The organism is Thermoplasmata archaeon (genome assembly GCA_038874435.1).
Taxonomy (GTDB): domain Archaea; phylum Thermoplasmatota; class Thermoplasmata; order Lutacidiplasmatales; family SKW197; genus SKW197.
Genome location: JAVZCK010000006.1, coordinates 57672 through 112584 on the forward strand (window position 1 = coordinate 57672; position 54913 = coordinate 112584).

The following is a 54913-nucleotide window of genomic DNA, read 5'->3' on the forward strand; positions in this document are numbered from 1 at the left end:
TAGATTTCTTCGTAGGAATCTTTGGCACAGAACGACATGTGGGCAAGACGGTGGTGGTTGAGGGCTGGTATCGGCGGAGTATAATCCCTTATCTTGAGCTTTACAAAATGTATTTTGCAGATGGTGGAGACACTAGAAAGGTTTATACCTCCTACTTCTATATAGGGGGTGCAGCGGCGGTGATGGGACTGGGACTGCTGTTCTCAGTCCTGTTGCTACCACTGGTGCTGTAATGGTGGAGAAAGGAAAATAACAAATACCGAAATGCTATACAGAAAGTGCTGAAGAGTAGAGGTAGGTCTAAAAGGATGTGGAAAAGTTGATGCTGACATGGTATGCGATACCCCCAGTAATTGCCATATCAATATTTGCAGCCCTGCTTGTGTGCTTTGCTAGATTAAGGACTAGCATTCACTATTCCGCATTTCTTTATGCATTTTTGTTCTTTCTGTGGAGTTTAGGAGAACTTATTGAAAGGTCAGCGGGTCCGCCTCCCAACGACATGGAAATTGCACTTCTTGGATTGAAAATTATTGCGATTGCAGGTGCATTTTTACCTGCTACCCTTGTGCATTTTGCATCTGAGTTCCCAGTTCATCAGGACAATGTTCCCAGGGCCGGGATCGGCCTGCTTTATGTGGTGAGTGCTATTACTGCTTTCCTCTCAGCAGGCACGAATTTTCTTGTTGAAGGTTTGATTGTTTATGAGCCGGGTTGGGGTGCTGACTTCGGAGTGGGAATGTATGTATGGGGAACTTATACCATTTTAGGGACTATAATTGCGATATGGCTGCTAGAAAAAAGTTCTTTTAAATTACAGTCAAGTGCCGGGAGAAGCCAAGCAAGAATTATAGGAATTGCCCTTGCGATTTCACTCTGTTGTGCTACACTTACTGGCTATGTACCTCCACTTCTTGGTACCGAAGACATATATCCTCTTACTACAATCCCGTTTGCAATTACTGGCGTACTGATGCTCCACACATTTCTGAAATATCATCAACTTATTCGGTTCTCTGTAAAACTTCCCAGGTCTAAAAAATTGGAAACAGGTTACTTTTGGTGCACTGACGGGGATTATGCTAGGAAATATTTTTTTGGGATTGCTCAGGCACTGGGAAGTGCACTTTTCGTTACCACGGACCCAAACATTCCCGAGGAAATCCACAAATCGGCAAGGGTAATTCTGCTGGCAAAGGATGGGGATTTGAACCCGTTGGACGAGGACAAAATGCGGATGTTCACTTTTCTCATTGAAAAATTTGTTTCGCAGGAAGAAAGGGCAGTTGTACTTCTCGAAGGATTTGATGATTTGCTGGCACATTATTTCTACTCCACAATTTCTGTACCTGATATGCTTGAGGAAATCAGGAAATGTGCGGCAAGATACAATGCTAAGATAATCTGTGTAATAAACCCAGATATTCTTGAGGACTGGCAAATAGAGGAGATAAAGAAAGGAGGGAAGCCATTAAAGTAGCGGAATTCTTTAATCTACCATATGGTTAAGGTGTTCAATGCAACCAAACAAAAGGATATTGCTTCTCACCACCACGCTTTCCTCCTTTCTCACGCCGTTTATGGCAAGTTCAATAAATTTAGCACTTCCGTCCATTGGCAAGGATTTTGCTGCAGATGCAATAACCCTAACCTGGATTCCCACAATTTATTTGCTTGCAGCAGCTGTGTTTCTACTTCCATTAGGAAAGCTTGCAGACATACATGGGAGAAGAAAGTTTTTCATTGCTGGCATCCTCATATTTACATTCGGCTCTTTTCTATGTGCTGTGGCAAACACGACTAGCATGCTCCTCCTCTTCAGAGTTATTCAGGGCTTCGGCGGTGCAATGATTTTCGGCACTGGTGTTGCCCTTCTCTCCTCTGTTTTCCCACTTGAGGAGAGGGGCAAAGTGCTCGGGATTAACACTGGCTCAGTTTATCTAGGTGCATCGCTTGGGCCAGTACTTGGGGGTGTGCTTACCCAGCATTTCACATGGCGGAGCATCTTCTTCTTCAATGTTGTGCTTGGCATCATTGTTGCAGTGCTTGCAATAATTTATCTCAAATTTGAGTTGAACCCAGCAAAAGGGGAAAAATTTGATATTGCTGGCTCTTTTATTTATGGCATTGCTCTCGTGTTTCTCCTAGTCGGACTTTCCGAGCTCTCCGATGGAAATGGCATTTACTTTCTCGTTCTAGGGATTTTCGGAATTGGAGCGTTTGCTAGCTTTGAGCTGCGGAGTGCACACCCATTAATCAACCTCAGGATTTTCAGAAAGAACACTGTATTCTCATACTCCAGTTTGGCAACATTCATAAATTATGCAGCCACTGCAGGTGTTGGTTTCCTGATGAGTTTATACCTTCAGTATGCAAAAGGACTTTCGCCTCAGAGTGCTGGCTTTATCATTCTTTCCCAGGCCCTTGTGATGACTGCAGTCGCTCCCGTTGCTGGCAGGTTGTCTGACAGAATTGAGCCACGAATCATTTCTTCTGCAGGCATGGGCTGCACATTCCTTGCTCTGATTTCGCTTGCAATGGTTGATGTCTCCACATCGCTCTTTCTTGTGGTGCCAGTGCTTGCTCTTTTTGGAGTTGGTCTCGGGCTTTTCTCCTCGCCAAACGCAAATGCAATAATGAGCTCCGTAGAAAGAAAGCAATATGGTCTTGCCTCCGCTACAATTGCAACAATGCGAATTGTCGGGCAGATGACGAGCTTAGCAATCACGATGCTCTGTGTGGCTATTTTCATTGGTAAGGTGGAAATTACCGCGGCTCAGATACCAAACCTCATCACAACCATGAAAACAGTGTTGATAATTTTTGCTGGACTCTGCTTCTTTGGAATTTTTGCCTCACTGAGAAGAGGGAACTTGAGGGGGTGATTTCAAGAGTCATACACAGCCAGTTCAAGCCAGATATCAGCGAAACATTTATATATGTGTATGACTATATATTATAATTGTCTGACAGATGTCAGAAGGGGTGGGAAAAATGCATGTTTATGAAGATAGAACCACAAAAAAGCTGATGCGAAAAGGTGTGTTCTCTCTGTCTAGCAAGCACCATGACCGTGAGGCACACACATTCAAGGAACATGCACCATTTAGTATTCCTCAGGCAATTGGACTCTGCTTTGTGCTCTCTGTTCTACTTTACTGGCTCCCAATCTTTGGCCCAATGATTGCCGGCTATGTGTGTGGAAGAAGGGCCGGGACTGCGCTAAAGGGTGCTGCCTGCGGGCTTGTGGCAGGGCTGATTCTGTTTATCATTGGCTACATTCTTATACTTGACATATTCTCTGCGGGCACAATTCTGAGAACATGCCAGGACACTCTCTGGAACTGGATTCAGGGTGCTAATCCTGTAATCGCAAGCTATTGTCTCTTCATAAGCCAGTGGGCTGCATTCATTGCTGCAGTTTTCAGAAGTTTCCTCCTCACGGAGCCAGGGAATCTTGTGCTTCTTGTGGTTTTTGGATACATCGGTGGTGCAATCGCCGCCCAGAGATACAGAGAAATCAGTGCTAAGGGAAACCATTTTGCAGGAAGTCATGACTCCAAGCCAAAGCACACCTGGACATTCTTTAACTCAAGGGCAAGGTATGAACCTGAGAGATACTACTATGTGAAGGCAAAAGAGCCAGAAAGAAAAACCTATTATGTGAGCAGGCCAGTTGAACCAGTAGAGATTGAGGAAGAACCAGTGGTCATAAAAGCGAAACCAGAGAGGAAGAGAGGAGAACAGCGAAAAAAGGGCGGGAGGAGAGAAGACGCAGTAAAACGGGAAGAAGTCAATACATTCTCAGATGACGAATACTACATTCTTGGAAAGGCAAAACCAGTAAAAGATGTTGAACCAGAGGAGAACGAGGAACAAGCGATCACGAGAAAGAACAGAGGTATCAACAGCATTGTGGAGCGAGCAATGAGGGCAAGAGAAGAGGAGATGGAGAGAGGGAGCCAGAGGGCTGAGGAACTGGGGGTGCTGTAGGAACTTAGATTTTTATTTCTTCCCCCACATCAATCACCCTTGCTTCTCCCATCCTGCTTATGACTATATCCAGGTCTTTGAAGCCCGTACCCGTGACCAGGCACACAACATTGTCATTCTTGCTTATTACACCAGCATTCCTTAATGCAATTATCCCGGCGAGCGATGCACTTCCTGTGGGTTCTGCAAAAATCCCAGCATACTTTGCAAGCAACTCCTGGGCCTCAAGAATCAGAGCATCTGGCACTGCAATTGCACTTCCACCATTTCGATACATCAACTTCAATGCCGCATTTCCATCCCATGTATAGGGGTCAGCAATTCCGCCAGCAACTGTTTTCGGGCCCTCCCATGCTCTAATCTCTTTCCGCTCCTTCCATGCTCTCACAAGGGGCGCACAACCCTCTGACTGTACAGCATGCACAACAGGCTCTTTTCCTATCCAGCCAAGCTCCTTATACTCTCTAAAGCCCTTCAGTGTGCCGAGCAAGAGCCCGGCACCACCTACAGGCACCACAACCGCATCTGCCTCTATTTGCTCTGCAACCTCATACGCAATTGTTTTTGCACCCTCTATCTGATAAGGATTGAAGCTTCCAAAGCTCGGCACAGCATGCCAGCCGAATTTTTCCACACAAATAGAGAGCATCTCTGCAGTCGGGTCCTTTCCCTTTTCTCGCTCCCTTACCCTGTAAACTCTCGCACCCAGCATCTGCAATTGTGCAATCTTGGATTTAGGTGCATCAACTGGCACAAAGGTAACGCATTTCAATCCAAATCTGGCACACCAGGCCGCAAGTGAGGTTGCAGCGTTGCCTGATGAAGCACTGGCTAAAACCTCCGCCCCAAATTCCAGGGCCTTGTTTGCACCCACAACAATTGGCCTATCCTTGAAACTACCAGTCGGATTCACTGTCTCATTTTTCAGGTAGAGATTTTTCAGCCCGAGTTTTTCGCAGAGCCGTTCAGATTTTATGAGAGGCGTGTAGCCCTCCCCAAGTGTTTTCGGGTTTTTAGCCAGCAATGGCAAAAACTCAAAGTATTTTGCAACCACATTTCCTTTGCGATGCTCCACTTCCTCCCTTGAAACCTCAATTTCATCAATGTTCATGAAAACTTCTAACCTCCCTGAGCAGGGGCATGTGTAGATTTTTTCCATTCCGTACTCTTTCCCGCACTTTTCACAAACGAGTTTGTACTTCTGCATGAAGCTTGGAAAACCTTCACTTATTTATCACTTGGGACAAAAGGCAATCAGTAAACTTTTTATATTCTTACTTAGTTATAGATAACGAGAGCTGTATGGCGATACCAGCCTCATGGATTGCATGCGTCCAGCGTGCAGGTTTATTTGGTTAGATGCTCAAAGCATACTAGCCGACCTCATATCCATGTATTTAGGGCTGGCGCTGAAATGCAGCTGGAGCAATACGAGGGCATTCTTTCTGGAAAGAGAAAAGCCAACTTTCTGCTAGCGAAAAAATATCGCTTGGATTTTGAAAAAAATGCATCGCTAGAAGAACTCTGGGAGATTCATGATGAAGCAGTTGCAGAACTGAAAAACGGAAATCAGCATAACAAAGGAAAATCCAGTCTGCTGGAATTGAAAAAAGAGATTGCCTGGAAAATGCTGGAGAACTGTGAATTCTGCGAACGGCGATGCAAAGCAAACAGAAAAGCTGGAAAGCGAGGGATGTGTGGTGTCTTAGAGCCAAAAATTGCCTCTGAGTTTCTGCATTTTGGCGAGGAACCAATGCTTGTGCCCTCCCACACAATTTTCTTTGCTGGCTGCACTTTCAAATGCATTTTCTGTCAGAACTGGGACATAAGCCAGTATCCAGAGAATGGAGTGAGTGCTTCGCCAGAGGAAATGGTTGCAGTAATCAAGGCAAGGCACACTGTTTCATTGAATGTGAATTGGGTTGGTGGTGAGCCAACACCGAATCTTCCGTTTATCATAGATGTGCTCTGCAATCTTGAGATTAACATTCCGCAAATCTGGAATTCCAATATGTACATGACCAGAGAAACCATGAAGTTATTGGATGGTATTGTTGACCTTTATCTTTCCGACTTCAAGTATGGCAATGATACCTGTGCAGAAAAACTATCTGGTGTAAAGAAATACATGGAGGTTGTGCTCCGCAACCACAAGGAAGCAAACAGGCAGTGCGATTTGTTAATCAGACATCTCGTGATGCCTGAACATGTGGATTGCTGCAGCCTTCCATTGCTGGATTTGATAGATAAAGAACTTGAGAAAAAAAATCTGCTGCTCAACATAATGGACCAATACAGGCCAGAATACAAAGCCCATGAAGTGCCTGGAATGGACAGAAGAATCACGAACAAGGAGTTTTACACTGTGTTGAAGCATGCAAAAGGGTTAGGGTTTTCCTGCACTCCCTGAACTTACTAATTTTGCCATTCCCCTGCAGAGCAGGAACATTGCTGCAAATTCTGGCACTTCCGCTAATCCTTCCTTGTGCGAAAATTTTTCTCCCTTGAGTTGAATTTCGACTGGCTTTGTAATCTCAAGTTTCACTGGCACATCAGAATATGTTGGAGGCACTGCATCTCTCAATGGCTCAAAATCCTCAAATTCCTGTCTCGTCATCTCCTTCACAACCAGCCCTGTTTTACCATGGAGCGTGAATGGAAGGCGGATAAGCCGCTTGATGTCTGATGTTACTGGCTCATCGGTCTCGCCACCGATTGCGGGTGTTAACTTCTGCACCACAAACAAAATGAGTGCATTTTGGGATGTTGCGGACAACACAGCCAGTGTTTCTTTCTCAATCACCACTTTGTATTTTTCTTTCAAATACAGTTCATCGTAAAGCGCTTCTCCGGTTGCGGGTCCAATACCTTTCACACCACCTTTTCTACCTTGAATCATAGACTGGAATTCCTCTTTGCTGAGATTTTTCCACTCGAGAACTGTAGAAATGATTCCATCCCTCAATCGTTTTTTCCAGCCCATAGCATCTGGTGGCGGAAGTTTTATTGAAATTTTTCCTTTCTGTGGATACTTCGAGTCTTCCTTCAGCCCTCCTGGAATGTAATCATCCACATCAAACAGATACCTTATGTTTTCCCTAATTTCACCAATCCTCTCCCCCTCTATCAGTCCGGTTCCAGCAATGTAGTCCACAATCTCTCGCCTCTCGTTTGAACCGAGTTTTCTGACGCAATCCTTGGTTATGTGGGCATGATAGCCCCTGCCTCCAGAAAACACAATCTTCACATCGTTTTCCTCAAACCCAAAGTCGTTGAGCAGGTAATCATCCACGAGTTTCTTGAATTCCTCCTTCACCTTTGCCAGCATCTCTGGATAGCTCATTTTCTCGCTCCCTGGGATGTGGTCTGCGTCAAGGTCAAATATCAGGTCGGCACCGAGCCAGCCCTTCTCATCCATTGTTCTTGCATCTGGCTTTCTGTAAAGAGCAGAGGAATAATAAATGTGGGCGGGCACTCTCTCTACAATAAACTTTTTGAGGCCAGCAGGTGCAAAGCCAATGTGTCTTACCATCCCCGGTTTTCCAAAGAACATAAAGGCAAACTCTCTCTGCTGAATGTCTGAAACAGAAAGCTCTGTCTGCTGGTAATACTTCTTGAATCTTGTCTGGATAAAGCTTATGCGTTCCCTCTCCTCTGGCTGAATTTTTTGCACCTCTTTCTGCTCTCCTTGGGTCATTGGAAGCGGGAGAACACAAAAGTAAAAAAAGGTTTGCAGAGCATCTACGGAAACTTAATATCCTTCCAAAAATTATAGGTATCGTGGGAAATTTCATAGTGTACACGGGCTATTTCCTTGCAGTGGTAATCATGCTCCTAGGAGTTTACTTTGCAGTGCGACAGCACGAATTGGTTATTGGAGCGGTGTGCTTGATTGCAGGGATAATCATGGCATACCTTTTCCTGATGAGAAGACCAGAATACTAGCGCCGCATTGCCACTGTAAACTCAATGCTTTTCTCCATTGAGGTTCCTGCAGGCATCACCTTGAACTCCAGCTTGACGAAATTGTATGTTGAATAATTTCCAATAAACTGAAGCCAGATCATGCAGTTGATTTTCTCACCTGGCTTCAAGCGTGGAGTAAAAGCTGTGAAATTTGAAATCGTGGATGTTTGATTTTTGTGGATGTAAGAGTATTCAACCGTGAGATTTTGTTTATAATCTCTATCAGGAATTGTGGTGTTGTTTGTGGTAAGTTTCACACCAACAAGCACAATTGCGTACCTGGAGTAAATTTCGCCCATGTTCTCTATTTGAATTTCAAAGTCAACAGTAAGGTTTTCATTAACTGACTTTTCTTTCACATCAGAATTCAACCCAAAATTCATACTTGCATCCCTCAAGGGCACCACAACAAAACTGCTTATCAGTATAAGCACCGCCACAACACCAACAATCTTTCTTTTATTGTCCAGTTTTGATATAGTGTTAAGAGGTGGTGGATGTCGCAATCCCAAAATTATCACAAGGAACGCAAAAAACAACCACCCAGGATACATAAAGCTCATCACGAGCATTCCCAACACTGCTGCATAGCCAAGATACCTTGCATTGCTTCCAAACAGGGCATTCACAATGTGGCCTCCATCAAGCTGTCCTGCGGGCAGAAGATTGATTGCAGTGACAAACAGCCCCACCCATCCAGCAATAGCCGTGGGATGAAGCCCTTCTGGAGCAAAGGGAAGCATTGAGGAAAGCAATTCAAAGAAGAGTGAGGAGCCCAAGACCAAGCCACCACCATCAAGAATCACAGGAGGATGGATTGTCGAAAGGTAAAGTCCAATCCCTGTTACTGGGATTGCAACTAGAAAACCACAGATGGGGCCAGCAAATCCTATGTCCATTAATGCCTTCCTATCTGGAATTGGCTCTTTGATGCTTATAAAAGCCCCCATTGTGCCAAAGAGGAAAGGTGGAGGAACAGGAATAAAGTAAGGCAGTGTTGCACTTACTCCATGCCTTTTTGCTGCAAAATAATGTCCCAGTTCATGAATGCCCAAAATTAGCATAAGTGGGATGGCAAAAAAGAGAATACCCGAGAACACAACACTTAGTGTAAGCATACCGCTCATCTCTGTAATTCCCACATACCCAGCCCATAGTGTCATTCCTGCCAATGTAGTGGTTGCAATCGTGCCGATGAGCAAAATTATGTTCCAGATTATATTTGATTGCTTTGTAGGTGGCTTTTTCAACACATGCACCACATGCTCCCCATTCTCTAGGGTAAGTGTAGGCACATAGTTCTGGGGAATTAGCTCTTTTCGTAATTCGTCAAATTTAGAATCAATCGATTCTAGAGGCGTGCGAATATAGAAAGCAATCTCCATAGGCGAAACTCTGATCTCATAGATGGAAAAGTATTTGCCCACAGCTCTCTTCAAATAATCAATTTCTGCAGAATTTGCACCTGGGGTTTGCGGAGGAAAGCTCATTCATAATCCTCAAAAATCTTGGTGTAAATAATACTTTTTAAAGGTTTACTTCTCATCTACCTTCTTGTATTCCGCATCCACATATTCTTTCTTTCCTTCTTCCTTCTTTTCCCCTTGGGAATTCTCTGCGTTAGTAGAAGAGGATTGTGCGGTTTGCTGGTAGAGCCGTGTGCTCACAGCACCCACTGTGTTCAGCAGTTCCTCCATTCCTTTCTTCATAGCATCCACATCTTCCTTTTCCACCGCCTTGTTCAAATTATCAATTGCGTCCTCTATCTTTTTCTTCTCATCCTCGGTTATTTTGTCCTTGAACTCATTGAGCATTTTTCTGGTATTGTAAATCAGTCCTTCTGCTTTATTCTTTGTCTCCACCTTTTCCACTACCTTCTTATCCTCTGCCGCATATTTCTCTGCCTCTTTCACCATTGCATCTATCTGTTCTTTGCTGAGTTTTGTGGAAGCGGTTATTGTGATGCTCTGGGATTTGCCAGTAGCCCTGTCCTTCGCAGAAACATGGAGTATGCCATTGGCATCAATGTCAAAAGTCACTTCTATCTGGGGCACGCCTCTGGGTGCAGGTGGAATCCCTGAGAGCAAAAATTTTCCGAGGGAGGTGTTGTCCTTAGCCAACGGCCTCTCGCCCTGAAGCACATGAATCTCCACAGTGCTTTGGAAGTCAGATGCTGTTGTGAATACCTCTGTTTTCCTTGTAGGAATTGTGGTATTTCTCTCAATAATTTTCGTGAACACACCGCCAAGCGTTTCTACACCAAGAGAAAGTGGTGTGACATCCAGGAGCAGAATGTCCTTTACTTCTCCAGCCAGCACTGCTCCCTGGATTGCTGCACCTATCGCAACGCATTCCATCGGGTCAACACCCCGTTCAATTTTTTTGCCTAAAATTCGTTCAACAAAGTTCTGGACTGCGGGCATTCTTGTTGGCCCACCTACAAGAATAACCCTATCAATGTCCTCCTTTGTGAGTTTCGCATCCTTCAACGCCTGGTTAATCGGGGTTTCACACCTCTTAAGAATTGGCTCAATTAATTCCTCAAGCTTCGCTCTCGTGAGTTTCATCTGAAGATGTTTGGGTCCTGTACTGTCCGCAGTAATGAACGGAAGATTTATCTCTGTTTCCAGCACAGAGGAAAGCTCAATCTTTGCCTTCTCCGCTGCCTCTTTTAATCGCATCATTGCCATTCTGTCATTTCGTAGGTCTATTCCTGTTTCCTCCTTGAACTTACCAGCAACGTAGTCAATTATTGCATTGTCCATGTCTGTGCCACCAAGTTGGGTATCCCCAGATGTTGAGAGAACCTCGAAAACACCTTCGCCAAATTCCATAATTGTAACATCAAGTGTTCCTCCACCTAAATCAAACACTAGAATTTTCTGTTCCTTGCCTGCCTTATCTATACCATAAGCAAGCGATGCAGCGGTGGGCTCGTTTATTATTCGCACTACCTCCAGTCCCGCAATTGTCCCAGCATCCTTTGTTGCCTGTCTCTGATTATCGTTGAAGTATGCTGGTACAGTGATTACTGCTTTATCCACTTTCTCGCCTAGAAATGCCTCCGCATCCTTCTTTATCTTCTGGAGAATGAAGGCAGAGAGTTGCTGGGGCGTGAATTCCTTTCCATAAATGTTGTACTTGTAGTCGGTACCCATTTTTCGCTTCACAGCATAAACCGTGCCTTCAGGATTTGTAATTGCCTGCCTCCTTGCTGGTTCTCCCACGAGCAACTGTCCATCCTTTGTGAATGCTACATAAGAGGGAAATGCCTTGCCTCCGATTGTAGTGCCTTCAGCACTTGGGATTATAACTGGCTTTCCTCCTTCAATTACTGCTGCTGCAGAATTACTTGTGCCCAGGTCAATCCCTATAATTTTGCCCATATGCATCACCAAAATTGGTATAAATGCACTACTATATAAAACTTTCTAAATGGACACTGGCATACCAGCCAACACCCTCAAAACATTTATATAATCTCTCACAAATATAGATGTCAGCATGGCGAATATGGTTGTCTGCCCGAAATGTGGTTCCATCAACTCCCCGAAAGCTATGGAGTGCACAGAATGTGGTTCTCCGCTAGTTCCAGATAAGCTCCGATTCTTACTGGATGTGCAAGGTATGAACCCATCATTAATTCAAAAACTCTACCTTGCCGGTTTTAAAAATGCCGACGACCTCAAGAATGCTAGTGTAAAAGAAATCGCCAAAGTTGAAGGTATCACAAGAAATATGGCTGAGAGAATCAAACAGCAAATAATCAAACTTGAACTTACTGGGAACCAGAAGAGTGTTTCTCTCTACATTTGCTCTCACTGTGGTGCGCTTCTCTCAGAAAAAGCCACATCCTGCCCACAATGTGGTGCTGCAGTGGTCCAAGAACCAGAGACAGAAGTTCAGCTTGAAACGAAAACTTCCCCAGAAGAAGAGAAACTGATAAAAGAACTGGAAAAGCCAAAAATTACCCTTTTTCTCTGCTCAAACTGTGGGGCTTTTGTATCCAGTGATGCAAGAGCATGTCCAAACTGTGGTGCTCTAATGGAAAGTGCTGCTGAGGAAGAAATTGAAACCAAGGAAGGCACATCAGAAGTCAAAACAACCCCTGAAATTACACCAATGCACGAGATGGATGGTGCGATCATAGGTGTGTGCAGTTCCTGCGGTGCATTTCTGTCAAGAAGTGCAAAGGCATGTCCAGTATGTGGAAGCCCAGCTGAAAACAACATTAGTGTGGCAATAAATTCCATTGGTGAAGTGGAAACAAGAGGTAAAGAAACACCAATCAAGCCAGATTTTGCAATATCCAGCTTCGATCCGAAGCTTGAATCAGAGGGCAAAATTTTTTTGTGTGAGGTCTGTGGTGCGTTTGTTTCAGAAGGTGCCGAAGTGTGTCCTGTGTGCAACTCCCCAACCACAAATATGAAGAAGGAGGTAATCAGAATAGGCACACCTGAGAAAATGAGCAGTGAGGAGCTCATAAATCTTTTAGAAAAAGAAATAACTAAGGCGATAGATGATGCAGAGAAATCAATAGCCGAAGAGAAGAAAATTGAGATGCAACAGATGCCTGTTGAACCAGAAGTTGTCGAACTCCATGGCTTTGAGTCCATTGAAGCGGAATTGAAGGAGGCAATTCCTGAGCATCAGACGGAGCCGGAATCTGAAGAGGCGCAGGAACATGTGGAACATCTAGAGGATGTGCATTCTGCAGTCACCTATGAAATTGGAGACATTCTTGTAGAAAGTGTGCTGAAGAATAAATTCTCTTTTGAAGAGACGGAAAATGTAGAAAAAATAGAGCATGTTTCAGACCCTGTTGGAGAGGTCGAAAGCGAACTCTGGGAGTATTTTTTTGACGCCGAGGAGGAAAAAACAGAAGTGGAAGGAACTGAATGTCCTATATGTGGTTACAAAAATCCAGCCAATGAGGAAAAGTGCGAGATTTGTGGCTCAACCATTATGCCAGAAGAGGAAGAGAAACGGGAGGAAGAAATCACTGAACCACCTAAAAAAGTGAAAAAGGAAGTAGTGATCGAAGAAAAAAAGGCACAGCCAGATAAAGCAGCCAAAGAAGTTGAAAAGGTGAAAAAGGAAGTGATGACTGTGCCTGTTGGCAAAGTAAAGGTGAAGCCCATCCCAGTTGGAAAGAAAGTTTCTCGAGTATCTCCTCTTGAAAAGCATTATTATAAAATACTTGGAATTTCTCTTGCAGGTACTGGGATTGTATGTTTGCTTGTTTTTGGTGTATCAACTCTATCTGCGGGTGTTATGGCTCTCGTCTTTATTGTTATAGGGGCGATTTTCTCGTTGTTGATGCTGAAGCATCAGAAGAAGGAAGAACCTACAGTTCAAAAATTTCTCAAGGTTCCTCAACCCTCGAAACCCAGTGAAGTTGCTTTGTTCAATATGGGGTCAACATATCTTACTACAGGGAGATTCAATGATGCAGTGAAGGCCTTTGAAGAGGTTGTGAAATTGAATCCAAGAAATGAGGTTGCATGGAATAATCTGGGCAGCGCGCTTTCAAAACTGGAGAAACATGAGGATGCACTGAAATGCTACGAAAAGGCACTAGAACTTAAACCAGATTTTGAGATTGCATGGAATAACAGAGGGAATGCCCTTGCACGACTTGGAAGATTTGAGGAAGCACTTGAATGCTATGATAAAGCGATTGCACTAAAAAGAGATTATCATGATGCCTGGGTGAACAAGGGCTATGTGCTAGTTAAAATTGGGCGATACAGCGAGGCAATCGCCTGTGCAAATGAGGCAAACAAGCTCGTGGAGAGAACCTATGGCTGAGAAAATAACAGAACCAGAGAGAGAGGCCTTGCTTTACGAAATTAGGCGCTCATTTGCGATTCTGAATGCTGATATACCTGAAAAAGTTGAACTTAAGGGTTTTAAGGAAGTTCCACTAAGAGAGATAGTTCTGGAAATTCGGAAAGGAGGAGTAAAGAATAGAGATTACATTATCTCACTAATTGAGGCAATCAACCAGAAGGTCAAGGAGATGGAGGAAAAAATTTACGGAGAAATTACAATTGAGGAGGCAATCTGTCTTAAAGATTCAATACTCGGTTTAAAAAGAGCAAGAGCAGAGCTTGAGAGTGAGCTGGATGGCAATTCCAATATGGAACTTGAAGACACGAAAAGGTTTTACAACCTTGTAAAGGAGCTGAGAAGATGAGATACACAGCTAGACACGCACTGATTGTAGGAACCTGGTTTGCTATTTTGGTTTATGCTTTGCTCATTTTCCAGCTTTCCTCTGCTCCCATGAATGCACAACCTCAACCAATCCAAACCACTTACCAGACAATAAACGAGACCGTGAGCCAAACCATTGTTGTGCCCACAGGACAGCCCCAGAGATATACACCGGACTATCTTCATCTCTTTCTGTTTGTCGGTTTCGGTTGTTTGCTTTATGCTGGCTTTTTTGTGCTCGGAGGTAGGGCGAGACATTTTGCAGTCAATTTAGCATGGATTGCTGGCACTATCTATGGAATTGCGGATGAATACCACCAGAGTTTTGTCCCAGGCAGAACAATGGACTGGAAGGATGCTGTTGCTGATGCCAGCGGTGTATTTCTTGGAATCCTGATCGCTGTGCCTCTCGTTCTTGCAGTAATTAAACTCAGGATAAGGTTCCGCTCAAAGTGGCTGGATTATGCTTAACAACACAAAACGAAAACTGTAGTGTTCTCCCATATAAACCTATATAAACCTAATGTGTGATTTCACAATTTGACGCTGTTTTTTATGATTATTTGAAATTACTGGCATAATTTTTCACAAACAATCCAGAATGTGCCAGATTTTATGCTTCAAACTGTGAAAACTTGCGATATATATATATATGATTTGTTTTCTTATTATTGGTGAGAAAAATGGGCACAAAATGGAGAGTATTCGGGATAGGAATAGTGCTTTTCGCACTATTCTGGTGCTCTGTGGCTCAGATGCCTACAGTGAACGCAGGGAATGATGACACACAGAAGGAAGTTCTTGCAGAGTGGGTGAATCAGTATAATGGTAAGGCTGGGGACCTTCCCTACTCTGACATTGATGCATACGGAAGAACTGGCTGGTGGTGGTACTGGCCGATATTAGGATATGTGTATGGAACCAAACCAGGATTCGGGTATGTAATGTCCCAGCATGGATGGGAGACAACAGTGTGGGGGAACAACAATGCTATACCAGATGACTTCGCAAGACCAGCTGAATTTGGTGCATCTCGTGATTTTATCTATTTTGCAGGACATGGTACTGGCGGCGGAACGATACGAGTAAATGGTCAATTTATCCACTTTAGCGCAATGGTATTCGGTACAGATCAATCTTCTGCGATATCTATGCCTCCAAACAGCTACGACCCATTAACTCAACCAGCATCAAATTATGCAGATTCGTATGAAACTTTGCTGGGTGATAATGACGATGTGGAATGGCTTACTCTTTCTTGCTGTCGGGGACTAGCAGGTGGAGCAAGTGCCGTATGCACCCAAACATGGGGATATGCAATGTACCACCATACACCAACAAACACGCAGGGCATTCATGTTGTCAACGGGTATGTAACAGATTCTTATTGGTATGGGACTTGGTCATGGTGGGACCATAAAACTCGCGGGGCAATTTATGCAGAATGCCTTTTTGAAGGAGGAACCCAAAATGGATATCTGAAGCGTGCCGTGGGATTTGCATGGCAAAGAGCGACAATTCGGGATGTATCTGAGAATTGCTGGGGTGAGCATCACTATATTGTGGGTGCAAGTGTGGCAGCAGTGGGCAACATATACGAAAATGGAGAATTAGTAGATATAGTGGAATATTTCTATGAAGATACGATTGATTCCCCGCTTCCAGACCCGATAAACAAAAATATAGGAAATATTATATCAATATACACGCCACAGTATTATGAATGGGTTGTGGACCAGTAGGAGGCGAATACCATGAAAAAAGTGACTAAGATAATAATTTCTCTGGCGGTATGCGGAATGCTTTGCGGAGTTCTGGTTTGGTATTTAACAGCACCTGCTCCAAGAACAGAAGAAAACGAGAATGTGGCTTCATCCGTTCTCATTGGAACACAGAGTACCTATGCCCCCTATCTTTACAATGGAGATGTAGATTTCGACAAAAATCTTTCAGGTGTTCTCGATAGCTGGCCAAGCAAAAGAGCCCTCCTTACATTGACAATTTTCTCACCACTCCAAGGTGCGAACAAACAGGATGCTTGTATTGCCATTGCGAAAGCATTTGGAATTTACACAAACACAACTGAGGAGAGTCCGCTTGGAATCACAGTTAAAGATGAATCTAGACAAGTTGAAGTTAGCACAGTTTCAATTTTGTATTCCACAGACTACGCTGTTCCGCCAACATTGCCAGAAAAATTTATCTCTGACGATAAAGCGGTAAGCACAGCATGGAATTTTATAAATTCCACAGTTCCACATATCTTGAAGAATGCATACCCACATCTAACAATAGACTTCCATGCGATTGATGCCGATAAGAAAAGTGATGGTGTCGTTACTTACTACACCACGAAAGTTATATCCTTCTCACTTGCATACGATGACTATCCAATTGCGCCAAGAGTGATGGTACGAGTGAACGCTACAGGAACAGTTACCTGGTTATCCATGTCCTGTGATTTTGCAGTTTCAAATTATGGCTGGATTGATGCAAAACAACCAGCCGAAATTATAAACTATCTCAGAGGTAAAGGTATTGGTATCTCCAAACCTCCTCAAAATGTAAAAAAAGCAAGTATTACAGGAATTGATATCTACTATGTGACGTCAGAGAAACCTCTGCTTCCAGATAAACCGCACCCACCATTACTTGTACCACTTTACGAAATGAAGATAACTGTTATGTACAATGACGGCACCACTGAAAACATCCAACAAAACCTCAGGGTGGAATTGGCATGAGAAAACTATTCCTATTTTTATTTATTTTCTTTCTTGCGACTATTTCATTTGTTCACATCAACGCCCTTGCAGAATCAGCGCCTTCGGACAGATACTTAGAACATGCCCCTATTAAGATTACCTCAAAAAGTGAATTCACAAAAGAGAATGGCGTGGTTGGGGGCTGCGGGACTGCAAATGACCCCTTTATCATTGAAGGTTGGAAAATTGTGAATGCTATAGAATGGAGTGGCATTTATGTAAGATGCAGCACAGAGGTTTTTTATATCATAAGAAATTGTTTTGTTGTCGGATGTCATATTACACTGTATGCCGATAACGGTCTTATCATGGACAACATAATATATAATCCCGATTATAATGCCAGTGGTTACGGAATATACATCGGAGCAAGAAACATAGTCATCTATAACAATACAATTACCGCATACTACGCAGGAGTTGAGGTCACTAAGGGATGGGATTTAAGAACAGATTCTCAAAATATCCAGGTTATCTCAAATAATATTACCTCCCTTAACGGTGTTGACCTTCAACATGTATCCAATGCGAGAGTTGAGTCAAATCACATAACGGGATTTTGTGGGGTGATGGATGGTGAAAGCGAAAATGGCAAAATAATCTCAAACAACTTTTACATAGTTCAAGGATGTGCAATAAATGGAAGAAACGAAATTCATCATAACAACTTTCACAAGCGATTTGAAAATGGAGTTTTAAACAAAAGTCTGGGTGAAGATAGGTCTGGGAGAAGCATCTGGTATGACCCAGAAAGAAAAGAAGGAAATTACTGGTATAACTGGGATGGTAAAGGCTGGGGCACAGAAAATGCATATCCGATTAACGGTTCAAACGTATCCGATTACTACCCTCTGAGGACACCACTAGAAAATCAAACAATCTTTATAAAATACAACAAGACGATTTCTATGTCTGAGAAAATTAAGGTATATGTAAAGAATGCTAGCTCAGAACCGCTTAGGGGTTGTGGTCTCTCTGTGGAATTCGTTTTTGACGCACCTGCTGGAGTTAGAGCATATGTTGAAAACGCTCAATCTGATGAAAATGGGAGTGCAGAGGTGGATGTGGAGGTCAATCCCAACGCAAATTCTGGGAAACATCTTGTGATTCTAATGATAAAATCTAATAAATCTGGCTATTTGAATTCTTCAAAGATTGTGATTCTCACAGTTTGCATAAACACAGGTTCTCCTTTGGAGTTAAATCCGTTGGTTATTACTACTCTTCTTATTATACTATTAGCTTGTTTCATTGGGTATGTCTTCCACATGAGAAAAAAGAGGAGGGGAAAATAGGAATAGTGCTTTTCGCACTATTCTGGCACTCTGTGGCTCAGATATGAACGGTGATGCAAATGCAGACAGTGGTATGCCTCATTTCTATTTCACCAGTGCAAACTTATACCCATAGTAGATTATTCCTGCCTTTCCATCCTCGCCAAGCCGCCTGAACACCATCTCCACCTTTGAGCCAATCTTAACCTCCTCTGGATTGCAATCCACAATCTGGGCTGTGATTTTTGGGCCCTCATCCAGCTGAATTATTGCCATGATGTAAGGCACCTGGTTCTCAAATCCATCTGCTGGCTCGTACACCAATGTATAGGAATGCACAACACCCTTACCACTCAACTTGTATTGTTTCATCTTTCCTATGCTCAATCGATGGCAATCTGGACACACAATCCTCGGCGGAAAATACACCTTCTTGCAATTCTCGCACTGCACACCAATCAGGTTATAGCGGTTTGGAATCTGACGCCAGAATCTCGGTATCTGCATTTTGACCACCTCAATTCTCCCGCTTGAGAATGCTCACAAAGGCAGTTGCACCAGTACCTCCAATGTTCAGTGTCAAGCCCACATTTGCATTTGGCACCTGCCTTTCCTTCGCCTCGCCTCTCAGCTGTTGCACAATCTCAACCACCTGCGCAATTCCCACAGCACCTGGCGGCTGACCTCTGCCCTTGAGTCCACCAGAGGGATTCACCACCACTTTACCTCCAATGTCTGTCTGGCCCTCTGCAGTTGCCTTGCCTCCTTCACCCTTTTTCACTAGTCGCAAGTCCTCTATCTCCACAATCTCTGCAATAGTATAACAGTCGTGTACCTCTGCTATATTCACCTCTCGCGGACCAATCTTCGCCATGTGGTATGCCCTGCTGGATGCCCTCACAACCGCATCCATGGTGCAGATGTCCCTTCTGCTATGCAATGCAATTGTATCTGTGGCAAGACCTACACCTGCAATCTTGACTGGAGTATCACAGAATTTTTTAGCATGGTCCCATGGACAGAGTACCACCGCTGCCGCACCATCTGAAACCGGGGCACAGTCAAGGGTCTTTATCGGTGTAGCTACTGGTGAAGAAGAAAGTACTTGCCCAACCGTCAGTGTGTTCTTGAAATGCGCAACTGGGTTCTTGGAAGCAAATTTGTGATTTTTCACAGCCACATGAGCCATCTGTTCTTCGGTAGTTCCATATTCATACATGTGTCGCCTTGCCATCATTGCAAACAGCGAGGCATAGGTAGCCCCAAAAATGCTTTCCCACTCGTTGTCTGCAGTGGAACAAAGTTCTCTGTTGGCTTCCGCATCTCCTACATCCGTCATCTTTTCTGCACCACCAACCATCACGAAATCATACATGCCAGAGGCAACTGCAAGGTATGCTTCATAGAGAGCAACACCTCCAGATGCACTTGCTGCTTCCACACGCACAGCTGGTAGATGCTTGGAAGAATAGCCAGAATAGTCAAGAATCAATGAGGAAACATGCTCCTGTTCAATAAGTTTGCCAGCAGACATATTTCCAACATAGAGAGCGTCAAGCAAATCACCACTTATCTTTGCATCTTCAATCGCTCTGAGCCCTGCCTCAATTCCAATCTCTCTAAAGGATTTTTCCCAGAGTTCCCCGAACTTTGTCATTCCAATTCCAATTATTGCTACATCTCGCATTTGATCATTCCTCCCTTAGAATAATCTGGTGCTTTAGTTTCGTGTAGATTGCATAGTTTACCTCAACTGCATTCTCAATGTAGTGCCTGATTAGGGGTGCGTTTTCTCGCTTGAAATTCTGGATTTCCTCAGTCACAGTTATATCAAAACCGTCTGAGCCAGCACCTGAACCAAAGGCAACAGCGAGAATTCTGTCCCCTGGCTTTGCAACATCAAGCACAGAACATAGACCAAGCATTACTGCTCCTGAATACGTGTTGCCGATGTAGGGTGTAAGCAAGCCCTGGTTTATCTGTTCGTCCTTGAAACCAAGCATTTTGCCTGCCCTTCTTGGAAATCTGCCATTGGGCTGATGGAAAATTGCATACTGGTAATCCTCTGGTTTCGTGCCCTGCATCTCCATCAATTTTTTGGCACAGGTGAGCACATGTCTGAAGTATGCTGGCTCTCCTGTAAATCTGCCACCATGACTGGGATACATCTGTCCCTCTCTTCTCCAGAAGTCAGGTGTGTCTGTTGTAAAAGAGTATGTGCGATTGATTTCCGCAATCACCTTCTCATTGCCGATGAGGATTGCAGCACCACCAGCACTTGCAGTATATTCTAGTGGGTCTCCAGGTGCTCCCTGAGATGTGTCAGCACCTATTGCAAGTCCATACTTTATCATCCCTGATTTCACAAGGCCCATGCAGGTCTGGATGCCTGCAGTCCCTGCCTTGCAGGCAAATTCGTAGTCAGCAGCAGTTAAGTCAGGCGTTGCACCTATTGCCTCTGCAACAACGGTGGCAGTGGGCTTCACAGCATAGGGATGCGACTCTGAGCCACAATAGATTGCTCCAATTTCTTTCGGATTAATTGAAACTCTTTTCAGTGCGTTCCTTGCCGCTGTCACCGCAATTGTGATTGTGTCTTCATCCGGGCCTGGCACTGATTTGGCTTTCACACCTAAGCTCTCGCCGTAGCTCTTTCCATCGATTCCCCACACCGCTCCAATCTCTGCAGGTGTTATCCTGTAGCGGGGCACATAGCCACCATAACTTACTATTCCTACCATTTTTTCACAACTCCTCTAATCTTTTTATTATTTCATTCAGGTTCATTTTTGTGACAAGCAAGGGAATGTTTTCCAGTTCTGCAATTTTTATTGCAAGTGGGTCAAGTTCCTTTGGTGCATGGAGCACCACACAGGCAGGTTTCAGGGGATGGACCCTTATTGCTACCATGGGACTTCGGCCAAACCTTACATCGGTAAATATGAGGGCCCTCTCAGTGCTCCAGCCATAAATTTTGAGATAGTCAGTAGCATTCAGGGAGAGAATTGCCTTAACACTATCAACTATTGTGTAGCCATGTATGTCACGCTGGAGTGAGCAAGGAGAAACATTTTTTGCACCAAGCACATCCTTGAAGTCGGTTAGTGGAATTCCAATGGGAAACTCACGAATCTGAATAATGGCATCACTTTCAACACCAAGCATGTATTTTTTAATGACTTCCCCACCTTTTTTTCTATCAATATTTATTATAGACTGGACAATTCTAGAAATTGTCTTTATGCCTGGCGACTCCCTTCGCTCATGTTCGTAGTCGCAGATTGTGGATGGCGAGACACCCAGTTCTTCAGCAAGTTCTTTCTGACTCACTTTGAAGGTTTCCCGCCATTTCTTTATTGTCTTGCCAGGGCTTTCAGAAAGCACGATTTCGCCAGCCATTTTTTCAGCAAGTTTATCAAGCATTCGGGGTTTCAATGGCATCTAGTATATAAAACTTTTTCAAAGAATGCCGAATAGGTAGTTCGCTAAAGAGCGAACTAATATGGTAATTTCTATTTGCGTTCTATTTGCGAATTTCCTTTATATCTTCCTGGATTTGTTTTTCCATTTCTCGGTCTATGCTTACCTCACTTTCCCAGATTTCAAGGTTTTCAATCAGTTCCTTAAGGGCTTTAAGGCAATTGATACATATGTATTTGTTTCCGATTTTCTTGACAGGGATTCTTTTATAACAGATGGTATCACAGAGAAAGCAAACATGCATCTCCTTTGTTTTGTATTCTGCATAACTCTCAAGCTTCTTCCCTTCGATTATTGCTTCTATCCACTTCTCTCTTTTTGCAGTTTCTTCAATCGTGCCTTTTTCTTTTTCATCAGGCATAATCTCTTAACATGAATTTACGAAAGGTATTTAAATGTATTTGCTGTCTCCCTTCTGAGATAGATGAAAGCTTTGGATTACAAAGACAGTGAGATAAAAACTAGAGGAGTGAATATAAAAAATCTCCTTGATACTATGAAATTTAAACGGGGAAGTGAGGGCCTCGCTGAGCTAAATAAACATCTATTAAATAACTATGGACTTGACCTCTCCCATGTGATTGAAAAGGACTGGTACCCTCTGTGGTACGAATTTGCTGTGCTTGAAACCCTTTGCTCACAACTCCACGGTGACCCATACAAGAATGCAGAGGTAATAGGGGTGAGAGGTGCAGAAGACATTGGAATTCTTAAGTTTTTTGTAAAGTTTGTTATGAATCCAAACGAACTAGCTGCGAAATCACAGAGTGATTGGAGAAATTTCTACGATGGTGGAAAATTTGTCATTCACAAGAATGTGCCAGGAGAGATAATCTGCGAAATTTGTGATTTTCCATACTTTGAACTTTACGCCCACAATATCAAAGGATTCTTGAAAGGAGTGCTCAAGCTGGGCGGTGCAAAAAACCCAAGGGTGGAAATTATAGAAAATTACAAATACAGATGCACCTGGGAGCAGTAAAAGGCATGGATGGAAGAGACACCAATCAGAAGGAAGAATACATTTCCTAGAATTACACTTATAAATAAACCAGCGGTGATTGGAATTATGAATGGAATCTGTGGCGTCACCCAAACCTCTTTTCTGCCGAGCCGTTCAAGTTCTGCGACCTCTACAGCAATGTTTTCGTCCTCGTCCTTATCTGGAGTGTATTTTGTAACAATTTTTCCGTTCACAGGATGTTCCATGAGCCAAACGAATTTTTTCTTTACATCACACACTGGCATTTTATAGCCAAAAAATGCATGAGGAATCTTAGCGTTGCCCTTTACTGCATTGTAAAGGAAGAGCACTAGGGGATAAAAAATGAACCAGAACACTGCATTCAGAAGAACTGTAAGGGCAAAAGGAAACATAGTTTCAAACATGGAAATGTTTGTTTCTGCAAGCGGGAAATTGAGAAAACGAGGGTATGTGGGAAAAAGAAGAGCTATGAGCATGAGGGCTTTAGCATCTGCACCACCGTGAATTATGTTGAGCTCATAGAAAACTCGCATGAGCACCTGCATTGCAACAATGCCCATCAGAATTCCATTTTCAGGAGAAAACCAGTAAAAGCCAATCAAGAATGTGAGGGCTGTGAGCAGGATGTAAAGCGTCATTTCAACATAGATTTCCGTCGTTTCTGAAATGCCAAACCGTTCGAGGGAGATGTATGGTGTGAAGAAAAGAGCTATTGCAAGTAAACCAAGAAGATAAGCAATACCCGAGCTTGAGATTAAAATGAGATGGCTAAAAAGAAGTAGAGAACCAATTGCACCACCAATCAGCCAGACATAGTTTTCTATCTGACGTGTGCGATAGTCTGAGTAGGAAGCGATGCTAAACAAACCCAAAGCAACAATCACACGGGTTATGTCAATGTATTCCAAGAGCATAATTCAGGTTAAAGAACAGTTATATATATGTGTAAGGGCGGTAATGTGTCAAAAGTGAAGCACAAATAAAAATAAAAAAACAGAGAAAATTATTTTTGTCTTCTTCTATACAGTATTGAAAGCACACCTATGCAAAGTACCAACAACGCAAATACTGGGAATTGCGAGAACTCTGGAACACTCAAAGGATACCAGTCGCTCGCACCTGCACCACCAGCTATCGGATAAGCACTTGCCGTACCCCATTCCTTGCCGTCCCAGTTGCTCCAGTAGTTGCCTTCCTGTGCAGTATTATTGTACCAGAGGTTACCTGTACCTGCATCATATGCTTGACTTTTGCCATCTGTGGTACCTTTGGTTGCGCCGTTGTTCCCTGTAAAGTTATTATAACAGATGTAATTGTTTGCGGAAGTAGATGTGAGATAGATACCATAATTTGTGTTTTGGTATATCCTGTTATGTGTTATGTTATTAAAGGATGATGAGGTTATGTAGATTCCATAAGTGCCGTGGTTGTAGATATTGTTGTAGATTATTGTTGTATTGTTTGCATAGGATGATGTTGCAAAATAGATACCATATTGTGTATTGCTGTATATATCGTTGTTAATTATCGTGGTATTGTTCGCATATGATGATGCGAAATAGATGCCGTACTGTGCATTGTTGTAGATTGTGTTGTTTGCAATAGTGTTGTTCTCTGGTTTTGTGCCCGTAAGATATATGCCTGCCCTACTGTTCCCAAAGGCCTCATTTCCGAGCACTATGTTATTCCTCGAAGTGGTCAGTCTAATACCATCTCTGTTTCCATAAACAGTGTTATTTTTTACTGTGTTCCATACACTACTTGTTTGCAGCCATATTCCAAATGTGTGGTTATATACAATGTTCTCTTGAATTGTGACATTAGTGGCAGTGATGAGCGATATTCCAGCACTGTTTGTTCCACCTGATACATTCTCGAGTTCGCAGTTTTTGATGACTACATGGAGATTTGTATTCTGAAGAGAGATACCGTATGTGCCAGAGTAAGTAGATATCTTGTAGTTTTTGATTATGTATGGGTTCGATTCACTGCCGTCTCCATCCCAACCCCATTCAGCTGCCTTTCCAATCAGAGCGCTGTCTCCGTTTATTGCGAATGGCACTGTTCTCTTCATCGCTTCGTTTGGTGCAACACCACTGTTAATGTTCTCAATCCATGTGAAGTTCAAAATTTTAGGGCTATCACCTGTTGGGTTTTCCTTCGGAGACGCACCGAACAGGTAGTTGTTTGCACCATTTGTGATGTAGAAGAGAATGTTGACCTGCGTGGGATTTCCTATATCGGCAAATGGAATCGCTATCTCTGCGGTCTGGGAACCTTTTGCCACACCTCCTGTGAAACTCTGATCAGCAAGCCAAGCACCTGCATTTGAATCCCACATTCTTAGATTCCAATAAGGCGTTGCTCGACCTGGTGCATAGACGAAACACCAGTCAGCATAGAAGGAGAAATTGTGCCAACCATTCCAGTCCACTGATGTGCTTCCACCACCACTGGCTGTGTCCATGTAAATCCAGAGCACATCCTCTTCAGTGCCTCCATGAAATGCCTCTCCTCTATCAACACCGATATAAAGATTATTTGCATTCCATGTGAGATACCAATTTACATTATCTTTACCGCCCATGTTCTCGTCTGCTTGCCATTCTCCAAGGTCACCATCAACAACAATGTCATGGTAAGAGGTTTTACCATTTGAAGATAACTCAGTGTACTGGAGCGTTGTAGAAACGCTAAATTTCCAATCAACCATATAGTAATAAACTGCATAGGTCTCGCCTATACCAAGTGTGTTCTTCCCAGCCATTGTCTCCATTTCTCTGCCGTTCGTTGCTGCTGCCACACTATCGCCAATGTTCCATGTCCATTCCTGCTGCACCACACCTGCAAATGTCAGCACTCGGCTTGCCTCTATCTTTCCGTTCTTGCCTACAATTTCTATGGCCTTGTCAGCTCCAACTGCAAAGTTTTGCGAGGGCTTGAAACCAGTTGCTGCGTTATTGTCCGTGTCAATAAATACATACGCCACATCCCTTCCATTTGCGTTTGGAATTGCAGTTTCTCGCTGATTCGCAACATACACCGGATTTTCCGATGGTGCCTCCACAATGTATCTGCCATCACCAGCAAGCAAATTACCATACACCTTTGCATAAAACGCCACACTCTTGCCAGATTCCGCTGTTGCATATTCAGCAATGTCTATGTTTTCTGGCACACCGAAATTCCTTGCCTTCGAGGTCTTTTCAATGCCCTGCCAGTCCTCAAAATTACCATCTACCTTTATTACACTAGCATTGTTATTCTGCCATGTAAGCACCGCAATTGCACTGAGCACTACTATACCTATCAGAAACACAGCCAAGATACGTGCATGATTAACACCTTTGTTCATTCTCTTATTGTATTTGTGTTTGTGCGTTAAACCACTTGTAAACCCACTGGGATACCCATATTTGTTATTCCTAATGCCCTTCAACTCCAAACCTTTTGTGGTTTTGCTTTCCAACTTCATTTGAATCACCAAAGAAAGAGTATCTGTTCTTAATATTTATAATTTTGTATTAGGAATAACCCTGCTAACTGAAAACCATAAAAAATGTGAAAAGTTTATTTTTTATGTTGTGAGTTAACCATCTAGAAGTCGTTTCTCACCCTCGATTTTCTTTATTTCAGTTATGTCCTGGGTTACTTCAAGACAGCCAAGATATTCTCCTTGTTTATTTCTCACTGGGAAATACCTGATATAAATCTGTCTGCCCTTCAGATTAATCCAGAACTCTGCTTTATCCCGTTTACCTGCCTTGAAGTCGTTAATAATCGCGTTTACCTTTTCCAAACTCTTCTGGGGATGGCAGTTCTGGACTTTTCTTCCAATAACTGCCTTGGTCCTTGGAAAGATTCGGTCTTTAGTGTCGTTGTAATACCTTACAGTGTCCTCTTTGTCAACAAAAGAAATGTCAACTGGTAGAGCGTTCAGAATTGCATCCAGTTCTTCCACAGATAATTTTCCTGTATCCAGTGGTACTTCTCCATCCACACATAGTGCTTTAAGATTTCTATGCTCTTCTTTTGTCCCTACAACAGTTTGACCTACACCAAGAACAGTGCTCGGTGTGAAGCAGCAGTATCCCAGTTCATCAAATTCTTTCCTTGCCTCCTTCCATTCCTCCTCTGAAATGACTCGCAGAGCCGTTGGGAAAAGGATGTTGTTCTCTTTGTAAAAGTGGGACTGCAAATTTTCCAGTAGTTTGAGTGTAGTTTCCTGAAGTTTTGCTACATCCACATCATTGCTCTCTGCAATTGCATAAATCTCCTTTTTTATCTCTCTTATCATATCATGTTCCATCCACATCACTTGCGGTGGCTCGGTAATCCCGTGCCTTTCAAGGTAGGGAAAGAGTGCATTCTCCTCTCGCACATAATGGCTTTCGGAACTTTTCAGATGCTCAATCACATGCTCCAGTTTCTCATGTTCACTGCCTCCCCAATCCCTTGCTATCTGCAATAACTCACCGGCAAATCCAAGCAGCATTTCGTGTTCTGTGAGAAGAATTTTCAGAGGATGTCCATCTGGCACATCCATTTTACCACCTTGCAATTCATTGAAAATTTTAAGATGGAGGTCGCACAATTTTCTTATTTCCTCTCTGGGAATGCCTTCTTTAATCAGCTCTTCCTCCGCTCTCGCAATTTCCAAGGGTGTCACTTGAGAGAGAAACTCCCTGAATTCAGCCTTCACATTCTCTGGCGTTGCACCTTCATGCAATTTCTTCAGAATGCCCTTCAAAATCTCCTTTCTTCTGGTCTCCTCTTCCATTTTATTCACCATCCAACAGGAATATATGCAGATATATGTAAATTACGGAAGGGACAATATTATGCTGGCATAAACAAAACATAGAAAAATCAGATAAAAATGAATAAAAAGGGTAAAAGAGTTCAGATTTTTCTTTTTCTGAGGGTTACCACTGCAAACACTGTTACCAACATTGGTATCAGAATATATCCTATAGAGAATTCGCTGACTGGCTGGATTGTTACTGGGAAACTTCCGTTTTCTGGAAGTGTTGCAGTGTTGTTTCCGCTATCCCATGCCTGGATATAGTAATAGAGGGGGCCTGGTGAACTCTGAGCTGGAATCTGTCCGTGCCATGTACCATTGGTGTTGTTGCCTGCAATCAAAGACATAGCAATCGCTATTGTGGTATCACTTCCAACTGGTTGGTAGAACACTTTTACATCCGTTATGGGTTCCGCACCAGCTGTTACATTGGCATAAATGTCGATTGGATCTCCTACATTCGCAGCGGTTACTGGTGTGTGGCTGATGAGAATTGTACCTGCGGGAACTATATTTATATACACCACCTTTGCGTCATTTCCAGTAGCTATATCTGCGCCGAGTTCTGTATTTACCATGATTTTGTATCTTCCTGTTTCGGTGAAGTTGTATATCCAATCTAGGTTTACCTCCGCATTTTGAGGCATTGTTATCCCTGTGGGCTTCGTCTGATTGAATATCTCTGTCAGTACTGTGTTTTTCTTCCCTATTACCTGCACATCGTCAAGATACCAACCCAGGTAATTGACCATGCTATCTGCACCGAAATTAAATCTCACTTTAACATTCGAATTGCCAACCCATCTTGTAAGGTTTACTGTCACTTCAACCCATGTTTGGACTCTTCCTGAAAATGCTTTCTTTCCACCGAGTGGATTGCCCCATGAGGAGGAAATTGTTCCGTTGTAATAGGGTTGAGGATTAACATTTGGCTCGTCTACCTGCATCCATGTGCTTCCATCAGTTGTTATTTCTATTAACCAACCATCATACACCGTGTAAGTTCCAGTTTCCATGTCCACCCACTGCCAGTACTTCATAACAACATAGTCGTAACCCGAGAGGTCCATTGCTGGTGAGATCAGCGCTGCTGAATATGCATTTGCGTAATTGCCAGCTAGATTTGTGCCCCAGACATTTGAGCCACTGTGTGGTGTTGGTGCACCTGTGCCTGATGGCGTCCCTCTTGCCCATTGGTCCACTGCATTGCCACCTGTATTCTGGTGTGTCCAGCCCTTGTCTATCTCAAAGTCATCCACAAAGACTGTGTCCTCCGTGCCTGGTAGAACTTCCCAGATTCTGCATCTCACATCAAAAGAATCCTGGGTGTTTGGTCCATAGTTTTTGATTTTCGCACTCACTGTTCGTTCGCCAGTATAGTAGGCGTTCTCATTTATCGGAGAGATAATACTCTCAACGCCTACATCATCAAGGGTTTTGAATACCCTGACTGTAGCAGTGCCATCAAGTCCTGTGTCGTCTATTGCCACAACTCTGATTCTGTAGGTTCCAACAGGATAGGATGTGAGGTCAAGTGTGTAGCTGTTTCCAGTGGTGCTTCCAATGTAACTCCAGGATTGCCCATCGTCAGGGCTGAGGTAAATGTCAAACTTCACGATTGTCCTCGTATCGCTGGCACTCCATGTTACATTAACAATATCATAAAAGCCAGTATTTTCCTCTGGAGCGGTGATAGTCACCGTGGGCTTTGAGCCACCAAGCAGGTAGGAAAGCGAGCGATCCATGAGAGTTGCCCTTATACTCCTTGAGGAGATGTCCTCAAACGCAAAGGCATAGTAAACCACTCCATGACTCCCTAGATATCTAACACCAGCAGTGTTTCCACTGGAGTACATTAGGAAGGCATAGGCACCTGTGCGGGCAGAAACTCTATCTGGATAATAACCCCCAATTACATCCTGCAAACTTGCACTGATTCCATCGCCTATTGGGTCACCAGCAACACCATTGATTGCATAACTCCCATCATTGTCCGCTGAATAGGTGGCATGAAGGTAGGTCTGGTACCATGTAGCATTGTTGTACTGGGTTCCATCGGTAGCACAGAGGTCCCATCCGATATCCTGCCCTGAAATTACAAGTTTTCCTCCTCCATCAAGATAACTCCCGAGCAAACTGCGGTCATCTGCAGAGAGCTGTGGATAGCAATCACTTGTGTGCCATACCACTGCCTTAAATTGCTGAAGGTATGCCAAGGTGGGCATGCCCTGTTTTGCCTTGCTCCAGATTCCATAGCTCCAACCCGCGTCTCCAACTGCGTCAGTATAGTACTTGTCAAATATGAGATAGGACCCACCATCTATTATAAGAATGCTAGCTAAGGTTGTTGTGAACTTATAATGCAGACCGCCATTCGTGTCTATACCCACGTTACCTACAATGTCCCTACCTTCCAGATCAAAAACATAGGTTGTGTTGAGTTCCAGACCGTATAACCTTATTCTATGAACGAACGAAAGAACACTCGAATAAACTGTAAGTGTCGGAGAGTATACTCCATACTTAACTTTAGAAGTTGTTGGTTCGTTAGTTGTCCATGTAATCTCAGCGTAGTTTCCCGCGATGACCTCAACAGATACATTTGTTATTACAGGGGGTCTTCCATCCACATTTGCGTATGCGAAAACAGGAGAATGTGGTGCGGATTGATCGATATATTTTGCAACAATCCTATCTCCATCTGAAATTTGTAAAACCCCATTAGAATTCGTATGAGAAATAGAAATGCTCCCTTCAAAAATATGGCAACCCGAAGAGAGTTCCGTAAGAATTACTGTTTCACCATTTGGTTCTGTAGTGGAATTTACCACACCAGTAAGAAGCCCAGAAGCATCTAGATCTATAACTCGTAGTTTTATCATCCCCTCGAGAGAATACCAATATTTGTCCATATGTATTTCTCCCTGTGTGTCACTTAACCCTCCAGTGACTACTAGTGCAAAATCTTGAGGACCAAAAGGAACATTTACTGCAGATATCCTTACCCTATAAAGCCCTACTTCTGGCGTGTTCAAATAGACACACTCTTCTACGTTAGTGTTATCAGATATCCCTCCCGGAATTGATTGCCCATTTGCAAACACATTTCCTAAATATTGGGTCCCATTGGGTGCAACCACGATAAGGTCTAAGTCGTTTACAATCGCTCTAGAAGAGAGTGGCTCGCCAGGATAATCCGTCCATGCTAGAGTTATTTTCAACGGAACTGAAGAATTGGAAACATAGTATAGATATTCCACACAATCTCCAGTCAAAAGTCCGTCTCTGAAATCGACTACTCGCAACCTCTCAGTATCTCCATTGAAATACAATACTCTGTCTAGATTTATTATTCCCCATCCTATGTCGTTGTTAGGCACGGAGAACGCGGCAAATGGGACACCACTATTTATCAATGCGGCCTTTATCAGAGCCGCAGAAGGAGTAAAACCATTGCTGCTCACCTTCGTGCCGGTTGGATACCAACCTTCGGTAAAGTACTGCCTCACAAGTGCAGCACCACCTGCAGCTGTAGGAGTTGCCATCGAAGTGCCACTCATTGTAATGTATCCTGAGTTGTTTGAATGCAAATTCCCATCTGAGTCTGCAGACACAATATATCTACCTGGTGCGCATATCGTGGGTTTAAGGCGTCCATCTGCAGTTGGCCCCCTGCTCGAAAAGTCCGCAATCTCCGTCCCGTAATGAGAAGTCGCTCCTACGGTAACAATGTTCTTTGCAGTACCTGGGCTTCCGACTGTGTTTGGACCTGAGCCACTATTACCAGCTGCAAAAAAGATAAGCATGTCCTTGTGATACCACATAAACTCATCTGTCTGCATGGATTCGCTTGTATAGTTGTTACTTGAAGAACCCCAGGAGTTTGAGTGCAATCTGGCCCCATCATTGTATGCCCAAAGGAAAAGAGTATTAAGGTCTGGAGGTAATACGAGTACATCATTATATCCAGAGACATTACCGATGTCCGCAAATGAGAGCTTTGCACTCGGAGCTATACCTATTCCATTTAGATTAGTTCCACCCACATAGCTATTATTTCCAGCTACCGTACATGCTACATGCGTTCCATGACCAGAATAATCGCTGTCACTCTCATTTGCGTTCACATGATAGTTGACTATTTTCCTATGCTGGAGGTCTGGAGGTAGAGAACCCGGAGGATTAGAGTACTGGACTGGGAAGTGACTTGGATCCCTAAATGCTTCGTGGTCCCAATCAATACCAGTATCACTTACTCCAATTATCTGGTCATCACCATAAAGCCCATGATTCCAGATTGGCGTGTTTCCGCTTGTGCCTGACTGAATCACGCCTGCTGAAATTGAGTTAGATATTTTCATCTCGCTCCGCTTTTCTATCCATCGCACATCTGGCAAAAATGCAATTTTCTCAGCAAGTTTTGAGTTCATCTCCGCTATTATGGTTCCACCATCTCCGTACATTGATGGTGCTACATCTTTCACAATGCCTCCATTCTTTCTGATTGCCATAGCCACTCCATAAATGTTATCGAATACCAGAATTTTGAGCGTTTGAGAAGGTGTATCGTATACACTATTGTCTATCTTATAATATGGTTGATAAATTCCCCACCACTGCACAAACGGAAGATTTGCAATTTCCTGCATCTGGGAAAAAGTTGCTTTTACAGTATAGGCATTGTCGGGTATGTATGAAAGAATCTGACAGTGTTTAGAAAGCTGGACTTTCCAGTTTTCTTTTATTGGACCCTTCATTTGGACTATGTAAACTCCACTAACCCATCCAGGATAGGAAGATATCCTCAGATGGGAAGGGATCTCTGGTTCTCCTGCAGAGGTGGAAAATATAATCTTCTTCAGAAAAATCTGGTCGCTCGCATATCCACTCTGAACTTTATCATTTGCCTTCACCTCTTGGCCTGGCGTCAGTGGAACTATAAGAGATGCCATCACAATCGCAATCACCACAAATAGGATTTTCATCTTGTTGCCCCCAGTTTTCATAATTCTACCATAGTGCTTCATGGCTTCGCTCTATTTATACTTATCTGGTTTGGTTGTAGGAAAAGATATATAGATGAACTAGTTATGAGGTTGAGAACAGGAATTACTGAGGTATGGCTATGGCTGAAAAAACGGATGCAAAGCTGAAGTTATCAGATAGAGTAATAATGTGGTGCAACGAGCATGGAACTACAGTGCTTTACCTAGCAACAATATTCTTCATCGGATTGCTGATGCGGGTGTACTTTGCAACTGAACTTATAACACAGCATGGGCCTCTGTATCTCTACTCAGGAGGCTCGGACTCCTACTACCACTCCAGAGTAATTGAATACATTGTTGCCAATAAACACCACCTTGTTCTCGACACAATGTTAAACTATCCCACTGGTGCAATTAACCCAAGGGCACCATTGTTTGACTGGATGGTTGCTGTACTTGGCACTGTTCTCGCTCCGTTATTCGGAGGAGATGCGGTGCTTGCTGCCGCCTATGTGCTGGTTTACATTGCACCTATCTGGGGCTCCCTATGCATCTTCCCACTCTACTTTCTTACCAAAGACATTTTTGGAAGAAAAACTGCTCTGCTCTCAGTGTTCCTTCTCACATTCATGGAGGCACAGGTGGAGAGGAGCATTGCTACTTTTGGTAACTATCTCCCATTCTACATGTTCATGGTACTCACAATACTCTTCTTCTATGTTCGAACTATAAAAATGGTAGGAAGCCATAGATGGGTTAGTTCCTGGCAAAGCAGAGAGGAAATTGGAAAAGGACTGAAAGCATTTTTCAGAAATGAGAAAAGAGCTCTGCTCTATAGCGTGATGACTGGCGTGGCTTTCGGCGCTACCTCCATGGCATGGCAGGGTTTCACATATATGGAAGCAATCTTGCTCATCTATCTCTTTGCTCAGATTCTCCTCAATCATATTAGAAAGGTTGACTCTACAGGCGTATATATTGTTACGATGGTAGCAATGGGCGTTGGTTTCCTCCTCGCATTTCCATACTACTATGGTGACCAACTCATCCCAATCTGGTTTGATGTGCCTGTTTACCTTTACATTGGAGCTGCTGTACTTGGATTTATCTTCGTATCCTCCAGAGATGTTCCATGGATTATTGTGTTCCCTGCAGTAGGTGTCCTCCTCGGTGTCATAGCCCTCTCTGTTTATTTAATAAACCCTGGATATTTCGAAATAATCGTCTCAGGACAGGGTTACTTCGTCAAAACCAAAGTTTATTCCACTGTTGCAGAGGCGCAGGCACCTGACTTCAGTCGGGTGGTTCTGGCATTTGGTGCGGCAACTACATTTCTTGGTGTGCTTGGACTTGGATATCTCCTTTATAAAACCTACAAATCCTGGCGAATGGACTATATCTTCTTCGCAACATTCAGCACAATGTCAGTGTACCTTGCATCTACTGCAGGTAAGTTCACATTCCTCGGCTCTCCAATGTTTTCGGTGCTTTCTGCATGGTTCATTCTCCTCCTTATTAACATAGCCAATTTCTCAGAGATGCAAAAGACATTTGCGGGCACAATTGGTGGAGGACTCTGGAATGCTCTGAAAAAAAGTGTGAAGGTCACCCACGTAGTTGTGGTCCTCTTCATAGCATTCCTTGTAATTTTCCCGAATATCTGGTTTGCGGTGGATGCTTCCATACCGTATGAAACCAAGCGAAAGTTTGATAAGCAGGTCTATGAGGCCATGCCAGATTTTGCAAAGCCCACAGATTATGACAAAGTTAATGGTTCTTACAAGTATTTTGGTGCCTTTGGCTTCTCTGTGCCTTTGCCGTCATCTTACTGGCCCGATGCCTACAAGTGGCTTTCCAAGCAGGATATAAATGATACGCCAGATAAAAGGCCTGCCTTCGTAAGCTGGTGGGACTATGGATTTGAGGCCGTAGATGTAGGACATCATCCAACTGTAGCAGATAACTTCCAGAATGGAATTCCAATAGCAGGAAATTTCCTAATGGCTCAAAATGAAAGCCAGGGTATCTCCCTCATGATTGCACACCTTCTCTATGCATGGTACTACAAGGACAAAACCAAGTGTGAAGAAATATTCAAAGCAATTGAGGATGCGGGTGTGGACATAGCACCAGTAAAGGCACGATTGAATGACCCAAAAGGCACAGTGAAAATTGTGTTAGACAACCCAAGCGTCTTCGGTCCTAGATCGGCCGACCTGAATGTTCACAATGCATACTATACCTGGATGTCTGTCTATCTTCTAAGCAATTTAAACTTGAGACAGCTATCAGAACTTTACAATGTGGTTATGGACATTACTGGCAACAGAATATATTACTTTGCAGTTGACTCAAGGTTGTTCCCCTTCTCAGGGACCAATACAGGCATCTTCTATGCTCCTGCCAAACTATCAGACCAACGAATGAAGGGCAGAGGCGAGTCCGTACCCTATGATTATTACAATCTGAAAGCAATCAGTGAGTATGGTGGAGAATATGAGCTTGACGAAATTCCTGCTGGGGTTAGAATTGTTAACTATAAGATAGAATACAAGGATATGTTCTACAATTCTATGCTATACAGAATTTATGTAGGTTATAGTGGAAAGGACATTGGTATGGGCGATGGAATTCCTTCACTCACTTCTGGGTTCGAAAATTATCAGAGAATGCCTGGCTGGAACATGACGCATTTTAGAGTAGTGTATCTCACTGCCTACTGGAACCCGTACAAGGACTATCAGAATCACACCGATGCATGGAGAGCAATAAACTATGAGGAGGCCTACCAGAAGCAACTTAGTGGCGAAGGTGTTGTAGATCTAAATTCCAGAAGCAGCATAGGTCAGAGCGTGGCGATGATAAAGTACTTCCCGGGTGCGTTCTTCAATGGAACTTTGAAATTACCAGATGGTAGGATTGCTAAAGGACTCAGAATCACTGTGCAGGATGAATACGGGATTCCACATATGAGCACTATAACAGGGGATGATGGTAAGTATAACCTTATTTTACCATTTGGAAACATAAGCATTTTAGTAACTACTGGTGGCGAACTAAACAAGCAATCCATGACAGAGCGTATCCAGGTAGCAAGAATGACACTAAACATCTCCCAGGATGCGGCATACAGAAAGAATGTAGACAGTGACAGAGATGGGGTCTGGGATTATATTATCAATCGAGACATTGAGGTTGCACCTGCAACAATCAAAGGCACAGTTTACTGGGATAATGACAACAGCGGGAGTTATTCCTCAACTTCGGATACTGTGATTCCCAATGCAAAGGTCTACTTTGTAAGAAATGAGACAAATGATACTTACACTGTGACCACGGATGCAAGTGGCACCTACATTATCAATAATATCACTCCTGGAAGCTACAATGTCTCCGCAGTGGTTGACACCTACAAGACGATAACTCTGACCACAGAGGGAAAACCTAACGAACAGGTAACAGCAGACATAGGAATACAACCTGGCAAAATAGATGGAAATGTCTCGCTTGGAGAAAAAAAGATGGCTAATGTGACTGTAGCGCTAAAGCGTGAAAATGGCACAGTTACTACCACAACTTCAAATGAAACAGGCGAATTTGAATTTGAGCACCTACTGCCCGGAAATTACACCCTCTACATAGATGACCCTGAGTATGTGTCAGAGAAGATTGAAATCACACTTAATCAAGGTGAGCGTTCAACGCAAGCGCTCCAGATATTCGAAGCAGCAAAAGTGAAAGGAAAGCTGAAAATCGGAAATGCACCAGCAAGCTATGCAAGCGTGAGATTCATAAACCTAGACAACAGGAAATTGAGTGATACTGTAGTTGCTAATGCCAATGGAGAGTTCAATCTTTCTCTACCAACAGGTTTCATGTATTCTGTTTATGCTCTCATGATGAAAGGCAATGACAGATACACCCAGTTTACAAGCTTTATTTTGGAAAACGACATGGAAATTGTTCTAAACCTTCAAAAGGCAGTGAAAATCTATGGAGAGGTGAAGTCAAAACCTACAAATGAAATCATGTATGGCTACACGATGCAGATAGACAGGGGCAATGAAAAACTCTGGTTCTTCACAAATTACTCTGGTTATTATGAAATTTATCTACCACCAGGCACTTACGAGTTGAAGAATCTTGCATGGATTACGGGCGTAAATTGGACTTATCTTGAGAAACGAACAATCTACGCAGACACAGAATGGAATGTTGCAGTAGTTGATGGTGATGCCTACAACGGAAGGGTTTACTACGATGCGAATGAAAACGGTGTACACGATGCAGGCGAGGAAATTGCAAATGCTAGAGTATTCCTCTACGATGAAAATAAAAACAGCATTTACACGAAAACAGGTGATGACGGAATGTTCCGTGCCAATATACCAAAAGATAGAACATACACAATGAAAGTGTTGGCTGATGAATTCAATCCACGGGAATTCTCACCAATGAAGTTTGCAGAACTTCCAGGAGAAATTGCACTCATCCCAGTGAATGTCTCAATTTTAGGCAACATAAAATTCCTGAATTTCGTAGATGAAAACATTTCTGTATCGCTCACTGGTGGGATGGGCAACAAAACATATCACATAAACACCAGCCAAAGCACGAATTTCACACTTACAGTAGCACCTGGCAATTACAATGTCCGAATTACATATCAAACCCAGGAAGTAAATGAAAATGACACTAGATATGTTGTTGAGGGGAACACAGAATTTAACACAAACTTAAACAGAAAAGTAAATCTCACTGTTAAAAAAGAAGTCAAGATAACTGCAAATCTTTCTCTCATTGATGGCACAACTCTCAACGCTGTAGTTAAACTTACGAACCGCTCAAATGAAATGACAGTGGATACGACAGCTGACGAGTTAAAAGACGGAGAATTTGTGCCGGTTGGAGAATGGAATGTGGAATGCATAGGAGAAAGAGGAGAACTCCATTATGCATCTATTACCCAGATTGAGGTTACAAAACCAGCACATTTCGACTTCACCCTTTATCCTGCTCATAGAGTCAATGTGAAAGTAGAGCATGACGGAGAGGGTGTAAGTTATATCCAACTGATGGCAACTGTTGATGAAATTACTCTTCAGAAAACTACGGACATAGGCGGGAATGCAGAATTCACAGTGCCTGCAAACAAATCAGTGAAATTCTGGGTAGATTACACAGGCACTGAAACTATTTCTAGCTTAAACAGAACTGTTCACTACGAAGGCAACAACACCACAGTAGCAAATGCTGACAAGACGGTGATTGTTGAAGTCACAAAGGAAATCCATAGCAGAATTCTTTCTGGAAACGTGGTTTACGAAGGGCAGAGGATGCTATCTGGCTATGTGGAATTCGTGTCAGATGCCACCGCACAAAAGTTTAGAACAGAAATTATAAACAGCAGTTTCAGCATTGAACTGCCTGCAGACACATATAATGTGTATGCATACGCACAAGATTACGCAATGGACTATGTGAATTGCACAAAGGTTCTTGTTAAGGAAGACAGTGAAACCCAACTCACTCTTGCGCTTGTGAAAGGTTACCGACTCAACGTACATGTAACAACTGAAACAAGTGCAGAAAAGACCTTGAAGATAACCACGCCTGAATGGAAATATGAGCTTGCTACCCTCGACACCGAATTCAGTGTTATTTTGCCTGGTGGTGAATATAAGCTAAGGACATCGCAATTCGGCTATGACAACGGAATGCGAGTTGAATACGCTGACGAGAAAACGGTGACAATCTACAACACCACAACTGCGGTCTATCTTTCACCTCAGAAAGTTGTGATTCGTGCCCTTGAAATCACATGGAATGAAATAGAACATGCCGTGATGGACCAGAACGATACCCGAGTGTTCAGTTTGATTGTTAAAAATCTAGGAAATGTAGAAGACAAGGTATCACTCACGGGCTCTCCTGTGGATTGGAGATTCAATTTCAGCGATAACAACTTTGCTATCGGTTATGGCTCTGGAAATAACACAAAGAGAATAGAGGTCTATGTGACTACACCAGATGATGCTAAAGTAAACCATCCACCAGTAATAATTACTGCCATCTCCATGCTAGATTCGTCGGTCTCAACATCCACTCAAATCAGAATAGAGGTTTTGGAAAAACGTGCCTGTGCATTGCTTGAAGGAACTAATTATAAGTTTGAAAACGGTTCTCTTGCATTCGACATTCAGGTAAAGAACACCGGAAATACTCTGGACACATTCCACTTAACAATTATTAATGCCAATGAAATCGCTGCACTTGGCTGGACACCAAAAATTTATGTGGGTGAACGTGAGGTAAACAAAACTAGCGAAATAGAGCCGAATGCTACAACCACACTTACTATTCGCCTTACACCAGGACAGGGTGCGATGCCGATAGTTACAAGAGCTTCTGTTAAACTCTATGCAATTTCTGAAACAAAGAAAGGTGATACAGCAACGGCCGAATATAGAATCCCAGTTTCAAACTTTACAATGAGTGCTGATGAATTTTCTGCAGCAGGAGAGAGGATTTCAATGAAGCCAGAAACCGTGGATTACTCTCCATACATTTGGGCAACCGCAATAATAATAATCGTGTTGCTTGCAATTCTGGTTTACTACAGATGGGGGGTGGTAAGGTGAAGCCTGTTGCACTTCTTTCGATTTCCATGCTTTTGACAGCTCTTCTTTTCCCTCTATCTTCAGTAACACATGCAGCAGCCCAGGGCTATGAGCCTGTGAGAGTAGTTATCTCTGGCCCAGACACTGTAGGTGTTAAAGAGGTTCGCACCTACTACATCAACATCACAGGTGGTCCAGCAACACTGGGTGGGAATTATTCTTACAAGGCAGTGATAAAGGGAGAAAATACTACTGGAGCCTATGTCACTCCTGCAGAAGGCAACAACACGGAAGGCAATTTTGAAGTAAATGTTACAATGCCTGAAAAGGCACAGCGACTCACGCTTGAGGTAAATGCCACCTCCTCTCACGAAGGCATAGACAAGTCGGTGGTAAAGGCATTCACCATAGAAGTAGTAAACCCATACACCTTCAAAGCTACAATAAAGAACTCTGGAAACATTGATGTCTATGGTTGCCAGATTGATGTGCTGATTGACGGAGTTAAAATTACAGAATTTAAGGTTGACATTCCAAAGAACTCCACATATACCTTTGAATATAACTACACTGGCAAAATAGAACAACCAGGGTGGCACACAGCAAAATTCGTGATAAAGAATGGATACGGGATGCTCTACTTCGAAAATGCCAGTGAAGAAATTTCGTTCTCCTTCTACAAGGCGCCACCCCCATTACCAAAATGGCTTCCGCTTGCAATTGCCCTTATCCTTATCCCTGTGGTAAGTATTATAATCCTCCTCCTTTTAGGAAGGAGAAAAAAAGGAAGTGGTAAAAAATGGTAGAAATCGCGTGTGTCTCCTGTGGAACAAGATCGCTCCAGAAAGGTGCGGTGAAATTCAAGTGTCCGGCTTGCGGAAAGGTAGAAATCTGGCGATGTGAAGAATGTAGAAACCAGAGCAGGGCATACACATGCAGAGAATGTGGATTTACTGGACCTTGAGGTGAAAATATGGGAAATGTATCAGTAATATATCGGGTGCTTCCCCAAGATGTGGAAGTAAACATCGAGAAAATAATGGAAGAAGTAAAAAATGTGATGCCAAAGGATGTTACCCTGAGAGGCATGCAAGTGAAGGATGTGGCCTTCGGACTCAGAGAGGTACTCGTTGCTGTAGTTATGAAAGATGAAGGAGGAAAAAGCGACGAAGTTGAAAAATTACTGAGTTCCATTCCTGGCGTTGGCTCTGTAGATGTTCTAGACCTTACCCTTGTGTGAGGTGAAAAAATGGGCAGGATTAGGCAGACATATATAAAAAGGGTGGCTATTGAACTGATTTCCAAACATGGAGATCAATTCACTGGCGATTTTTATCACAATAGGGAAAAGGTGAAAGAGCTTACAGACCTTGTAGTCAGGGATGGAGACAAAGAAAAAATTCTTTACAAGCAAATGCTAAACAGAATTGCTGGCTATGTGACAAGATACAAAAAGCGAAAGAGACACAGCGTTCTCGGCTGAGTTTGTTTCTTTTTTCATACCACATTTTTCTGTTTTTTTCTTATTCTTTTCGTCGCAATAACATCGTGCTCCCTGCAAGTGTAATAGCTGCGAACGCAAGTAGAACACAGATTTCAAGCCAAACATCACCGATACCGAGTCCTCTCACCATTATCGAGCGTTCTGCATCTATACCGTATCTGAGCGGAACAAAATAAGAGATAGGTTGAAGGACCTCGGGTATAGATTCCACTGGCCAGAAAAGTCCTGAGAGAAGCACAGAGGGAAAAATGATAAAGGGTATAAACTGGATCGCCTGAAGCTCGTTTTTAGCACCTGATGAAAGAAGAATCCCCATTCCCTGATGGCCAACTCCTATAATGAAAAACACAGCAAAAGCAAGAAGCACATTTCCCTTGATTGTGATTCCGAACAAGAGAATACCTGTGAGCATGATTACACAACTCTGGAGAAGGCAAATAATTCCAAACGCAAGGGCATATCCAAGCACCACCTCCTCTGCCTTTGCAGGCGTAGCCATAATTCTTTGCAGAGTTCCATTTCTTCGCTCATTCACAAAAAGAATTATTGTTAATATCGTGGTAACCATCATCACAGCAAACGACATAACACCAGGTGCAAAGTAATCTATGAATTTCGTGTCCTCACTTCCGTAGATGTAATTTCTTTCCAAACCTACTGGACTCTTTTGTGTTAGATTCGGGCCAGAAATTTCCTCAACTGCCTTTTTTACCGCTTCACCAAGGGCAGAAAGCACTGCTCCTGTTATTGTAGGATTTGAGCCATCAAGGTAAACTGTAATTTTTGAACCATTGCCTACACCAGAAGCCGCAGACAAAAACTCATTTGTAAAATTTCCTGGGATGTAAATTAAAGCCCAAGCCTCTCTATTTTCCACCTGCCTTCTTGCATTCTCAAAATCCTGCTCCACTTTCAGATTCAAAACCTCTCGGTCTATGTTTTTGAAAATTTTATCTGAGAGATTAAAGTCCTTATGAGGAAAGAGTGGAAATTGTGTGGAATTCACGCCTGTATCTTCGCTAACAAATACCACGCTCACATTTTGTACTTCTCCTGAAAAAGTGTAGCCGAAAATGAGAATCATCAGCAAAGGCACAGCTAGAATAAATGCAAATGTTCTCTTATCATGTCTGAATTGGAAAAGAGCTCGTTTTGTAAATACTAGAACCCGCTTTGCCTTCATTTTCCCATCCCCCCCGCATAGTGAAGAAATACCTCTTCCAGCCCCTTAACACCAATTTCTGCCTTGAGTTTGTCGGGCTCCCCTTGTGCGATCAACTTACCGTTTCTCATCATCCCTACCCTGGTGCAATGTTCTGCCTCGTCCATGTAATGGGTGGTAAGAAAAATAGTGGTTCCATCCTTTTTGAGTTTGTGAAAATATTGCCAGAAGGAAACGCGTAGTTCCGGATCTACCCCTACAGTTGGCTCATCTAGAAACAAAATTTTCGGTTCGTGAATTAACGCACATGCTAAGCTAAGGCGATGCCGCATTCCGCCACTCAAATTTGTCACTAACACATTCTTCCACTTTGTCAGATTTATAAACTCAAGAAGTTCCTTTTCCCTCCTCTGGATGTCTGCATTCTCAAGTCCATAAATCTCACCAAACAGCAGAAGATTCTCATGCACTGTGTTATCCAGATAAAGTGCGGTCTCCTGGGGCATATAGCCCACCTTTTCTCTGTTTTTCCCGGAGGCAACACCACTGCCAAGCACATATGCCTCTCCAGATGTGGGCTTCATTATTCCATTCAAAATCTTCACAAGGGTGGTCTTACCGGCACCATTTGGTCCGAGCAAGCCGTAAATCTCGCCTGTTTTAACCCTCAAACTGACACAATCGAGGGCCACAAAGCTTCCGAATCTCTTGCTCAAGCCATCAACTCTTATTGCATCCTTCATAGTAATGGACAATGGATATAGAGATTTAGAGTTTTTGCATAGAGAAAGGGTTATATCCTGTTGATATATCAGCCAATATGGTGAAAGAATGCCAAAGACAAAGAAAAAAGCAAAGAAGATTGAAGAGGTTTTGCTCAGAAAAAAAGAATCAATCTGGAAAAAAGCTAGTAAAAAGGACATTGATAATTTCTTCAAGTATGCTGAAGGTTATAAGAAATTTATGAAAGATGCGAAAACAGAAAGGGAAACAGTTGCAAAGGTTGTAGAACTTGCAAGAGCCAATGGTTTCAGAGAGCTTTCGGAAATCAAGGAAATGAAACCAGGCGATAGATTTTACGAGGTGAATAAGGAGAAGATGGTGATTTTGGGTGTGGCAGGAAAAAAGAGCATAGGAGAAGGGCTTAACATTATTTCTGCGCATCTGGATTCACCGAGGCTTGACTTAAAACAGCTCCCGCTTTACGAAGATGGCGAGACAGAAATTGCCCTTTTCAAGACCCATTACTATGGTGGAATCAAGAAGTACCAGTGGGTTGCCTTCCCGCTTGCAATCCATGGCGTGGTTTATACAAAAGATGGGAAGAAAGTCACAATTAAAATAGGTGAAAAAGAAGGAGACCCGGTGTTCATCATCCCTGACTTGCTGCCGCACCTCGCAAGAAATGTACAGGGTGAGAGAAAGCTGTTTGATGGAATTAAAGGTGAGGAATTAAACATCATAGTGGGCTCAATTCCAGTGCAGGACGAGGATGCGAAACAGAAGGTGAAGGTGGCTGTGCTAGATTATCTTAACAAGAATTACGGAATTGTGGAAGAGGATTTTGTGTCTGCAGAACTTGAAGCTGTGCCTGCAGTAGCTCCCATGGACTCTGGTTTTGACAGAAGCTTTGTACTTGCCTACGGACAGGATGACAGGGTCTGCGTTTACACTGCACTCACTGCCCTGATGGAACTCAAGAAGCCAGATAGATGGTGTCTTGCAGTTTTCTTTGACAAGGAGGAGATTGGAAGTGCTGGCAATACCAGTGCGACCTCCTATTTCTTTGAGAATTTTGTGGCAAAACTCTGTGCAATGTGTTCAGAACATCACTGCGGCTGCGATGTGAAAGAAGTGCTGGAACGAAGCAAAGCATTGTCTGGTGATGTAGATGCCGGCGTTGATCCCACCTACAAAGAAGTCCATGACCTAAACAATGCTGCAAAGATGGGACATGGCATTGTGCTTACAAAATACACTGGCGTCGGTGGGAAATACAGTGCAAACGATGCCCATGCGGAATACATGGGAAAGGTGAGACAGATATTCAACAAGGCAGGCGTTGCCTGGCAGTCAGCTGAGCTCGGAAAAGTGGATGAAGGAGGTGGCGGCACTGTGTCCAAGTATCTTGCAGTTTACAATATGGACATTGTGGATTGTGGTCCAGCAGTGTTGAGTATGCATGCTCCGCTTGAAGTCACATCTAAGGCAGACCTGTATCACACACATCTTGCCTATCTGGCATTCTACGAAAACATGGACTAAATGTGCTCTGGCAAAAACTGGTCAATCTCATAATTTTTTATTTCTTTCAACCCGAGCAAGGCCTCTTGTGGTGTTAAAAGTGTTACTTTATAGTTTCCATAGTCCTCAAGCGCAATTCTCGGACAGGCAGTGCTGATGAGTACATCAAATCCAGTATAATTAAGAATTTCAGGTGTGAGAGTATTGAGCCACAACATCCTTGTGGCTTTATTATGCCTCTTCAGAATTTTCTCAAGATGTTTTGCAAGTTGAATTCGTTTCTGGCCTGGCTTTGTGCAGACCACAATTCCAATTTTTTTTGCGTCTTGCACTGCAAAGCTCTTTCCGATGCCTGCCTTCAAAAATTTCTCTCTGTCAAATTTTATTAGTTCAATTCTTCCAGATAAGTGATACCTGTAAACTGGTTTTGAAGTGAGCATCGCTATCCCCATTGGATGGAAAATTCCATCGCCAACAAAAATGTAGGAATCCACTGTGTCAGAGCATGCTGCAGCAGCACTCACATCACAGCCCAAGACCTGCCCTAGATGAATTGTGCGGTTTCTTGGTTCAGGGATATGGACCTTCTTACTCTCAGCTTCAAAAAATGTAGCGATTTTCTGGAGTTGTTTAACATACTGAACAGTCGTAAATAGACAGATTTGCTCTCCCATTTCTCCGGGTAATCCAGTAGGTGGCATCGGCTCTGCTCTGGAGTAGAGTTCAAGGAACAGAATTTTCTGAGTGGTTGCTAGGCCTGGTATTTTCGCATGTCCAAGTTGAACAAGCCCATCCACCTCTGACAGAGTGCTTATCTCTGGAAAATCACAGGCACCGAATGAGGGCTCTGCATATAGAACTGGTTCACCGTAAACAGAGAGTTCTTCAAGAATTTCGCTAGCTTGAGGGAGGATGCCAGCTGGTAACTGAACGCCAAACTTTTTTATTTTTTCTCGCAGAATCCATTCCTTGAGTTTTGCTGTATCATAGATGTAGGACCGCATAACGCTCATGGAATGCTTGAAATAAAGATAAAGGTAACGATGGGTAAAAGGCAATTGGCACGGGAATAACCAATGAGCCTGCAAAACATTTATTTATTTCTAAATTATATCATATTTATGAGAAGGTGATTTATGTGAGAGTAAATTGGCTTGCTCAGATAGTGTGTGCTGTTATGCTATTTTCATGCATAATTCCAAGCGTTACGAGACCTGCAGTGGGAGACGGCATTTCAATCCCTACCAGAGAGATTGATGTCCTCTTTGAAACCAGGCAACTGGCATACATAGAACTCAATCCAGACAGAACCCAGACAATAGACATGTTTGTGACAATGGTCTCACTAGACCCTGGCACTGAGATAAAGTATTTTGTACCCCTCAAAGCCAAGCCCACAATAAATGATGTGAAGATTGTTTCTGACGAGGAGTTTGAGCAACTCGGCATTAATGAGGCAAAGTCAACTGTGGAAAACTACAGCAATGGTAAAAAAGAATTTGATGCAAATGTGATGAAAGCAGCGTTAGGTTTCAGTATCTCCCAGTTGTTTACACCTCTTGCTGCAAGTGTATTTCTAATAAATTCAGCAGGTACTTACGCAGGTAGTTTGAGCGCACCCACGGTCTCCTACTCTACCTACGGCAATGGCTACAGTGTTTCTGTGCTCAATTTCTCCTCAAAGGAGTCGCTGAAAGAATTCATCTACAGCTTGAACCTCACAATTCCGCAAAAACTCTGGCATGTTATCAACAATTATGCTGACTACCATTTTGTGTACATAACGCTGAAAACAATGCCACCAGTGCCAGAAGAAGATTTCAATGAATTTGCACTTAGGTGTCCGAAGACACTTGCTGCCCTGAAAAATTTTACAAAAGAGAATCCTACTCTGTATTTTTACAGTTACGAAAGTGCATACGACTTCATTAACCATCCCTATTTTGTGAATGTGAAAAATACCTTCTATGGTGAGGCAGGTGAATCCACTAAACTCTACAACACACTGAACGAAATTATTGCTGTGCTTTACGGTTACGGGAAAGAATATGCTGGCCTTAAGATAAACATGAAGATGCCACTCGTGGATGGAAAGATTTACTATCCGCTGGGCACCTCCACATCATGGGAGGGAAACCAGCAAATCCAGGTGCTCATCGGAATGCCCTCCTCATTTATGCTGAAAGATAATCCTCGAGGCGGTTCCTATCTCTCGCTCCATGGTAAAAACTGCTACTATTTTGAGTTTTCAGGGACTGGACCTGATTTTGATATAGATGCAGAGGTCACAGAAGGGATTCACCTCCAGGGCACTGCTTACCAGATTTCCATGGTATTTTATCGGACCCCTATCTCTGGCGTTTACCTGGTGCTTCTGCTTTTTGTGCTACCCTGGTACATTCCTTTCATCTGGATTGCGAGAAATTCAAGGATAAAAGGAAAGCCACGCTGGATGTTTTACATAGTTCCTCTGGCAATCGGACTGCTTTCTCTAATCCATTTTCTTGTTGGAGTGGTGCTCACAATAAAGTTCCTTAGAAAGTTTAAGCAACATGGCTTTGTGGACGAAAAAATAAAACCAGAGATTAGCTGGGTGAGGAGTGCAATGCTCGCCACAGGCATCCACGCTTCGCTAACTCCATTCCTTTTCCCAATAGCGCCTTCGATGCTGGGAATAATTTCAGCCCTCATGTTAACATCATCTTACTCCTGGCTAAACTTCTGTGCAGTGATATTGTTAGGAGTAGGAGTTATTGCATACTTTCTCATCTTCGTGGTTGCCACGAAACTCGTTGGAGAGTATGCAAGGACATGGGAAGGAAATGTGGAACTTATCTGGATTGCACCTAAAATGCTCTGCGAACACACAGAAATGTCTGTAGAAGGAAAGATGGACCCAGCAAAATTAAAAGCGAAACTCTCTGAGAAACTTGCAAATTCTGGTTATACAATTGCACAAACCTATCCGAAGTTGGGAGATGCTGAAACACTCCACTTCACTGGAAAAGATCTGGAATTCGCAGTTTTATTTAAGAGAACTGGAAAAGGGAACCTCTCAGTGGAAATCTTTGCGCTTAGACTCAAGGGAGATTTATTTGAGACCTGGAGTTCTGACACAGCTCAGATTGATTTCATACAACAAGCGATAATAATGGCATCTGAAGAATGTAAGAAAGAGTAGGAAAATGAACACACAAAATAATTAAATACCAAAACTATCTGTTTGAACTGAGAGTATGAAAACAGAGAGATTTCCACCAGCATTTGTAAACAGAGAACGAGAACTGGAGATTATGAAGTCGGCGATGGAAAGGGCAAGAGAAGGAAAAGGGAGCACGATTTTGATCACTGGTGATGTCGGTGTCGGGAAAACAAGGCTTGCTGAAAAATTTGTTGAAATCTGCGAGGACGAAGGTTTTGTTGTGCTTTCATCCCTTTGTCTCGGTAGTAATGAACCAGCATACTTCCCTGTGCTCACAGTACTTGAGAATTATGCAAAAAAAGTTAGAGAGCATACAGAAGAGTATGTACCACTGGGACTTGCAGGCTTTCAGGGACTGGAAGTGGAAGAGAGGACGCCTGCTGGCCTTGCTAAAGAGAGAACAAGGATTCTTGAGTACTTGCTACGACAGTTTGTAGAAATAGCAAGGAAACAGCCAGTGCTTTTTGTGATAGATGATTTGCATCTTGCTGATTCTGCAACACTTGCATTCTTTCACTATCTTGCTAGAAATGTGCAAAGTGAAAGGATTGTAGTGGTAGCCACACATGTTGAGGAGCATGCCTCAACAGACAGCATATTTGCAAAGACATTAAGAAATATGAACATTGAGAAACTCTATACTCTTCTAAGGCTTGAGAATTTTGGTGAGAAGGAGACAGTTGCGGTAGTTGAGCACTTTGGCTTTGCGAATTCGACAGAGATTGGAAAATACATTTATGAAAGGACATCTGGCAACCCATTGTTTGTAATTGAATTTTTAGAGGTAATAAAGGAGGACAGAATCCAGAACATAGAAACTATCAAGAGAATGGGGTTGCCAGCAACCGTTAAGAATCTCATAGAGCTCAGGGTCTCAAAGCTGGATGAGAGAACAAGGCGTGTGCTGGTGGAGATAGCGATTCTGGGTAAAGTGTGCGAGTACGAAGTGATGAAAAAATTTGTGGATTTAAGTGAAGGAGAATTACTAGATGCAATGGATGAGCTGATGGCACAGAATTTCATCATTGAGCTTGGAGATGGGGAAGAGTATAAGTTTGTAAGCAGCACAGTTTACGATGTAGTATATGGAAAGCTCACAAGTTCTCGCAAAAGGTTGATGCATCAAAAGGCAGGGAAAATAATTGAGGAATTGCATGCCAGTGAAGAAAAATACTGGGGTGCACTTGCACGGCATTACAGAGAAGCTGGAAATCGTGAGAAGTTTATCGAGTATGGCATAAAAGCAGGCAGAGCTGCGGCTAGAAGATTTGCAAATGCAGAGGCAATTGGACTATTGAATGAAGTAGTTGAGGCGATTGGTAACACACCAGAAGAGATGAACCTAAAGGGAGAAGTGTACTTGGATTTAGCGGAAGTACTAGAATTGGAGGGCAGATATAATGATGCACTTGAGATACTTGAAAGAAGAATAGAGGTAACACTGGACAGGCCAGCAGAGATTGGAAAAAATCACATAAAAAGAGCAGAAATTTACATTTGCAAAGGGGATTATGAAAGCGCGTTGATTGAGATAGAAAAGGGAGAGAAAAAGTTGCTTGAGGATAGCAATGCAGAATTGGAGCAGGCAATGGCATGGAGCACAAAGGGCTTGGTGTATGAGCGAAAAGGAGAATACAGAAAAGCGATTGAGAGTGAGGTAAAGGCTTCTAATGTATTTGAAAGGTTGAAGGCTGAGAAAGAAAATGGAAAGGCAATTCATAGAATGGGAACATGCTACTGGTATCTTGGAGATTATGAAAAGGCTTTGGAATTATTAACTGTTGCGCAGGCAATCCGTGAGAAAACAAAAGATTTAAGGGGTTTGGCATCAACATACAATAACATCGGAGTAATCTGTAACGATAAAGGGGATTATGAAAAGGCACTGGCATACCACACAAAGAGCTTAGAATTAAGGGAGAAAATTGGCGATGTTTGGGGCATCGCTCTCTCATACAATAACATTGGCGTCATATACCAAGACCAAGGTGACTATGAAGAGGCACTGGCCTATCACAGAAAGAGCTTAAAATTGAAGGAGAAAATCGGGGATTTGTGGGGCACTGCCATGTCCTACAACAACATTGGAATTATCTATCAGCACATGGGTGAAAACGAAAAAGCAATGGAATATCATCTCAAAAGCTTAGAGATTAATGAAAAAATTGGCGATGTTTGGAGTGCTGTTTTTTCCTCAGATTACATTGGAGATTGTTATTTTCAGCAAGGAGAGTATGGGAAGGCATTAGAACTCTACACAAAAGCTCTCCAACTTGCTTCTGAGATTGGTGATAGATCACTGGTCTGTCAGAACTTGATTAGAATTGGTGAGTGCAGACTGATATCTGGGGACATTAAGGCATGTGAAAAACATCTAGATGAGGCAAAGGAAATAGTCAGGACGCTAGGATTGAAAGATATTGAAGGTGCGTTTCTTAGAGTGTTAGGTAAACTTTTGGTGGTTGATGGAAAGGGAGAGGAAGGGATAGAAACATTATCAAAAGCGGTTGAAATTTACGAAAGTATTGGTAAACTGGATGTGGATTACCACAAGACCTTATTTGAGCTTGGGAAGCTGAGGAGAGATAAAGCGTTGCTTGAGAGAGCACTGGCTTTCTTTGAGAAGATTGGGAACAGGGTGTGGGCAGAAAGAGTTAGGGAGGAAATGGGAAAGTTGCAGTGAACATGCATACTGGTTTATTGTACATCACCTGCTCCAATCACTATCTTTATCTATCCCCGAACTAATGTTACAACAAATGCAGGGTATCAGGTTTGCGAGGAAGGAGCCAGACAAAAAATCCGTGCTTAAAACAATTGAGAATGAGGAGATAAAGCAATGGTTTTTTCAGACATTTGAGGACTTCACACCAGCCCAAAAATATGCACTTTACTACATCTCAAAGGCAAACAATGTGCTTATCACTTCACCAACCGGCTCTGGTAAAACCCTCAGTGCTTTTCTCTTTTCAATTGACCATCTGCTCACCCTTGCGAAGAAAAACGAGCTTGAGGATAGAATCTATGTACTCTACATCTCTCCGCTCAAAGCCCTGAACAACGACATCCAGAGAAATCTGGAGATTCCATTGAAGGAAATAAGCCAGCTCACACAATATGCCTCCAGAATCCGTGTTGGAGTAAGAACGAGCGACACACCAGCAGATGTGAAAGCCAAAATGCTCAGGAAACCACCTCATGTGCTCATCACAACACCAGAGAGCATTGCAATTGCCCTCAATGCCCCGAAATTTTCAGAGAAATTGCTGGGTCTGAAATGGATAATTGTGGACGAAATCCATGCACTGGCTGAAAACAAAAGGGGCGTGCATCTTTCGCTCTCACTGGAACGCCTCGTTCACAGAATGAAAAAAGAGCCAGTTAGAATAGGGCTCTCTGCCACAATACATCCACTTGAGGAGGTGGCAAAATTCCTCGTTGGCTTTGAAAACCCTGAGGAAAAGAAACCAAGAAACTGCGTAATTGTGGATGTTAATTTCGCAAAGAAAATGGACATCAGGGTGATTTCTCCAGTCTCTGATTTCATTTACACACCCTCTGAAGAACTGAGCAGAAAACTTTACAAGGCAGTGCTCGAGCACATAAAGAGCCATAGGACAACACTTGTTTTCACAAACACCAGAAGCGCTACTGAAAGAGTAGTTTTCCATCTGAAGCAGGAAATGGGCAATGGCCTGAGCGAGAACCTGGTTGATGACATCGGCGCCCACCACAGCTCCCTTTCCAGGGATGTGCGGCTCGAAGTGGAGGAGGGTCTCAAGAATGGAAAATACAGAGCAGTTGTGAGTTCAACGAGTTTAGAACTGGGAATTGACATCGGCTACATAGACCTCGTGCTTCTGCTCGGCTCACCCAAAAGTGCAACCAGGGGCGTGCAGAGAATCGGGAGAAGTGGACACAAGCTCCATGAAATCTCAAAAGGCAGAATAATTGTGCTGGACAGAGATGACCTTGTAGAATGTGCGGTGCTTGCGAAGTATGCAAGGGAGCGAAAACTGGAAAGAGTGAAGATTCCACGAAACTGTCTGGATGTTCTCGCCCAGCATCTTGTGGGCATGAGTTTGGAGAAGAAATGGAATGTAAGCGATGCATACGATATGGTGCGGAAGGCAATGCCCTACAACGAATTGGCCTTTGAGGATTTCAAAAGCGTGCTTTCCTACCTGTCCGGAAACAAATATCTTGAGACACAAAGAGTTTATGGCAAAATCTGGTATGATGGGAACGAGTTTGGTAGGCGCGGAAAGATGACAAGAGCAATCTATTACATGAACTCCGGCACAATACCTGATGAAGTGGCAATAAAGGTATACACAGATGGAGACCATCGTTTCATCGGAAAGCTGGAGGAGGAATTTGTGGAACGGCTATCAGTTGGTGACATTTTTGTGCTAGGCGGCAAGACCTACGAGTTCAGAAAATTAAGAAGCATGAGAGCATTCGTTATTCCCCAGCCCACTAAGAAACCCACAGTTCCAGCATGGTTCTCTGAAATGCTTCCCCTCCAGTATGATTTGGCACTTCACATAGCAGAATTCAGGGATTGGATGCGGAAAATTTTGAAGGAGAAAAAGGAGAAGGCAATAGAACAAATAGCCAGTTATCTGGAGATTGACTCTGGGACTGCAAATGCAATCTACACTTACTTCAAGGAACAGGAAAAGTATGTTCATGTGCCAGAGAAAAATGAGCTTCTGATTGAGGAATTTATGGATGAGGATGGACTTTACTGTTATGTGTTCCACTCTCTCATTGGAAGGCGAGCAAATGATGCGATAAGCAGGGCTGTGGCTCATGCTGTAGCCAACAAAAAAAGAGGCAGTGTCCGTGTGAGCGTTAATGACAATGGGTTCATGCTCACGCTCGAGGAGAAACTGAGTAGAGAGGAAATTGCTGCAATTTTCCAGGAGAAGCTTGAGGAACTTGTAATGAAAGCGATTGGAAACACTGAGATGTTCAAACGCAGATTCAGGCATGTGGCAGTGCGTTCCTTCCTCATCCTGCGAAAATATGGAGAGCACACAAAAAGTGTTCATTACCAGCAGTACGATGCCCAGATTCTTGTCAAACTCCTGCAGCAGAAGTTTCCTGATTTTCCAGTCATTAAGGAAACCTACAGGGAGATTCTGGAAGATAGCATGGATATTGAGAATGCTGTGAAATACTGGAATGGGGTGAGAGAGAAGAAAATCAAGATAAGATTCATCAGATTACCCATGCCCTCTCCTTTTGCTTTTAACATTGTGGCTGCAAGTGTCTCAGACATTGTGCTAATGGCAGACAGAAAAGAATACATTATGGGATTGCACAGAAAGCTCATGGAATTACTGGCGAGTGAGAGCAATGGTATTCCAGCATGAGATTGAGATTGCAAATGGTATCTTTCTCTCAGAGCATCGAGCTGTCTTTCTGAAACCACTTTCGGTCTGTGTAATCTCTGACCTCCACATTGGGCTTGAAAGTGGGATGCTGGGCGTGGAAATGAATGTGCACATTCAGGAGATGCAGGAAAGAATTGGGAAGCTCATTGAGAGGTATAAACCAGAGAAGCTCGTGGTCAATGGCGATTTCAAGCATACTTTTTCTGGCAATGTAAAAGAGGAATGGGAGGGAGTACCTGAAATTCTGGATTATCTGGCAGAAACTGTAGATGTGTGGATTGTGCGAGGAAACCATGATAATTTTTTGCAGAGCATTACTTCAAAACAAAATGTGAAATTTGTAGAGTGCCTTGAACTGGGAAACTTTATTTTTCTGCACGGACATAAAGAATTCAGTTTCAGGCCTGGCAGCATCTATGTGCTGGGGCATGAGCATCCTGCAGTGAAACTTTCCGACAGGGTTGGCGGCTATGTGAAAATGCCTGTCTTTCTCTGGAGCCAGAATCGGTTTCTCTTGTTGCCTGCCTTCTCTCCCTGGACATACGGGCATGACCTAGCTGATGGGGATGTGCTCCTGCCCTCGCTGAGACATGCTGACTATCTGGAGGCGGAGGTCGTGGGCTGGACAGAGTATGGATTGCTAAGGATGCCAAGGTTGAGGGAACTCCTAGCCGCAGGTAGATTGTGAAAAACATGCAAATTGATAAATATCCAATTTAAATACATCATAATGAATGCCACACATTAACCTTCCACCAAAATTTGTTGCTAGAAAGAAAGAGTTTGAGTTGCTAAAGGAGAAACTTGAAAAAACAATGCAAGGTGTTGGCTCAACTCTTTTAATTGCTGGCGAAAGTGGTGTGGGTAAGACACGGCTTGTGGAGGAATTGATTGAGGTAGCAGAGGAAAATGGTTATCAGGTGTTTAAGGCCAAGTGTTTTCTTGAGTCGTTGGCACCGTATGCACCAATGGCAGAATTGCTTAAGGAGGCAGGGCTGGAGCATTTGCTCACAGAAACTAAACCACCGAAAATAGAGGGAATTTATTGTGTGAAAAAAGGTGGAATAATAATTGCAAAGTATGAGCGGAAGGAGACAATGGACTCTGACATTTTCATGGGCATGGTGACAGCAGTGGAAACCTTTGTTAAGGATTCAATTGCCCAAATGCAGCAGAGTTATGTGGCTGAGCAAATTGGACACATGGGTTATGGGAATTTTCACATTGTGAATGTGCCTGGTAAGTTGCTGAACCTTGTAGCAGTTACCACTGGGAGAGAAAATGAATATCTGATTTCTGACCTGCGGGAAATTCTGGAAGATATTGAAAAGGGGTTGTGTGGAGGGCTTGAGACGATAGAGGCCTCTCAAATTGCTGCAATTGAGGACAAGCTCAAGACCCTCTTTTTAAGAGGAAAATATGAAGGCATTGATTATGCAGCGGAAGATGCGAAAATAAGACAGGTAAATTTGTTTGAGAATGTGGCGAGGGGTTTACAGAGAAAATCTGCGCAAAAGCCAGTGCTTATTTTCATCGATGATTTGCAGTGGAGCGACCCCTCAAGTTTGGCTATGCTCCACTATATCGCTAGGAACACTAGAAAAAATGGGGTGCTTATCATTGGCACTTATAGAAGTGACGAGATTGTAGCAAGATATGACGGAAAGGTTCATCAGCTAGTTGAGACAATGGAGAAGATGGAAAAAGAGGAGTTACTTGAAAAGGTTGAGTTAAAGCGGCTGGACAAGGAAGGATGCCATGCCCTGATTTGCAGTGTGCTTGGTACTGAGATTGCTCAGGAGTTTACAGAAAAAATTTACAGGGAAACAGAGGGGAATACTTTCTTCGTTGTGGAAATCCTAAAGAACTTGTTTGAGGAAAAGGAACTGTATTTTGAGGATGGAAAATGGCATTACAATCTGGAGAAACTGCAGATTCCTGAAAGAGTTTATGAGTTGGTTTTGATGCGAGTACAACGGTTGACAAAGGAAGAAAGAGAATTACTAGATGCAGCAAGTGTGCTTGGGGAAGAATTTACATCAAATTTGCTTGCCAAGATTACTGAAATACCCCGTGTCCAGATTGTGAAGATGCTATTAAACATTGAGCGAGTACACACTAACTTCCCAAAGATTGTGTAATAGGCACAATGAGATTTTGATACCTCAGGAGTAAATCCGTCTTGCCAGTATGCAATTTTCCATGAGCGCACCGAAAGTTTTATTAATCCCTTTGATATTACTGCTTTGAGTAATATGACAGAACTACCAGAATGGGTCAAACGCTACAAAAAGAAGGGAATTGC

General features: G+C 43.1%; 40 protein-coding genes (1 of these 40 running past the window's edge). 24 read left to right on the forward strand and 16 right to left on the reverse strand.

Annotated elements, in window-relative coordinates:
* From QXD64_03845 to QXD64_03860, 4 genes are all read left to right on the forward strand, one after another.
* On the forward strand, window positions 1–233 hold the final stretch of the coding sequence (locus QXD64_03845) for a zinc metalloprotease HtpX (protein ID MEM3396445.1). The gene continues 1444 nt to the left of window position 1, outside the view; only the last 233 of its 1677 coding nucleotides appear in the window; the start codon falls outside the window, past its left edge; its stop codon occupies window positions 231–233.
* Between the two features lie 89 nt (window positions 234–322).
* The gene (locus QXD64_03850; protein MEM3396446.1) at window positions 323–1480 is read left to right on the forward strand and encodes a histidine kinase N-terminal 7TM domain-containing protein; all 1158 of its coding nucleotides are present in this window, start codon (window positions 323–325) and stop codon (window positions 1478–1480) included.
* Window positions 1481–1517: 37 nt separating this feature from the next.
* The gene (locus QXD64_03855) at window positions 1518–2885 is read left to right on the forward strand and encodes an MFS transporter (protein ID MEM3396447.1); all 1368 of its coding nucleotides are present in this window, start codon (window positions 1518–1520) and stop codon (window positions 2883–2885) included.
* A 109-nt stretch (window positions 2886–2994) separates the two neighbouring features.
* Window positions 2995–3993, forward strand: coding sequence for a YrzE family protein (locus QXD64_03860; protein MEM3396448.1), 999 nt, complete (start codon window positions 2995–2997; stop codon window positions 3991–3993).
* 4 nt (window positions 3994–3997) lie between these two features.
* Here the strand turns inward: QXD64_03860 and thrC are convergent, their stop codons facing one another.
* On the reverse strand, window positions 3998–5200 hold the full coding sequence (thrC, locus tag QXD64_03865; protein MEM3396449.1) for a threonine synthase: 1203 nt from the start codon (window positions 5198–5200) through the stop codon (window positions 3998–4000).
* A gap of 207 nt (window positions 5201–5407) precedes the next feature.
* Between thrC and QXD64_03870 the strand changes: the two genes are divergently transcribed.
* A complete protein-coding gene (locus tag QXD64_03870) occupies window positions 5408–6403 on the forward strand; it encodes a radical SAM protein (GenBank protein MEM3396450.1) in 996 nt (331 codons plus the stop codon).
* Here QXD64_03870 and QXD64_03875 read toward each other — a convergent pair.
* On the reverse strand, window positions 6380–7690 hold the full coding sequence (locus QXD64_03875) for a DNA primase small subunit PriS (GenBank protein MEM3396451.1): 1311 nt from the start codon (window positions 7688–7690) through the stop codon (window positions 6380–6382). The two genes, QXD64_03870 and QXD64_03875, sit on opposite strands and share 24 nt — an antisense overlap.
* Before the next feature lie 83 nt (window positions 7691–7773).
* Here QXD64_03875 and QXD64_03880 point away from each other — a divergent pair, with 83 nt between their 5' ends.
* Window positions 7774–7938, forward strand: coding sequence for a hypothetical protein (locus QXD64_03880; GenBank protein MEM3396452.1), 165 nt, complete (start codon window positions 7774–7776; stop codon window positions 7936–7938).
* Here QXD64_03880 and QXD64_03885 read toward each other — a convergent pair.
* Window positions 7935–9449 carry a site-2 protease family protein gene (locus tag QXD64_03885; protein MEM3396453.1) on the reverse strand — a complete coding sequence of 505 codons (1515 nt, stop codon included), beginning with the start codon at window positions 9447–9449 and terminating at the stop codon, window positions 7935–7937. The two genes, QXD64_03880 and QXD64_03885, sit on opposite strands and share 4 nt — an antisense overlap.
* A gap of 45 nt (window positions 9450–9494) precedes the next feature.
* Window positions 9495–11345, reverse strand: coding sequence for a molecular chaperone DnaK (dnaK, locus tag QXD64_03890; GenBank protein ID MEM3396454.1), 1851 nt, complete (start codon window positions 11343–11345; stop codon window positions 9495–9497).
* Between the two features lie 118 nt (window positions 11346–11463).
* Between dnaK and QXD64_03895 the strand changes: the two genes are divergently transcribed.
* The 6 genes from QXD64_03895 (at window position 11464) to QXD64_03920 (ending at window position 18238) form a co-directional block, all read left to right on the forward strand.
* Window positions 11464–13770, forward strand: coding sequence for a tetratricopeptide repeat protein (locus QXD64_03895; protein ID MEM3396455.1), 2307 nt, complete (start codon window positions 11464–11466; stop codon window positions 13768–13770).
* The gene (locus QXD64_03900; GenBank protein ID MEM3396456.1) at window positions 13763–14158 is read left to right on the forward strand and encodes a DUF5788 family protein; all 396 of its coding nucleotides are present in this window, start codon (window positions 13763–13765) and stop codon (window positions 14156–14158) included. The genes QXD64_03895 and QXD64_03900 overlap by 8 nt, the downstream gene beginning before the upstream one ends.
* A complete protein-coding gene (locus tag QXD64_03905; GenBank protein MEM3396457.1) occupies window positions 14155–14649 on the forward strand; it encodes a VanZ family protein in 495 nt (164 codons plus the stop codon). Before QXD64_03900 ends, QXD64_03905 begins: the two co-directional genes overlap by 4 nt.
* A 212-nt stretch (window positions 14650–14861) precedes the next feature.
* Window positions 14862–15920 carry a DUF6345 domain-containing protein gene (locus QXD64_03910; GenBank protein MEM3396458.1) on the forward strand — a complete coding sequence of 353 codons (1059 nt, stop codon included), beginning with the start codon at window positions 14862–14864 and terminating at the stop codon, window positions 15918–15920.
* Window positions 15921–15932: 12 nt separating this feature from the next.
* Entirely contained in the window at window positions 15933–16922 is a 990-nt protein-coding gene (locus QXD64_03915; GenBank protein ID MEM3396459.1) for a hypothetical protein, read from the forward strand.
* Window positions 16919–18238: a hypothetical protein gene (locus QXD64_03920; GenBank protein ID MEM3396460.1), complete on the forward strand. Its 1320-nt coding sequence runs from the start codon at window positions 16919–16921 to the stop codon at window positions 18236–18238. Before QXD64_03915 ends, QXD64_03920 begins: the two co-directional genes overlap by 4 nt.
* 84 nt (window positions 18239–18322) lie before the next feature.
* Here QXD64_03920 and QXD64_03925 read toward each other — a convergent pair whose 3' ends face one another.
* The 5 genes from QXD64_03925 to QXD64_03945 form a co-directional block, all read right to left on the reverse strand.
* Complete coding sequence (locus tag QXD64_03925) at window positions 18323–18724, reverse strand: Zn-ribbon domain-containing OB-fold protein (protein MEM3396461.1); 402 nt, start codon at window positions 18722–18724, stop codon at window positions 18323–18325.
* A 10-nt stretch (window positions 18725–18734) separates the two neighbouring features.
* Window positions 18735–19904: a thiolase domain-containing protein gene (locus QXD64_03930; protein MEM3396462.1), complete on the reverse strand. Its 1170-nt coding sequence runs from the start codon at window positions 19902–19904 to the stop codon at window positions 18735–18737.
* 4 nt (window positions 19905–19908) lie between these two features.
* On the reverse strand, window positions 19909–20958 hold the full coding sequence (locus tag QXD64_03935) for a hydroxymethylglutaryl-CoA synthase (protein ID MEM3396463.1): 1050 nt from the start codon (window positions 20956–20958) through the stop codon (window positions 19909–19911).
* A 4-nt stretch (window positions 20959–20962) separates the two neighbouring features.
* Window positions 20963–21640 carry a helix-turn-helix domain-containing protein gene (locus QXD64_03940; protein MEM3396464.1) on the reverse strand — a complete coding sequence of 226 codons (678 nt, stop codon included), beginning with the start codon at window positions 21638–21640 and terminating at the stop codon, window positions 20963–20965.
* Window positions 21641–21740: 100 nt separating this feature from the next.
* Window positions 21741–22058 (reverse strand): hypothetical protein, encoded by a 318-nt coding sequence (locus QXD64_03945; GenBank protein MEM3396465.1) that lies wholly within the window; start codon window positions 22056–22058, stop codon window positions 21741–21743.
* A gap of 63 nt (window positions 22059–22121) precedes the next feature.
* Here QXD64_03945 and QXD64_03950 point away from each other — a divergent pair, with 63 nt between their 5' ends.
* Window positions 22122–22679 (forward strand): hypothetical protein, encoded by a 558-nt coding sequence (locus tag QXD64_03950; GenBank protein MEM3396466.1) that lies wholly within the window; start codon window positions 22122–22124, stop codon window positions 22677–22679.
* Here the strand turns inward: QXD64_03950 and QXD64_03955 are convergent.
* From QXD64_03955 to QXD64_03970, 4 genes are all read right to left on the reverse strand, one after another.
* Complete coding sequence (locus QXD64_03955) at window positions 22649–23596, reverse strand: A24 family peptidase C-terminal domain-containing protein (GenBank protein ID MEM3396467.1); 948 nt, start codon at window positions 23594–23596, stop codon at window positions 22649–22651. The genes QXD64_03950 and QXD64_03955 overlap by 31 nt on opposite strands.
* A gap of 89 nt (window positions 23597–23685) precedes the next feature.
* Entirely contained in the window at window positions 23686–26157 is a 2472-nt protein-coding gene (locus QXD64_03960) for a NosD domain-containing protein (GenBank protein MEM3396468.1), read from the reverse strand.
* Between the two features lie 114 nt (window positions 26158–26271).
* A complete protein-coding gene (locus QXD64_03965) occupies window positions 26272–27474 on the reverse strand; it encodes a DUF438 domain-containing protein (protein ID MEM3396469.1) in 1203 nt (400 codons plus the stop codon).
* A 110-nt stretch (window positions 27475–27584) separates the two neighbouring features.
* Window positions 27585–32492 (reverse strand): S8 family serine peptidase, encoded by a 4908-nt coding sequence (locus tag QXD64_03970; protein MEM3396470.1) that lies wholly within the window; start codon window positions 32490–32492, stop codon window positions 27585–27587.
* 119 nt (window positions 32493–32611) lie between these two features.
* On the opposite strand from QXD64_03970, the gene QXD64_03975 reads away from it, so the two are divergent.
* From QXD64_03975 to QXD64_03995, 5 genes are read left to right on the forward strand one after another with little or no spacing between them, the layout of a single operon-like run.
* Window positions 32612–39115, forward strand: a complete 6504-nt coding sequence (locus QXD64_03975) for a carboxypeptidase regulatory-like domain-containing protein (protein MEM3396471.1) — start codon at window positions 32612–32614, stop codon at window positions 39113–39115.
* Complete coding sequence (locus tag QXD64_03980) at window positions 39112–39900, forward strand: CARDB domain-containing protein (protein MEM3396472.1); 789 nt, start codon at window positions 39112–39114, stop codon at window positions 39898–39900. Before QXD64_03975 ends, QXD64_03980 begins: the two co-directional genes overlap by 4 nt.
* Entirely contained in the window at window positions 39894–40058 is a 165-nt protein-coding gene (locus QXD64_03985) for a zinc finger domain-containing protein (GenBank protein MEM3396473.1), read from the forward strand. Before QXD64_03980 ends, QXD64_03985 begins: the two co-directional genes overlap by 7 nt.
* Before the next feature lie 9 nt (window positions 40059–40067).
* Entirely contained in the window at window positions 40068–40334 is a 267-nt protein-coding gene (locus QXD64_03990) for an elongation factor 1-beta (GenBank protein MEM3396474.1), read from the forward strand.
* Between the two features lie 9 nt (window positions 40335–40343).
* Window positions 40344–40577, forward strand: a complete 234-nt coding sequence (locus tag QXD64_03995) for a 30S ribosomal protein S17e (protein ID MEM3396475.1) — start codon at window positions 40344–40346, stop codon at window positions 40575–40577.
* A gap of 40 nt (window positions 40578–40617) precedes the next feature.
* Here the strand turns inward: QXD64_03995 and QXD64_04000 are convergent, their stop codons facing one another.
* Together QXD64_04000 and QXD64_04005 are read right to left on the reverse strand one after the other, a co-directional pair.
* Window positions 40618–41781, reverse strand: a complete 1164-nt coding sequence (locus QXD64_04000; protein MEM3396476.1) for an ABC transporter permease — start codon at window positions 41779–41781, stop codon at window positions 40618–40620.
* The gene (locus QXD64_04005; protein ID MEM3396477.1) at window positions 41778–42503 is read right to left on the reverse strand and encodes an ABC transporter ATP-binding protein; all 726 of its coding nucleotides are present in this window, start codon (window positions 42501–42503) and stop codon (window positions 41778–41780) included. The genes QXD64_04000 and QXD64_04005 overlap by 4 nt, the downstream gene beginning before the upstream one ends.
* Before the next feature lie 88 nt (window positions 42504–42591).
* Between QXD64_04005 and QXD64_04010 the strand changes: the two genes are divergently transcribed.
* Window positions 42592–44025 (forward strand): aminopeptidase, encoded by a 1434-nt coding sequence (locus tag QXD64_04010; GenBank protein ID MEM3396478.1) that lies wholly within the window; start codon window positions 42592–42594, stop codon window positions 44023–44025.
* On the opposite strand, the gene dph2 is transcribed toward QXD64_04010, so the two are convergent.
* Complete coding sequence (gene dph2 / locus QXD64_04015) at window positions 44022–45017, reverse strand: diphthamide biosynthesis enzyme Dph2 (protein MEM3396479.1); 996 nt, start codon at window positions 45015–45017, stop codon at window positions 44022–44024. The genes QXD64_04010 and dph2 overlap by 4 nt on opposite strands.
* 125 nt (window positions 45018–45142) lie before the next feature.
* Here dph2 and QXD64_04020 point away from each other — a divergent pair, with 125 nt between their 5' ends.
* From QXD64_04020 to QXD64_04040, 5 genes are all read left to right on the forward strand, one after another.
* A complete protein-coding gene (locus QXD64_04020) occupies window positions 45143–47185 on the forward strand; it encodes a hypothetical protein (protein ID MEM3396480.1) in 2043 nt (680 codons plus the stop codon).
* Between the two features lie 55 nt (window positions 47186–47240).
* Window positions 47241–49889 (forward strand): tetratricopeptide repeat protein, encoded by a 2649-nt coding sequence (locus QXD64_04025; protein ID MEM3396481.1) that lies wholly within the window; start codon window positions 47241–47243, stop codon window positions 49887–49889.
* A 76-nt stretch (window positions 49890–49965) separates the two neighbouring features.
* Entirely contained in the window at window positions 49966–52587 is a 2622-nt protein-coding gene (locus QXD64_04030) for an ATP-dependent helicase (protein ID MEM3396482.1), read from the forward strand.
* On the forward strand, window positions 52571–53296 hold the full coding sequence (locus tag QXD64_04035; protein ID MEM3396483.1) for a metallophosphoesterase: 726 nt from the start codon (window positions 52571–52573) through the stop codon (window positions 53294–53296). Before QXD64_04030 ends, QXD64_04035 begins: the two co-directional genes overlap by 17 nt.
* 46 nt (window positions 53297–53342) lie before the next feature.
* Window positions 53343–54749 carry an AAA family ATPase gene (locus QXD64_04040; protein MEM3396484.1) on the forward strand — a complete coding sequence of 469 codons (1407 nt, stop codon included), beginning with the start codon at window positions 53343–53345 and terminating at the stop codon, window positions 54747–54749.
* Window positions 54750–54913: the final 164 nt, after the last annotated feature.

Excerpts from the sequence above, each read along its gene's own strand:
- QXD64_03850 (MEM3396446.1), top strand. The coding sequence starts at position 323 with ATGCTGACATGGTATGCGATACCCCCAGTAATTGCCATATCAATATTT.
- QXD64_03855 (MEM3396447.1), top strand. The coding sequence starts at position 1,518 with ATGCAACCAAACAAAAGGATATTGCTTCTCACCACCACGCTTTCCTCC.
- QXD64_03860 (MEM3396448.1), top strand. The coding sequence starts at position 2,995 with ATGCATGTTTATGAAGATAGAACCACAAAAAAGCTGATGCGAAAAGGT.
- thrC (MEM3396449.1), bottom strand. The coding sequence starts at position 5,200 with ATGCAGAAGTACAAACTCGTTTGTGAAAAGTGCGGGAAAGAGTACGGA.
- QXD64_03870 (MEM3396450.1), top strand. The coding sequence starts at position 5,408 with ATGCAGCTGGAGCAATACGAGGGCATTCTTTCTGGAAAGAGAAAAGCC.
- QXD64_03875 (MEM3396451.1), bottom strand. The coding sequence starts at position 7,690 with ATGACCCAAGGAGAGCAGAAAGAGGTGCAAAAAATTCAGCCAGAGGAG.
- QXD64_03885 (MEM3396453.1), bottom strand. The coding sequence starts at position 9,449 with ATGAGCTTTCCTCCGCAAACCCCAGGTGCAAATTCTGCAGAAATTGAT.
- dnaK (MEM3396454.1), bottom strand. The coding sequence starts at position 11,345 with ATGGGCAAAATTATAGGGATTGACCTGGGCACAAGTAATTCTGCAGCA.
- QXD64_03895 (MEM3396455.1), top strand. The coding sequence starts at position 11,464 with ATGGCGAATATGGTTGTCTGCCCGAAATGTGGTTCCATCAACTCCCCG.
- QXD64_03900 (MEM3396456.1), top strand. The coding sequence starts at position 13,763 with ATGGCTGAGAAAATAACAGAACCAGAGAGAGAGGCCTTGCTTTACGAA.
- QXD64_03905 (MEM3396457.1), top strand. The coding sequence starts at position 14,155 with ATGAGATACACAGCTAGACACGCACTGATTGTAGGAACCTGGTTTGCT.
- QXD64_03910 (MEM3396458.1), top strand. The coding sequence starts at position 14,862 with ATGGGCACAAAATGGAGAGTATTCGGGATAGGAATAGTGCTTTTCGCA.
- QXD64_03915 (MEM3396459.1), top strand. The coding sequence starts at position 15,933 with ATGAAAAAAGTGACTAAGATAATAATTTCTCTGGCGGTATGCGGAATG.
- QXD64_03920 (MEM3396460.1), top strand. The coding sequence starts at position 16,919 with ATGAGAAAACTATTCCTATTTTTATTTATTTTCTTTCTTGCGACTATT.
- QXD64_03925 (MEM3396461.1), bottom strand. The coding sequence starts at position 18,724 with ATGCAGATACCGAGATTCTGGCGTCAGATTCCAAACCGCTATAACCTG.
- QXD64_03930 (MEM3396462.1), bottom strand. The coding sequence starts at position 19,904 with ATGCGAGATGTAGCAATAATTGGAATTGGAATGACAAAGTTCGGGGAA.
- QXD64_03935 (MEM3396463.1), bottom strand. The coding sequence starts at position 20,958 with ATGGTAGGAATAGTAAGTTATGGTGGCTATGTGCCCCGCTACAGGATA.
- QXD64_03940 (MEM3396464.1), bottom strand. The coding sequence starts at position 21,640 with ATGCTTGATAAACTTGCTGAAAAAATGGCTGGCGAAATCGTGCTTTCT.
- QXD64_03945 (MEM3396465.1), bottom strand. The coding sequence starts at position 22,058 with ATGCCTGATGAAAAAGAAAAAGGCACGATTGAAGAAACTGCAAAAAGA.
- QXD64_03950 (MEM3396466.1), top strand. The coding sequence starts at position 22,122 with ATGAAAGCTTTGGATTACAAAGACAGTGAGATAAAAACTAGAGGAGTG.
- QXD64_03955 (MEM3396467.1), bottom strand. The coding sequence starts at position 23,596 with ATGCTCTTGGAATACATTGACATAACCCGTGTGATTGTTGCTTTGGGT.
- QXD64_03960 (MEM3396468.1), bottom strand. The coding sequence starts at position 26,157 with ATGAAGTTGGAAAGCAAAACCACAAAAGGTTTGGAGTTGAAGGGCATT.
- QXD64_03965 (MEM3396469.1), bottom strand. The coding sequence starts at position 27,474 with ATGGTGAATAAAATGGAAGAGGAGACCAGAAGAAAGGAGATTTTGAAG.
- QXD64_03970 (MEM3396470.1), bottom strand. The coding sequence starts at position 32,492 with ATGAAAACTGGGGGCAACAAGATGAAAATCCTATTTGTGGTGATTGCG.
- QXD64_03975 (MEM3396471.1), top strand. The coding sequence starts at position 32,612 with ATGGCTGAAAAAACGGATGCAAAGCTGAAGTTATCAGATAGAGTAATA.
- QXD64_03985 (MEM3396473.1), top strand. The coding sequence starts at position 39,894 with ATGGTAGAAATCGCGTGTGTCTCCTGTGGAACAAGATCGCTCCAGAAA.
- QXD64_03990 (MEM3396474.1), top strand. The coding sequence starts at position 40,068 with ATGGGAAATGTATCAGTAATATATCGGGTGCTTCCCCAAGATGTGGAA.
- QXD64_03995 (MEM3396475.1), top strand. The coding sequence starts at position 40,344 with ATGGGCAGGATTAGGCAGACATATATAAAAAGGGTGGCTATTGAACTG.
- QXD64_04000 (MEM3396476.1), bottom strand. The coding sequence starts at position 41,781 with ATGAAGGCAAAGCGGGTTCTAGTATTTACAAAACGAGCTCTTTTCCAA.
- QXD64_04005 (MEM3396477.1), bottom strand. The coding sequence starts at position 42,503 with ATGAAGGATGCAATAAGAGTTGATGGCTTGAGCAAGAGATTCGGAAGC.
- QXD64_04010 (MEM3396478.1), top strand. The coding sequence starts at position 42,592 with ATGCCAAAGACAAAGAAAAAAGCAAAGAAGATTGAAGAGGTTTTGCTC.
- dph2 (MEM3396479.1), bottom strand. The coding sequence starts at position 45,017 with ATGAGCGTTATGCGGTCCTACATCTATGATACAGCAAAACTCAAGGAA.
- QXD64_04025 (MEM3396481.1), top strand. The coding sequence starts at position 47,241 with ATGAAAACAGAGAGATTTCCACCAGCATTTGTAAACAGAGAACGAGAA.
- QXD64_04030 (MEM3396482.1), top strand. The coding sequence starts at position 49,966 with ATGCAGGGTATCAGGTTTGCGAGGAAGGAGCCAGACAAAAAATCCGTG.
- QXD64_04035 (MEM3396483.1), top strand. The coding sequence starts at position 52,571 with ATGGTATTCCAGCATGAGATTGAGATTGCAAATGGTATCTTTCTCTCA.
- QXD64_04040 (MEM3396484.1), top strand. The coding sequence starts at position 53,343 with ATGCCACACATTAACCTTCCACCAAAATTTGTTGCTAGAAAGAAAGAG.